The sequence below is a fragment of the Streptomyces sp. NPDC013187 genome, from assembly GCF_042899705.1.
Lineage (GTDB): Bacteria > Actinomycetota > Actinomycetes > Streptomycetales > Streptomycetaceae > Streptomyces > Streptomyces hawaiiensis_A.
The window spans coordinates 113,416-154,403 of sequence record NZ_JBIBAF010000018.1; the positions used below are offsets into that span (position 1 = coordinate 113,416).

General features: G+C 71.7%; 38 protein-coding genes and 2 pseudogenes (1 of these 40 running past the window's edge). 19 read left to right on the forward strand and 21 right to left on the reverse strand.

Annotated features, from left to right (window positions below; all coding sequences use genetic code 11):
- Both ACFY5B_RS32630 and ACFY5B_RS32635 read left to right on the forward strand, forming a co-directional pair.
- Positions 1–332: the 3' end of an amidohydrolase family protein gene (locus tag ACFY5B_RS32630; protein ID WP_389976541.1), read on the forward strand. It extends 1,399 nt beyond the left edge of the window; 332 of the gene's 1,731 nt are visible here — the last part of the coding sequence; its start codon lies off the left edge, out of view; the stop codon is at positions 330–332.
- Positions 329–1,780, forward strand: coding sequence for an aldehyde dehydrogenase family protein (locus ACFY5B_RS32635; RefSeq protein WP_389976544.1), 1,452 nt, complete (start codon positions 329–331; stop codon positions 1,778–1,780). The genes ACFY5B_RS32630 and ACFY5B_RS32635 overlap by 4 nt, the downstream gene beginning before the upstream one ends.
- A gap of 6 nt (positions 1,781–1,786) precedes the next feature.
- Here ACFY5B_RS32635 and ACFY5B_RS32640 read toward each other — a convergent pair whose 3' ends face one another.
- Complete coding sequence (locus ACFY5B_RS32640; protein WP_389976547.1) at positions 1,787–2,179, reverse strand: nitroreductase/quinone reductase family protein; 393 nt, start codon at positions 2,177–2,179, stop codon at positions 1,787–1,789.
- 100 nt (positions 2,180–2,279) lie between these two features.
- Between ACFY5B_RS32640 and ACFY5B_RS32645 the strand changes: the two genes are divergently transcribed.
- Positions 2,280–3,101, forward strand: a complete 822-nt coding sequence (locus tag ACFY5B_RS32645; RefSeq protein ID WP_389976550.1) for an endonuclease/exonuclease/phosphatase family protein — start codon at positions 2,280–2,282, stop codon at positions 3,099–3,101.
- Here the strand turns inward: ACFY5B_RS32645 and ACFY5B_RS32650 are convergent.
- Complete coding sequence (locus ACFY5B_RS32650) at positions 3,098–4,648, reverse strand: CehA/McbA family metallohydrolase (RefSeq protein WP_389976553.1); 1,551 nt, start codon at positions 4,646–4,648, stop codon at positions 3,098–3,100. The two genes, ACFY5B_RS32645 and ACFY5B_RS32650, sit on opposite strands and share 4 nt — an antisense overlap.
- A 219-nt stretch (positions 4,649–4,867) precedes the next feature.
- On the opposite strand from ACFY5B_RS32650, the gene ACFY5B_RS32655 reads away from it, so the two are divergent.
- From ACFY5B_RS32655 to ACFY5B_RS32665, 3 genes are all read left to right on the forward strand, one after another.
- On the forward strand, positions 4,868–5,713 hold the full coding sequence (locus tag ACFY5B_RS32655; protein WP_389976557.1) for an LLM class F420-dependent oxidoreductase: 846 nt from the start codon (positions 4,868–4,870) through the stop codon (positions 5,711–5,713).
- 144 nt (positions 5,714–5,857) lie between these two features.
- On the forward strand, positions 5,858–6,064 hold the full coding sequence (locus ACFY5B_RS32660) for a hypothetical protein (RefSeq protein ID WP_389976560.1): 207 nt from the start codon (positions 5,858–5,860) through the stop codon (positions 6,062–6,064).
- 44 nt (positions 6,065–6,108) lie between these two features.
- The gene (locus ACFY5B_RS32665) at positions 6,109–8,694 is read left to right on the forward strand and encodes a bifunctional FO biosynthesis protein CofGH (protein WP_389976563.1); all 2,586 of its coding nucleotides are present in this window, start codon (positions 6,109–6,111) and stop codon (positions 8,692–8,694) included.
- Between the two features lie 4 nt (positions 8,695–8,698).
- Here ACFY5B_RS32665 and ACFY5B_RS32670 read toward each other — a convergent pair whose 3' ends face one another.
- Positions 8,699–10,111 (reverse strand): hypothetical protein, encoded by a 1,413-nt coding sequence (locus tag ACFY5B_RS32670; protein ID WP_389976566.1) that lies wholly within the window; start codon positions 10,109–10,111, stop codon positions 8,699–8,701.
- 36 nt (positions 10,112–10,147) lie between these two features.
- Positions 10,148–10,618 carry a GtrA family protein gene (locus ACFY5B_RS32675; protein WP_389976568.1) on the reverse strand — a complete coding sequence of 157 codons (471 nt, stop codon included), beginning with the start codon at positions 10,616–10,618 and terminating at the stop codon, positions 10,148–10,150.
- A 154-nt stretch (positions 10,619–10,772) separates the two neighbouring features.
- Here ACFY5B_RS32675 and ACFY5B_RS32680 point away from each other — a divergent pair, with 154 nt between their 5' ends.
- Both ACFY5B_RS32680 and ACFY5B_RS32685 read left to right on the forward strand, forming a co-directional pair.
- Positions 10,773–11,771: a glycosyltransferase family 2 protein gene (locus ACFY5B_RS32680; protein WP_389976571.1), complete on the forward strand. Its 999-nt coding sequence runs from the start codon at positions 10,773–10,775 to the stop codon at positions 11,769–11,771.
- Between the two features lie 89 nt (positions 11,772–11,860).
- Positions 11,861–12,415, forward strand: a complete 555-nt coding sequence (locus tag ACFY5B_RS32685; RefSeq protein ID WP_389976574.1) for a hypothetical protein — start codon at positions 11,861–11,863, stop codon at positions 12,413–12,415.
- Between the two features lie 25 nt (positions 12,416–12,440).
- Here ACFY5B_RS32685 and ACFY5B_RS32690 read toward each other — a convergent pair whose 3' ends face one another.
- Positions 12,441–12,956: a DUF2165 domain-containing protein gene (locus tag ACFY5B_RS32690; protein ID WP_389976577.1), complete on the reverse strand. Its 516-nt coding sequence runs from the start codon at positions 12,954–12,956 to the stop codon at positions 12,441–12,443.
- A 100-nt stretch (positions 12,957–13,056) separates the two neighbouring features.
- On the opposite strand from ACFY5B_RS32690, the gene ACFY5B_RS32695 reads away from it, so the two are divergent.
- Entirely contained in the window at positions 13,057–15,534 is a 2,478-nt protein-coding gene (locus tag ACFY5B_RS32695; protein WP_389976580.1) for a tetratricopeptide repeat protein, read from the forward strand.
- Here the strand turns inward: ACFY5B_RS32695 and ACFY5B_RS32700 are convergent.
- A complete protein-coding gene (locus ACFY5B_RS32700) occupies positions 15,518–15,706 on the reverse strand; it encodes a DUF397 domain-containing protein (RefSeq protein WP_389976583.1) in 189 nt (62 codons plus the stop codon). The two genes, ACFY5B_RS32695 and ACFY5B_RS32700, sit on opposite strands and share 17 nt — an antisense overlap.
- Positions 15,703–15,957: pseudogene (locus ACFY5B_RS32705) on the reverse strand (Scr1 family TA system antitoxin-like transcriptional regulator); the annotation flags it as partial. The gene ACFY5B_RS32700 and the pseudogene ACFY5B_RS32705, both read right to left, overlap by 4 nt.
- On the opposite strand from ACFY5B_RS32705, the pseudogene ACFY5B_RS32710 reads away from it, so the two are divergent.
- Positions 15,932–16,565 (forward strand): annotated as a pseudogene (locus ACFY5B_RS32710) (helix-turn-helix domain-containing protein); the annotation flags it as partial. The pseudogenes ACFY5B_RS32705 and ACFY5B_RS32710 sit on opposite strands and share 26 nt — an antisense overlap.
- A gap of 27 nt (positions 16,566–16,592) precedes the next feature.
- On the opposite strand, the gene ACFY5B_RS32715 reads toward ACFY5B_RS32710, so the two are convergent.
- Positions 16,593–17,132: a GNAT family N-acetyltransferase gene (locus tag ACFY5B_RS32715; protein ID WP_389976586.1), complete on the reverse strand. Its 540-nt coding sequence runs from the start codon at positions 17,130–17,132 to the stop codon at positions 16,593–16,595.
- A 137-nt stretch (positions 17,133–17,269) separates the two neighbouring features.
- On the opposite strand from ACFY5B_RS32715, the gene ACFY5B_RS32720 reads away from it, so the two are divergent.
- The 4 genes from ACFY5B_RS32720 (at position 17,270) to ACFY5B_RS32735 (ending at position 20,895) form a co-directional block, all read left to right on the forward strand.
- Entirely contained in the window at positions 17,270–18,385 is a 1,116-nt protein-coding gene (locus ACFY5B_RS32720) for an ADP-ribosylglycohydrolase family protein (RefSeq protein ID WP_389976588.1), read from the forward strand.
- A 205-nt stretch (positions 18,386–18,590) separates the two neighbouring features.
- Positions 18,591–18,995, forward strand: a complete 405-nt coding sequence (locus ACFY5B_RS32725; RefSeq protein WP_389976591.1) for a GntR family transcriptional regulator — start codon at positions 18,591–18,593, stop codon at positions 18,993–18,995.
- Complete coding sequence (locus ACFY5B_RS32730) at positions 18,992–19,888, forward strand: ABC transporter ATP-binding protein (protein ID WP_389976594.1); 897 nt, start codon at positions 18,992–18,994, stop codon at positions 19,886–19,888. Before ACFY5B_RS32725 ends, ACFY5B_RS32730 begins: the two co-directional genes overlap by 4 nt.
- Positions 19,885–20,895 (forward strand): transporter, encoded by a 1,011-nt coding sequence (locus ACFY5B_RS32735; RefSeq protein ID WP_389976597.1) that lies wholly within the window; start codon positions 19,885–19,887, stop codon positions 20,893–20,895. Before ACFY5B_RS32730 ends, ACFY5B_RS32735 begins: the two co-directional genes overlap by 4 nt.
- 87 nt (positions 20,896–20,982) lie before the next feature.
- Here the strand turns inward: ACFY5B_RS32735 and ACFY5B_RS32740 are convergent, their stop codons facing one another.
- Both ACFY5B_RS32740 and ACFY5B_RS32745 read right to left on the reverse strand, forming a co-directional pair.
- Positions 20,983–22,551, reverse strand: coding sequence for a sodium:solute symporter family protein (locus tag ACFY5B_RS32740; protein ID WP_389976600.1), 1,569 nt, complete (start codon positions 22,549–22,551; stop codon positions 20,983–20,985).
- A 162-nt stretch (positions 22,552–22,713) separates the two neighbouring features.
- A complete protein-coding gene (locus tag ACFY5B_RS32745; RefSeq protein ID WP_389976603.1) occupies positions 22,714–23,499 on the reverse strand; it encodes an SDR family oxidoreductase in 786 nt (261 codons plus the stop codon).
- Positions 23,500–23,584: 85 nt separating this feature from the next.
- Here ACFY5B_RS32745 and ACFY5B_RS32750 point away from each other — a divergent pair, with 85 nt between their 5' ends.
- Entirely contained in the window at positions 23,585–24,424 is an 840-nt protein-coding gene (locus ACFY5B_RS32750; protein WP_389976606.1) for a hypothetical protein, read from the forward strand.
- A gap of 19 nt (positions 24,425–24,443) precedes the next feature.
- On the opposite strand, the gene ACFY5B_RS32755 is transcribed toward ACFY5B_RS32750, so the two are convergent.
- The 6 genes from ACFY5B_RS32755 to ACFY5B_RS32780 all read right to left on the reverse strand — a co-directional run bounded on the left by ACFY5B_RS32755 (position 24,444) and on the right by ACFY5B_RS32780 (position 33,067).
- The gene (locus ACFY5B_RS32755) at positions 24,444–25,730 is read right to left on the reverse strand and encodes an ATP-binding protein (RefSeq protein WP_389976608.1); all 1,287 of its coding nucleotides are present in this window, start codon (positions 25,728–25,730) and stop codon (positions 24,444–24,446) included.
- Positions 25,731–25,771: 41 nt separating this feature from the next.
- Positions 25,772–26,182 (reverse strand): hypothetical protein, encoded by a 411-nt coding sequence (locus tag ACFY5B_RS32760; protein ID WP_389976610.1) that lies wholly within the window; start codon positions 26,180–26,182, stop codon positions 25,772–25,774.
- Between the two features lie 28 nt (positions 26,183–26,210).
- Positions 26,211–26,855, reverse strand: coding sequence for a hypothetical protein (locus tag ACFY5B_RS32765; RefSeq protein ID WP_389976612.1), 645 nt, complete (start codon positions 26,853–26,855; stop codon positions 26,211–26,213).
- A gap of 189 nt (positions 26,856–27,044) precedes the next feature.
- Positions 27,045–27,722 (reverse strand): Crp/Fnr family transcriptional regulator, encoded by a 678-nt coding sequence (locus ACFY5B_RS32770; RefSeq protein WP_389976614.1) that lies wholly within the window; start codon positions 27,720–27,722, stop codon positions 27,045–27,047.
- Between the two features lie 203 nt (positions 27,723–27,925).
- Entirely contained in the window at positions 27,926–29,902 is a 1,977-nt protein-coding gene (locus tag ACFY5B_RS32775; RefSeq protein WP_389976616.1) for an MFS transporter, read from the reverse strand.
- A gap of 162 nt (positions 29,903–30,064) precedes the next feature.
- Positions 30,065–33,067 (reverse strand): D-alanyl-D-alanine carboxypeptidase, encoded by a 3,003-nt coding sequence (locus ACFY5B_RS32780; protein ID WP_389976617.1) that lies wholly within the window; start codon positions 33,065–33,067, stop codon positions 30,065–30,067.
- Between the two features lie 236 nt (positions 33,068–33,303).
- Between ACFY5B_RS32780 and ACFY5B_RS32785 the strand changes: the two genes are divergently transcribed.
- From ACFY5B_RS32785 to ACFY5B_RS32795, 3 genes are all read left to right on the forward strand, one after another.
- Positions 33,304–34,059: a GPP34 family phosphoprotein gene (locus ACFY5B_RS32785; RefSeq protein WP_389976620.1), complete on the forward strand. Its 756-nt coding sequence runs from the start codon at positions 33,304–33,306 to the stop codon at positions 34,057–34,059.
- Between the two features lie 250 nt (positions 34,060–34,309).
- Positions 34,310–35,167 (forward strand): helix-turn-helix transcriptional regulator, encoded by an 858-nt coding sequence (locus ACFY5B_RS32790; RefSeq protein WP_107456956.1) that lies wholly within the window; start codon positions 34,310–34,312, stop codon positions 35,165–35,167.
- Positions 35,168–35,363: 196 nt separating this feature from the next.
- Positions 35,364–35,555, forward strand: a complete 192-nt coding sequence (locus ACFY5B_RS32795; protein WP_389976623.1) for a DUF397 domain-containing protein — start codon at positions 35,364–35,366, stop codon at positions 35,553–35,555.
- Between the two features lie 127 nt (positions 35,556–35,682).
- On the opposite strand, the gene ACFY5B_RS32800 is transcribed toward ACFY5B_RS32795, so the two are convergent.
- The 3 genes from ACFY5B_RS32800 to ACFY5B_RS32810 form a co-directional block, all read right to left on the reverse strand.
- Positions 35,683–36,567, reverse strand: coding sequence for a MerR family transcriptional regulator (locus ACFY5B_RS32800; RefSeq protein ID WP_389976626.1), 885 nt, complete (start codon positions 36,565–36,567; stop codon positions 35,683–35,685).
- Positions 36,568–36,637: 70 nt separating this feature from the next.
- Positions 36,638–37,141 carry a glutathione peroxidase gene (locus ACFY5B_RS32805; protein WP_389976629.1) on the reverse strand — a complete coding sequence of 168 codons (504 nt, stop codon included), beginning with the start codon at positions 37,139–37,141 and terminating at the stop codon, positions 36,638–36,640.
- 9 nt (positions 37,142–37,150) lie between these two features.
- Entirely contained in the window at positions 37,151–38,143 is a 993-nt protein-coding gene (locus ACFY5B_RS32810; protein ID WP_389976632.1) for an ArsR/SmtB family transcription factor, read from the reverse strand.
- 112 nt (positions 38,144–38,255) lie between these two features.
- Here ACFY5B_RS32810 and ACFY5B_RS32815 point away from each other — a divergent pair, with 112 nt between their 5' ends.
- Positions 38,256–39,461 (forward strand): MFS transporter, encoded by a 1,206-nt coding sequence (locus ACFY5B_RS32815; protein ID WP_389976635.1) that lies wholly within the window; start codon positions 38,256–38,258, stop codon positions 39,459–39,461.
- Here the strand turns inward: ACFY5B_RS32815 and ACFY5B_RS32820 are convergent.
- Both ACFY5B_RS32820 and ACFY5B_RS32825 read right to left on the reverse strand, forming a co-directional pair.
- The gene (locus tag ACFY5B_RS32820) at positions 39,458–39,937 is read right to left on the reverse strand and encodes a MarR family winged helix-turn-helix transcriptional regulator (protein WP_389976638.1); all 480 of its coding nucleotides are present in this window, start codon (positions 39,935–39,937) and stop codon (positions 39,458–39,460) included. The genes ACFY5B_RS32815 and ACFY5B_RS32820 overlap by 4 nt on opposite strands.
- A gap of 44 nt (positions 39,938–39,981) precedes the next feature.
- The gene (locus tag ACFY5B_RS32825) at positions 39,982–40,677 is read right to left on the reverse strand and encodes a hypothetical protein (RefSeq protein WP_389976641.1); all 696 of its coding nucleotides are present in this window, start codon (positions 40,675–40,677) and stop codon (positions 39,982–39,984) included.
- Positions 40,678–40,988 lie beyond the last annotated feature (311 nt).

Genomic DNA, 40,988 nt, shown 5'->3' on the forward strand with positions numbered 1-40,988 from the left:
TGCGGGGCCGCAAGCTGGTCCGTCTGGAGCAGGCCGTGAAGATGCTGACCGACGACCCGGCCCGGCTCTTCGGGCTGCGGGAGCGGGGGCAGGTGCGGGAGGGCTGGCACGCGGACCTGGTCCTGCTCGACCCGGAGCGCATCGACGCGGGCCCGGCCACCCTGGTGCACGACCTGCCGGGTGACAGCCCGCGGCTGGACTCCCGGGCGCTGGGGGTGCGGGCCGTATGGGTCAACGGGGTCGAGGCGATCCGGGACGACGTGGTGACCGGGGCCGTACCGGGCCGGGTGCTCCGCTCCGGGCGGGACACGGAGACGGTGAGCACGAGGTGACGGCACGCCAGTCGCTGTTCGTCGGCGGTTCCTGGGTGGAGCCGGACGGCGGGCACTACGAGGTGATCGACCCGGCGGGAGAGCAGACCGTCGGGTGGGCGCCGGAGGCCTCGCGGGATCAGGTGGTCGCGGCCTGTGCCGCGGCCCGCGAGGCCTTCGGGCCGTGGTCGCGCACCGCGCCCGGGGAACGGGCCGCGGTCCTCGCACGGGCGGCGGGGATCATCGCCGGCCGGCTGAAGGAGTACGCGGAGCTGGCCCGGTCCGAGACCGGAGCGACCCTCGGCACCGCACGCGCCCTGCAGGTCGGGGTCGCCGCCGCCCGCTTCCGGCGCTACGCGCGCGTGGAGCCCGCCGAGTGGCCGATCCCGCCGCAGATCAACGAGGCCGGGCCGATGGGGAAGGCCGGGGTGATGGGCGCTCTGGCCGTCCGGCAGCCCGTCGGGGTCGTCACCTGCGTCACCTCGTACAACAACCCCTGGGCCAACCCGGCCGGGAAGGTCGCCCCCGCCCTGGCCATGGGCAACACGGTCGTGGTGAAACCGGCTCCGCAGGATCCGCTGTCGGTCTACCGGATGGCCGGGGCGCTGGAGGAGGCGGGCGTCCCGCCGGGCGTGGTGAACGTCGTCAGCGGCTCGCGTACCGAGGTGGGCGAAGCGGCCGTGGCGTCACCGGACGTCGACATGGTCAGCTTCACCGGCTCCACGGCCGTCGGACGGCGGATCGCCGAGGTGTGCGGGCGGGGCATGAAACGGCAGCTGATGGAGCTGGGCGGGAAGGGCGCCGCGCTCGTCTTCGACGACGCCGACCTCGGCTCGGCCGTGGCCGGGATCGGCACCACCTTCTCCTTCTACAGCGGGCAGATCTGCACGGCACCGACGCGGGTGCTGGCGCAGCGCGGGATCCACGACCGCCTCGTGGAGCGACTTGCCGCCTACGCGGGCCGGTTGAAGGTCGGTGACCCGCGGGATCCGGACACGGTGGTCGGGCCGGTGATCTCGGCGGCGCACCGGGACCGCGTGGAGTCGTACGTCGAGCTGGGCCGCAAGGAGGGCGCGGTGGTGGTGGCGGGCGGCGAACGCCCGGACCTGCCGACCGGCTTCTACGTCGCCCCGACCCTCCTCGCCGACTGCACCGGCGACATGCGCGTGGCCCGCGAGGAGATCTTCGGGCCGGTGGTGGTCGTCATCCCCTTCGACGAGGAGGAGGAGGGCATCGCGCTCGCCGACGACACCGATTACGGGCTCATCGACTACGTCTGGTCGGGCGACGTGGCCCGGGCCTTCCGGGTGGCCCGGCGGCTCAGGGCCGGAGGAGTCGGGATCAACACCGTGGGGCGCAACATGGAGGCGCCCTTCGGAGGCTTCAAGCAGAGCGGAGTGGGCCGCGACGTCGGCTCGTACGCCCTGCACGCCTACAGCGAGGTGCAGTCGATCGTGTGGCCGGGGTGACGCCGCTCAGCTGTCCAGGTCCACCCGGACGGTCAGCAGATTCGTCCCCAACGCCCGCACGCCCAGGCTGTTGACCCGCGGCAGCGCCCGCAGCCGCGCCACCGGATCGTCCTGCGGCATCAGGTGCGCGGTCCCTTCGTGCCACCGCCCCCGCATCCGCACCCGCACCCGCGGATCGGCCTTGATGTTGCGCACGTACTGCGACCGTTCGCCGAACTCCGACACCAGCCAGAAGGAGCCGCCGACGCGGCGCCCGCCCACCGGCGTCCGGCGGGGCAGCCCGGAGACCCGGCCCGTCGTCTCCAGGACCGTCTGGAAGGGGAGGCGGCGCAGGAGCGGGTTGAGGCGGCGCTGGACGGCGGTGGTCGCGCGGAACCTCAGTTCGGTGCGGCGGGACATCGTCTGCGGGTCTCCTTCGCACGAAGCTCTCACGGTTTCTGCAACGCTTCCTGCTTCAATGATCCCCCACGCGGCATCGAGGGAGAGCGGGTGGCTGCGGATGCGGATCGTGACCTGGAACCTGTGGTGGCGCTTCGGGCCGTGGCAGACGCGGCAGAAGGCGATCCTCACGGCCCTGCGCGAGCTGCGGCCCGACGTCGTCGGACTGCAGGAGGTGTGGGCGGCCGACGGCGAGAACCTCGCCGAGTGGCTCGCCGGTGAGCTGGGCCTGCACTGTGCCTATGGCGCCTCGCCCGCCCCGGAACGCTGGCAGCGGCGGATCGGGGACCCCACGGTCGGCATAGGCAACGCCGTACTGAGCCGATGGCCGGTCCTCGACCAGGACGTGCTGCCGCTGCCCGCCCCGGCCGACATGGACGACGGCCGCCTCGCCCTCTACGCCCGCCTGGCCGCCCCCGGCCACGAAGTGCCCTTCTTCACCGCCCACTTCACCTCCGCCCCGGCCGCTTCGGCGGTCCGCTGCGACCAGGCCGCGGCGCTCGCCGCCTTCGTCGCCCGGCACCGCGGCGACACCCTCTTCCCGCCCGTCGTCACAGGCGATCTCAACGCCTGGCCCGACTCCGACGAGGTCCGCCTCCTCGGCGGCTACAAGAGCGCCCCGGCCGTGCCCGGCCAGGTCCTCCTGGACGCGTGGGAGTACGCCGACCCCGCGGCCCCCTCCGTGACCTGGGACGCGGCCAATCCGTACGTGGCACACACCTGGGAGCCCGGCGTGCGCATCGACTACATCCACGTGGCCCCGCCCGGCCCCGACGGACTCGGCCGCGTCCAGGACGTACGGCGGGCCTGCGACGGCCCGGTCGACGGGGTGTGGCCCTCCGACCACGCGGCGGTCGTCGCCGACCTGGCGGACACCGTTTAGTCGCGCCCGTCGCGCCCGTCGCGCCCGTCGCGCCCGAGGAAGATCGGATTGGTGAACGCCGCCAGGGCCCCCGGCAGCGGTCCCGCCGCCGCCTCGTGCCGGAGTTCGGCCCGTACGTACGCCGCGTAGGACGGTGTGGTGCGCCACTCGACCACGCCCGAGCCGGAGACCGGCAGCGGGGCGCTGGTGTGCAGCACACCCTGGTCGGTGACGAGGCGGACGGTGCAGCGCGGGGCTCCCGTGACCTCCAGTCGGACGGTGACCGGGGTGTCGCGGTGCACCCTCAACCGCTCGCCGATCCCGGCGTGTTCACCGCGCCCACCGGACGCCCGCAGCGACAGCGCGACCCGCGCGGACTCGGCGATGTAGGAGCGTCCCGCCCGGATGCCCTCCTGGATCGCCTCCCGGGTCAGGTCGTCGGCCAGGACGACCGTCTGGGGGCTGCCCACCGCGTCCGGGGAGCGGTGGGCGTCGCTGCTGCCCATCGCGGGGAGCCAGCCGCGACCGTCCCGCACGGACGCCACGAGCATGCTGTCCCAGTCGGCGAGTGCCACCTCGTCGTCGGGCGTGTAGGGGCCGTTCCACACTTCGACGGCGTCCGCGTCGGCGAAGCCGAACTTCCAGTTGCAGCCGACACACGTGGCGTGCGGGTGGGCCGGGACGACGAGGCCCCCGGCGCGGCGGATCTGCCGGGCGAACCGGCCGAAGCGGTTGTCGCGGGCCCGGTAGCGCCAGTCGACGAAGGTGCCCGGGTCGGTGCCGAGCGCGACGACGTGCCCGTTGCGGGTGGTGACCTCCTCGCCCAGCATGACGAGCAGGTCGTCCCCGGCCACGTCGGCCCAGTGGGCGTGCGCCGCGTGCGTGTTGTGCTCGGAGGAGTTGATGAAGTCCAGGCCGGCCGCCCGGGCCAGTTCCCCGATCTCGGCGGGGGTGCGGCGGCCGTCGGAGTGCCAGGAGTGCAGATGGCAGTCGCCCCGGTACCAGGCCCGCCCCCGGCCCTTCGCGCGCTCCGGCGGATACACCGGCTCGGCGGCCTCGCCCGGCTCCCCGTGGATCAGCGTGATCGTGATCTCGTACGACAGGCCCTGCGGGGCGACCGTGTAAGGGCCGAGCGCGATGTGCCAGGTGCCCTCGCGCACCGGGCCCGGGAGGTAGCCCGGCGTCGCGTCGTCCGCGCGCAGGAAGAACTCGGTGCGCGCCCCGCCCGACCAGCCACGGAAGCCTCGGCCGCCGAGCTCGGTGCCGCGCTCGTCGAAGACGCCGATGTCGAGGGCGTTGCCCGTGGTGCCGGCCGGCACGGACGGCCGGTCGTAGGTGTAGACGACCTTCAGCTCCCGGACCCCGGCCGGGACCTCGACGGGCACGTACACGAAGTCCGGGGAGCCGGGCGGCAGCGTGCCGCGCACGGTCCTGCTCTCCCGGCCCGCGTCGTCCCGATCCCCATCGGCCGCTGCAGCGAAGCTCACACCTTCCAACGTAAGCGCGGCCGCCACTCCCGTCACGAACAGGGCGCGCCGGCCGATCCCGCCGTGGCTGTCCTCGCACATGCTGCTGCTCCCCAGGTGTCGTCGGTGAGGTGGCACAGGTGGTGCGTGTGCACCCTTGTAGTGAGCGGTGAACAGGCTTGCAAGGGAGGGGAATCGGACGGCGACGATCAGACAGACGCGCTGGGGGCCCGGATACCGGCCGTCCGCCCTCATGCCGGTCATCCGAAAGTCCGACCGGTCGGTATCGACAGTCGAGCCGTCCTCCGGTAGAGATACGTCATGCGCATCGCCGTGACGATCTTCCTCACCGACGAGACGATCACCCCGACCCGGCTCGCCCGGGAACTTGAGGAGCGCGGTTTCGCCGGGCTGTACCTGCCCGAGCACACCCACATCCCCGTCGAGCGGACCACTCCGTACCCGGCGGGCGGCGAGCTGCCGCCCGAGTACGGCCGGACCCTGGACCCGTTCGTGGCACTCGGCCAGGCAGCCGCCGTCACCGGGCGGCTCGGGCTCGGCACGGGCATCACGCTCGTCGCCCAGCACGATCCGATCGACCTGGCCAAGCAGGTCGCGACCCTCGACCATCTCTCCGGCGGCCGGTTCACCCTCGGGCTCGGCTTCGGCTGGAACGTCGAGGAGGCCGCCGACCACGGCGTGCGCTGGAGCACCCGGCGCGAGCTGGTCCGGGACCGGATGGCGCTGATGCGGGCCCTGTGGTCGCAGGGGCCGACCGCGTACGAGGGGGAGTTCGGGAGCGTCCGGGCCAGCCATGCGTATCCCAAGCCCGTGCAGAAGCCGCGCGGTCCGGTCACCGGCCCGCGCACGCTCGTCGGCGGGGCCGCCGGACCCAGGCTGTTCGCCCACATCAGCGAGTACGCCGACGGCTGGCTGCCGATCGGCGGCCGGGGCCTCGGCGAGGCGCTGCCGGTCCTGCGCACCGCCTGGGCCGACGCCGGCCGCGACCCCCGGGCTCTCCAGGTCGTCCCCTACGCCGTCCACCCCACCCCGGGCAAGCTCGCCCACTACGCCGACCTGGGCATCGAGGAGGTCGTGGTGCAGCTGCCCCCGGCGGGGGAGGCGGAGGTGCTCAAGACCCTGGACGGCCTCGCCGGATACCTCTGACAACTCGGCTGCCCCGCAAGGTGGTTGGTGTTCCCTACTAAACTGCGGGTCAACAACCGGGCCGGGAGCACACCGGTGCGCGGCCGACCACCGCGCCGGACGGTGTGAGGGGCCCGGCTCACTGTCTTCACGGGGGAGAGCGTCATGAGGCTTACCTGGTTCGCCTGGCTGCTGCGGCACTTCACGGAGTACGGCTACAGCCAGGGGCTGCTGCGTGCCGCGATCGGCACGACGGCCGTACTGGTCACGTCCGCGCTGGTCTGGTTCGCCCTGCACCGCAACAGACCGGCCGCCGTCGCCGCCGCCGGCCTCACCTCGGCCCTGGGCATCGGGTGGCTGGCCTTCCACTGACGGGGCTTTCCCGAGCCTGATCAGCGCACTCGTATGCTCGAAGGATGACGACTCCTGCGACCTCCGGGACCGGCCCCACCGACAACTCCATGCGTCGTGCCCTGAAACGGGCCAGGGACGGTGTCTCGCTCGATGTCGCCGAGGCGGCGGTGCTGCTCCAGGCCCGGGGTGCGCAGCTGGAGGACCTGTCGGCCTCCGCCGCCCGGGTGCGGGACGCGGGCCTGGCGGCGGCCGGGCGGCCGGGCGTCATCACGTACTCGAAGAGCGTCTTCATCCCGCTGACGCGGCTGTGCCGGGACAAGTGCCACTACTGCACGTTCGTCACCGTCCCGGGCAAGCTGCGCCGCGAGGGCCACGGGATGTTCATGTCGCCGGACGAGGTGCTGGACATCGCCCGCAAGGGCGCGGCCCTGGGCTGCAAGGAAGCCCTCATCACCCTCGGCGACAAGCCCGAGGACCGTTGGCCTCAGGCGCGCGAGTGGCTCGACGCGCACGGCTACGACGACACCCTCGCCTACGTCCGCGCCATCTCCATCCGCATCCTGGAGGAGACCGGCCTGCTGCCCCACCTCAACCCGGGCGTGATGAGCTGGACCGACTTCCAGCGGCTGAAGCCGGTCGCGCCCAGCATGGGCATGATGCTGGAGACCACCGCGACCCGCCTCTGGTCGGAGCCGGGCGGCCCCCACCACGGCTCGCCCGACAAGGAACCGGCCGTCCGCCTGCGGGTGCTCGAGGACGCCGGACGTTCCTCCGTCCCCTTCACCTCGGGCGTCCTGATAGGCATCGGCGAGACCTACGAGGAGCGCGCCGAGTCGCTGTTCGCGCTGCGCAAGGTCTCCCGCGCCTACCACGGCGTCCAGGAACTGATCATCCAGAACTTCCGCGCCAAGCCGGACACCGCGATGCGCGGCATGCCCGACGCGGAACTGGACGAACTGGTCGCCACGGTGGCCGTCGCCCGGCTCCTCATGGGCCCGAGCGGCAACATCCAGGCCCCGCCCAACCTCGTCGACGACGAGTACGAGCGGCTGATCGGCGCCGGCATCGACGACTGGGGCGGCGTCTCCCCGCTCACCATCGACCACGTCAACCCCGAGCGCCCCTGGCCGCAGATCGAGCAGCTCGCGGAGAAGTCCCGGGCGGCCGGGTTCGAGCTGCGCGAACGCCTGTGCGTGTACCCGGAGTTCGTGCGGCGCGGCGAGCCCTGGCTGGACCCGCGGCTGCGCCCGCACGTGGCCGCGCTGGCGGACCCGGAGACCGGCCTGGCCCGCCCCGACGCCCTGCCGCAGGGCCTGCCCTGGCAGGAGCCGGAGGAGGTCTTCACGGCGTCCGGTCGCACCGACCTGCACACCTCCATCGACACCGAGGGCCGTACGTCCGACCGCCGGGACGACTTCGACGAGGTGTACGGCGACTGGGGCGCCCTGCGCGAGGCCGCCGCTCCGGGCATGGCACCCGAGCGCATCGACACCGACGTACGGCAGGCCCTGCGCACGGCCGCCGACGACCCGACGAAGCTCACCGACGACGAGGCGCTGGCCCTGCTGCACGCGGACGGCCCGGCGCTGGACGCCCTCGCCCGGGTCGCCGACGACGTGCGGAAGTCGGCCGTGGGCGACGACGTCACCTACATCGTCACGCGGAACATCAACTTCACCAACGTCTGCTACACCGGCTGCCGCTTCTGCGCCTTCGCCCAGCGCCGCACCGACGCCGACGCCTACACCCTCTCCCTGGACCAGGTCGCCGACCGGGCCCAGCAGGCCTGGGACGTGGGCGCGGTGGAGGTCTGCATGCAGGGCGGCATCCACCCGGACCTGCCCGGCACGGCGTACTTCGACATCGCGCGGGCCGTGAAGGAACGCGTCCCGGGCATGCACGTGCACGCCTTCTCGCCGATGGAGGTCGTCAACGGCGCGACCCGCACGGGCATGTCGATCCGCGAGTGGCTGGCCGCGGCCAAGGAAGCGGGACTGGACACCATCCCGGGCACGGCCGCGGAGATCCTCGACGACGAGGTCCGCTGGATCCTCACCAAGGGCAAGCTGCCCGCGGCCGACTGGATCGACGTCGTCACGACGGCCCACGAGCTGGGCATCCGCTCCTCCTCGACGATGATGTACGGCCATGTCGACCAGCCGCGGCACTGGCTCGGACACCTGCGCACCCTGGCCGGCATCCAGCAGCGCACGGGTGGCTTCACCGAGTTCGTGACGCTGCCGTTCGTGCACACCAACGCCCCGGTCTACCTGGCGGGGATCGCCCGCCCGGGCCCGACCATGCGGGACAACCGCGCGGTCACGGCCATGGCCCGGCTGCTGCTGCACCCGTACATCCCCAACATCCAGACCAGCTGGGTGAAGCTGGGCACGGAAGGGGCGGCCGAGATGCTCCGCTCGGGCGCGAACGACGTCGGCGGGACGCTCATGGAGGAGACCATCTCCCGTATGGCGGGCTCGTCGTACGGGTCGTACAAGTCGGTGAAGGACCTCATCGCGGTGGCGGAGGCGGCCGGGCGTCCCGCCAGGGCCCGCACAACCCTGTACGGGGACGTCCCGCAGGAGCGGCAGGGGGCGGCGGAGGCGTCGGACGGGCATCTGCCGCAGCTGCTGCCGGTGCTGGACTGACGCTTCACCGGCCCCCGGCGTCCGCCGGCTGATGCTCCATGAGGGTGCGGCCGGCCGTGGCGCCGGGGCTCGCCGGTCGCGGGGGAGGGGTGCCCCGGCCCGACCACAGCAGGAGCAGGCCGAGGGAGCCGGCGATCGCCGGCCAGTAGACGTAGCGGTAGTCCGTCGCGGGCATGATCGGCAGATAGCCGAGGACGTAGGCCGCCGAGCTGACGCCCAGCGCCCGGACGGGCATCGCGAACACGCCCTTGCCGGGACGGAGGGTGAGCACCAGCGCGACGGCGAGCCAGAACCAGCCGCGGAACAGCCACGGCAGGTCCTGCGCCGTGCCCTTGACGTACGTCCCGAGCATGTCCTCCAGGCGGGGGTGCGCCACCTCGACGCCCAGGTCGTTGCGGGAGACCCCGGCCTTGTACGGGTAGTCGGTCTCGAACAGCAGGGTCGTGAAGAGCAGCAGGCGGTACTGCAGGTACTGCGGCACGTGCCCGCTCATCTCCCGCAGCCACAGCGACGTGATCTCGCCCGAGTCCCCGCGCAGCCCGTCCGCCGGGCGCCGGTAGCAGGCCCAGTAGGCGTCGGAGAGGGCGCCGACGCGCTCGCAATCGCGTGCGGAATCCACGAGCCGGTCCCGCAGGGCGGGTGACACGTCCGCCGAGCGCAGCTCGTCCACGGTCAGCACATGGACGAGGTCGTCGAGCATGATCTGCGCGCCCTGCTTGGTCTGCAGCGGCGCGGCGAACAGGGAGACGGCGGCGGCGGGCACGACGAGCCCGGCCACGAGGGCCGCCGTGCACGTCACCCACGTACGGCGGCCGGGGGCACCCCACAGCGCGAGGACCAGCATGACGAAGACGGGGATCGCGGCGAGGAAGGCGTTCTTGCGCACCAGCATGGCGTAGGCGAGGAACAGCACGCCCAGCCCGAGCAGACCCCAGCGCACGGCGGGGCGGGGGTCGCGGTCCCGCAGCAGCAGGCCGGTGAGGGCGACCGCGCAGGCGGCGAGCAGCGCGAACGCCACGTGCACGTCCTTCCACACCACCCCGGCGAACGTCAGCACGAACGGGGTCAGTCCGAGGCCCAGCACGGCGAGCGAACCGCCCCGGCTCGCGGTGAGCCGCCACACGCACCGGGCCAGCGTCCACAGCGCCGCCCAGAAGACGAGGCACTGCAGGACCAGCATGGACGCGATCGAGCCGGTCACCGCGATGAGCGCCCGCCACACCAGGCTCAGCACGGGCGGATGCCAGTCGGTCAGGGGCTTCTCGCCCTCGGCCTGGCGGAGCTGGTCGAGGCTGTCGGGACTCAGGTAGCCGGGGGCGAAGACGAGGATCGTGGCCAGGCAGCAGAGGGCGGCGACGGCGGCCGGTGCCCAGGTCCACTGCCGCCGCCCTCGCCGCATCCATCCTGTTTGTCCCATATGCCGGATGCTAACGGGTCGGTGGGCGCAGGCCGGTCAGGGTGCGACGAAGACGTAGCGCCGGTACGCGTAGAAGCGGAACAGGGTCGCGAGGGCCCAGCCGAGGATGCGGGCGGTGTTGTCGCTGAGCGGCGAGTCGAGCCCGAGCAGCTGCCGGGACGCGAAGACCGTGCCCGCGGTGATGGCGAGCCCGACCCCGTTCGCGACGAGGAACAGTGCGAGCTCGTGGGTCACCTTCGCGCGGTGCCGGCCGCGGTAGGTCCAGTAGCGGTTCCCGACCCAGCTGAAGAGGGCGGCGGCGGCCGTGGCGAGGACGGACGCCTGCACGGGAGCGGTGCGCATCACCCCGCCCTCCGTGCCGCCGGGCAGGCCGAAGACGAGCAGGTTGTAACCGCCGTTGTCGACGACGAAGGCCAGCACCCCGACGACGCCGAACTTGGCGGCCTCGCGCCAGATGCCCTTGATGGCGTCACGCGCACGCAGCGTCACAGAGTCGAGGACCGGCACACGGAGAGCGTAACGACCGGGTGTGCTCCATCCGGTCAGGCGCGCTCATATCGCACTATGTCCGACTGTATGAGGTGCTGATGTATGAGGTGCTGATGTACAGGGTGCTGACTGTGTGAGGTGCTGGCTGGGTGAGGCACCGGTCGAGTGAGGAGTGGTCGTGGAACCGACGATCGCGTGTGTCGTGCCGTGCCACAACGAGGAGGCGGCCGTCGGCAAGGTCGTCCGCGACCTGCGCACGGCCCTGCCCGAGGCCGTCGTCTACGTGTACGACAACGCCTCCACCGACCGGACCGCGGAGGTCGCCCGGGCCGCCGGCGCGATCGTCCGGGAGGAGACCCGCAAGGGCAAGGGCAACGTCATCCGCCGCGCCTTCGCCGACGTCGACGCCGACGCGCTGCTCATCATCGACGGCGACGACACCTACGACGCCTCCCGCGCCCGGGACCTGGTCGACCTGCTCTTCGAAGGGCCCTACGACCAGGTCGTCGGCGCCCGCCGGGTGAGTGTCGACGGGGCCTACCGGGCCGGGCACGCGGTCGGCAACAGGCTGCTCACCGGGGCCGTGCGGTCCCTGTTCGGCAACGACGTGACCGACATGCTCAGCGGCTACCGGGTCTTCTCACGGCGCTTTGTGAAATCCTTCCCGGCGCTCGCCCGAGAGTTCGAGACCGAGACCGAGATGACGATCCACGCGCTGCACCTGCGGCTGCCCACCGCGGAGGTCCTCACCGACTACCGGGTCCGGCCCGTCGGCGGCGAGAGCAAGCTGCGCACCTACCGGGACGGCTGGCGCATCCTGCGGGTCATCCTCGACCTGGCCCGGCGCGAGCGCCCCTCGCTGGTCCACACCGTGCTCGCGGGCGTGCTCGCCCTGGTCTCGGTCATCCTCGGCATCCCCGTCATCGCCGACTTCGTCGAGACGGGCACCGTGCCCCGGGTCCCCACGGCGATCCTCGCCGCCGCGATCATGACCATCGCGGCGCTCGTGCTGCTCGTGGGCTACATCCTCGAATCGCTGACGCACATGCGCCAGGAACAGACCCGGCTGGTGCACCTCTCCTACCCGGCCCCGGTGCGCGCCCCCCGCTACACCGCGCGCGGCGCAGGCACGGGCCCGGTCCCGGTCCGCAAGACCGCCGGAGGCGGCTGAGGGAGGGAGCCGAGGCGCCGCGGGCGCGCAGTACGATGATCGGAGCCCCGCTTCGGCGCGGGGTCCCGTGACTGAGGAGATGCGTGCCGGTGCCTGCCCGACTTCCTTCGTGGGCCTGGGTGACCGGGCTGACCGTGGGAGCGATAGCCGCGGTGACGGTCCTGGGCGTGCAGGCGGACCGGGGCACGCACCCCACCGCAGCCTCGGCCAAGCCGAGAGCCACGGCCTCGGCGCAGCCGACCCCGACGGCGTCGGTCCCGGCGCGGGTGCCCGACGGCTCCGGCACCGGCCGGCGCATCGTCTACTCCCTCGGCGAGAAGAGGGTCTGGCTGGTCGACGCGAGCGAGGCGACCCGCCGGACGTTCACCGTCTGGCCGGGCTCGGTCAGCCCCGACCCGGGCAGCTACACGGTGTCCTCGCGCAACCCGGCCACGACGGGCTCGGACGGCGTCCAGATCGAGCACATCCTGTACTTCGCCGCGAAGTCCGGCGTCTCGGTCGCCTTCTCCAATGCGGTCGACGGGGCCTCACCGCCGCCCGCCGCCCCCGGCACCACGACGGGCGGAGTCAGGATGCGGAAGGCGGACGGCACGGCCCTGTGGACGTTCGGCACGGTCGGCACGACCGTGACCGTGGTCAAGTAACGGCCCGGTCGCGCCGGAGCGGTGCTCAGGAGGCGGGCGTGTCCGCCCGCCGGGCCGACAGCTGGTTGACGATCAGCACGACCCCGCTGAACAGGAAGATCCGGGTCGCGGCGTCCAGCCCGTTCCAGCTCTTCGACTGCCACATCGAGAACCACTCACCGCCGATCGCGATGAACCCGGCCCCGAACAGCAGCATCACCATCAGCAGCCCGTACGTGGACCACTGCCGGGCGCGCCGCTCATCGCGTCTGGCCCACAGCCAGCTCCCGTATATGAGGACCAGCGCGGCGAGGGTCTCCCAGACGATGATCCCGACGTAGGCGGCGTCCTGGAGGCCCTGGCTCGTGACGGCCCGCCACATCAGGTCCTCGTCCTTGAACGTGGTGTCCATGGCCAGCACATGCCGGACGAACTGCTGGTTGGTCCCGAAGTCGGTGATGTTCCCGAAGGCGACGAGCGCCATGTAGAGGGCGATGGTCGCGGTGAGCAGGGTGGCGGCGAGCGACAGCGTGCCGCGTGGTGTGGAGGTGGAGGTGGCCATGCCGATCATTCTCCCCGCGCACGGGCATCCGATGTACCCGGCGGCAGTTGAGCGAGAATGACGGCCGGGGCCGACCGCGCGAGACGAGGGGAACGTACGGATGGCGCAGCCGCAACCGTCCATGCAGGAGCTGATTCGGCAGCGCGGCCGGGCCGGGTTCGTCGGCCGCTCCGCCGAACGCGCCGCCTTCCGGGCCAACTTCGGCACCGCGCCGCACGACGAACGCCACCGTTTCCGCTTCCACGCGCACGGCAATGCGGGCGTCGGAAAGACCTTCCTGCTGGGGGAGTTGGAGCAGATCGCCCGCGAACAGGGCGCGCTGACGGCGTACGTCGACGACAGCGCGGGCAGCGTGCCGGAGGTGATGGCGGAGGTCAGCCGCCAGTTCGCTGCCCAGGGAAGGCGGTTGAAGGAGCTGGACCGCCTGCTCGCCGCCCACCGCGAACACCGGCACGAGGCGGAGCTGGCCGCACTGGCCGTCCTGGACACCCGGCCGGAGGAGGCCGGCCCGTCCACCGGCGGCCGGATGGTGGCACGGGCCGGGGTGGTCGCCGCCGGGATGGTGCCGGTGGTCGGCCCGCTGGCCGGGATGCTGGACGCGGAACAACTCGCCCACGGCGCCGACCGGTTGCGCGCGAGCCTCATCGCCCGCTTCCGCAACCACGAGGACCTCCGGCTGGTCCTCGCCCCCGAACAGGTGCTCACCCCGGTGCTGCTGCGCGAACTGGCGGATGCGGACGCGCCGTGGATCGCCCTCTTCCTGGACACGTACGAGCGGACGGGCCCGTACCTGGACCCCTGGCTGCACGAGACGATGACGACGGACCGCCACGGCGGCGTGCCCGCCACCACGGTGGTGACCACGGCGGGCAGGACGCCCCTGGACCCGGCGCGCTGGGGCGGACTGGCGGACTTCGTGGCCGACTTCCCGCTGGCCCCTTTCACGGAGCCGGAGGCGCGCGGCCTGCTGGCCGCCAAGGGCGTGACGGCCGAGCCGGTCGTCGAGGAGGTGCTGCGCCTCACCGGCGGCCTCCCCGTCCTGGTCTCCACGCTCGCCGAGTCGCGCCCCACCACCCCGGACGACGTGGGCGACCCGAGCGCGACGGCCGTGGACCGCTTCCTGAAAGAGGAGGACCCGGTCCGCCGGGCCGCCGCCCTGGACTGCGCACTGCCGAGGTGGCTGGACGGCGATGTGTTCCGGGCGGCGGTCGACTGCCCACCGGAGCAACGCGAAGCCCTCTACGCGTGGTTGCGGGCGATGCCGTTCGTCAGCGAGCGCGGCGGAGGCCGGTTGCGCTACCACGACGTCGTACGGGCGCCGATGCTGCGCGCGGAACGGCGCAGGGCGCCCCGGGAGTGGGCACAGCGCCAGCGGCGCCTGGCGGGCACGTTCCGCCAGTGGCGGGAGGAGGCCGGACGGGGCCTGGTCGATCCCTGGCTGGACGACACCTGGAGGGACCTGCGCCAGGCGGAGTTCTACCACCTGCTCTGCGCCGGCGAACGGGAGGCGCTGCCCCAGGCACTGCGGGACTTCGTCCATGCCTGCGGCGCCGGTGAGGTCATGGCCGTGCGGTGGGCGCGCGTGCTGGTGGACGCCGGGCACGACGCGGAGATCCAGCCGGTGGCCGAGTGGGGAACCGACCTGACGGCGGCACTCGACGCGGAGGGCATCGCCGCGGCGCTGGGGCTGCTCCTGCGCCGGGCGGTACTGGACGCTCCGGCCCAGGCCCGCGCCCGCCTCGTACGGGGCGACGAACTGCGCGGCGAGGGCGCGTACGCGCAGGCCCTCACCGAGTACGACCAGGCCGTCGCGCTCGATCCTGAACTGGCCCTCGCCTACCGGCACCGGTCCGGGATCCGGGGTGACCTCGGCGACCACGACGGGGCGATCGCCGACCTGGACCGGGCCGTCGCGCTGGACCCGCACAACGCCTGGTACGTCGCACTGCGCGGGGAGCACCACCGGATCGCCGGACGCGACGCGGAGGCGATCCGGGACCTGACCGAAGCGGTTCGCCTCGACCCCGCCTCCGCGTTCGCCTGGGCCTCCCGGGGCGCCACGCACGAGCGTGCCGGAGAGCGGGACGCGGCCCTCGCCGACCTCGGACGGGCGCTGGACCTGGACCCGGACTACGTGTGGGCGCTCGCCCGCCGCGCCCGGGTGTGGCGGGCGCTGGGTGACTCCCGCCGTCAACTGGCCGATCTCGACCGCGCGTTGGCCCTGAACCCCGACTGGCCCTGGGCCCGCTGCGAACGCGGCGACGCGCTGCGTGCCGCGGGCCGTGACGAGGAGGCGGTCGCCGACCTGGACGTCGCACTGGCCCTGGACCCCACGTACACGTCGGCCTACGCGAGCCGGGGTGAGTCCCTGGCCCGCCTGGGCCGCCACGCGGAGGCACTGGCCGATCTGAACCGGGCGGTGGAGATGCGGCCGGGTTACGTCTGGGCCCTGTGCCGCAGGGCCGTGCTGCATACGGTCCTTGGGGGCAGGGAGGAGGCCCGGGCGGACGTGGCACGCGTCCGGGAGCTGGATCCCGGGGCGCTGGAGAGGTTCACGGACGTCAGCGTTCTGCCGTGAACTCCAGGAACTCGGACCAGACGCTGCCGGTGAACGACAGCCGGGAGCCGTCCCTGTTCTTGGAGTCGCGGATGTGGATGGCGGGGGAGTGGGTCGGGGATATGGCGACCTCGACGCAATCGGGCCCGTTGCCGCTGTAGCTGCTCTTGAACCAGGCGAGTTCAGTGGTCACGTCTCGTCTCCCAGAACTTTCTCAATGAAGGCCAGGGACTCTCGGGGTGAGAGGGCCTGCGCCCGGATCATTCCATAGCGCATGTCGAGGATCCGGGCGTCCCGGGGGTCGCTGATCACGCGGTGGTGCAACTGGGATTCGCAGTGCCCCAGCGTCTTGCCGTCCTGGAACTTCAGGAGCCGGAACGGACCTGCCATGCCCGCGTGGTCCTCCCGGTTGATCGGCATGACCTGGATCGACACGTGCCGCAACGTGGCGCACCCTAGCGCGCCCGCACGCGCGCAGTCCGGCACTTTTGGTGTCCAGCACGTGACCGAGCGCCACGAGGACAACTTCACGGTGGTCGGCAACCACCTGGCCCAGCACCCGGACCTGTCACTCACCGCGATCGGCTTGGCCGTCCACATCCAGTCGCTCCCGGCCGGAAGTCCGATCGGCATCAGGACGCTGACGGCCAAGTTCCAGGAGGGCGAGATCCGGATCGCCGCCGCCCTGCGGGAACTGGAGACCCACGGTTACCTGACGCGTGCCAGGGAGCGTCTTCAATCCGGCCGAGTCGTGACCCGCACGGTCTCCTACAACAAGCCCCCGACGACGGCTGGAGCGAGGCGTTTCCGTCACGGCGGTGGAACGGACGCTGACGTCGGACCTGCCGCACGTGCCGATCAACCACCCGGCGGCCTTCCTCGCCCACCGCCTGACCGCCCTCCTCCCACCGCCCCTCCCGACGGCCCCGCCCCACCCGGCACCCACCCCCCGCCCGGCTCCGCTCCAGACCTGCGACGGCTGCGAACGCGCCTTCCGGTCGGCGCACCCCGGTCGATGCCGGGACTGCCGCCCTGCCGAGCGGGACGCGGCCCAGGCATGTCGAGCCCCTGGACGAGCCTCAGTCGGCCTGTCCGAGGTCCTTTTCCAGCAGCGTGAACGACTTGGGTGTCCCGCCCGGCTGTGGCTTGCCCTCCTTGTGGCCCACGACGCGGTAACCGGCGTCCCGGTAGTACGTGGTGAGCGGGACGTTGCCGGCCAGGCAGTCCAGGCGTACGCAGGTCCGCCCGGTCGCGGCCACGCGGTGTTCCGCGGAGCGCAGCAGCCGTCGGCCCGTCCCGGGCGGGGCGGTGCTCCGGTCCACCATGAGCCGGTGCACGTACCCGGCCACGGGCGGCTGCGGACCCCAGGCGGCCTCGTCCTCCCACCAGAGTTCCCAGGCTCCGGCGGCACGCCCTCCGACCTCGGCGAGCCACACCTCGCCGTGGGTCATGACCCGGCGGAAGTGGGACTCGTCGAGCTCTCCCGGCCGCCACTGCCCTGTGATGCCCCGGGCCCGCATCCAGCGGGCCGCGTCGTCGCGGAGGCGGACGAGGGTGGACAGATCGGCCTCCGTGGCCGGGCGCACGCGGAGCTCGTTCACCCGGAGATCCTCGCACATCAGTCCGATACCTCGAGTGCTCAGAGCTACGGTCCGTGAGCCACCCGTGAAGGCGGCGTTCCGCCCCCCGAACCCCCCGTCCCCGTTCGATTACAGTGCAGGGCGTCGTACGTGTGGACGGTCCCAGGGAGGTCGAGGTGGGTGCGACTGCCGGCGCCGTCTGGGGCCGTACGGAGCAGCAGGACTTCCGCAGCCGGGTGCGGGGGACCCTGCTCGGCGTGGCCGTGGGGGACGCCCTCGGTACGCCCGTCGACGGGCTGAGCGTGCAGGCGATCCGGGAGGCGCACGGGGCGGAGGGCCTGGTGGACCTGGCCCCCGCCTACGGCAGACGCGGCGCCGTCACGCACCTCACCCAGCTCACCCTGTTCTCCGTCGACGGGCTGATCCGGGCCCAGGTCAGACGGGACACCGGCGCCTGGCACCCGCCCACCGACCTGCACCGGGCGTATCTGCGCTGGGCCGCCACCCAGCGCGACTGGGGGCCCGACGAGCGCCGCAAGGAAGACGGGTGGCTGGCGCGCGAGGAGTGGCTGTACGCGCGGCGGGACCCGAGCCGCACCCTGCTGCTGGGGCTCGGCGACGAGACCATGGGAACGCCCGACGCGCCGAAGAACCCCGGCGAGGCCGGGCCCGAGGCAGCCGCCCGGTCGGCCCCGTTCGGGCTGCTCGTGGGCTGGGAGCCGCAGCTGGTCGCCCAGCTCGCCGTCGAGTGCGCCGCGCAGACCCACGGCCATCCCACGGCCTGCCTCGCAGCGGGCGCGTACGCCGTGATCGTGCATGCGCTGGCACTGGGCGAGAGCCTCGACTCCGCCGTGCAGCGAACCCTCGGGCTGCTGGCCGTCTGGCCGGGGCACCAGCCGGTGTCGGACGCGCTGCAGCATGCGCTGGGCGCCGTACGTCAGGGCATGCCGGGCCCGGAGCGAGTGACCGAGCTGTGCGGGGCCGGTACGGCGGAGAGCCTCGTCGGCGCCGCCGTGTACTGCGCCCTCGTCGCCGCCGACGTCCGGCACGGGCTGTGTCTCGCCGTCAACCACGACGGCCCGTCCGCCGCCACCGCCGCGCTGACCGGCGGCCTGCTGGGGGCCCTGCACGGCGAGACGGCCCTCCCCCCGGCCTGGCTGGCCGAGCTGGAAGGCCGTCCCACGATGCTGGAGCTGGCCGACGACTTCGCGATGGAGATGACCCAGGGCCCGGCCCTGCACGGCCCGGGCGGCTCGTCCCCCGGCTGGCTCGCCCGCTATCCGCGGGCCTGAAACGCTCCCGCCGCGCCTCGCGACACGACGCCGGACGGCACACCACCACACAGCCCGGGCTCGGCGACGACGAACGTCATCCCCGCCATCACCTCGCGACCCCGGTGACCCGTGTCTGCCGGCCGTCGCTTCCCGGCACCCGAGCGCCACGCGCGCCTTGCCGCATGGCCGACGTATAGAGCTATAGTGCTAGCCAACTAGATAAATGGAGGAACTGGTGATTGAGTTCCACCTGAACAGCCGGTCCGGCCTGTCCCCGTACCAGCAACTGGTCCAGCAGGTACGGCACGCATTGCGCCTGGGGCTGCTGGAGGAGGGGGACCGGCTGCCGACGGTCAAGGACGTGGCGAAGCAGATGGCCGTCAACCCGAACACGGTGCTCAAGGCGTACCGGGAGCTGGAGCACGACGGCCTGGTGGCCGCCCGCCCCGGTGTCGGGACGTTCGTGACCCGGACGCTGGCCGACGGCACGCTCGCCGCGCACGGACCGCTGCGCAAGGACCTCCAGCGCTGGCTGACCAAGGCCCGCCTGGCCGGGCTCGACGACGAGAGCATCGAGGCGCTGTTCATGACCACGTTTCGTGACGCCGCCGGAGAGGACGTAGCGTGAGTGCTGTCTTACGAGCCCAGGGCCTGGGCAAGAGGTACAAGCAGCGCTGGGCGCTGCAGAACTGCGACCTGGACGTCCCCGCCGGCCGGGTGGTGGGCCTGGTCGGCCCCAACGGCGCCGGCAAGTCCACCCTGTTGAAGCTGGCGTCCGGGATGCTGACGCCGACGGCCGGCACCATCGAGGTGTGCGGTGGCCGTCCCGCTGCGGGGGTGGAACAGCTGGCCAAGGTCGGCTTCGTCGCCCAGGACACCCCCACTTACTCCGCGCTGAGCGTCGCCGACCACCTCGACTTCGGCAAGCGCCTCAACCCGACCTGGGACGACCCCGTGGCGCGCGACCGCATCCGTCGCCTCGGTCTGGACCCCAAGCAGCGGGCGGGCAAGCTGTCCGGCGGCCAGCGCGCGCAGCTCGCGCTCACCCTGGGCATCGCCAAACGCCCGGAGCTGCTCATCCTCGACGAGCCGGTCGCCGCCCTGGACCCGCTCGCCCGACGGGAGTTCATGCAGGACCTGATGGAGGCCGTCGCCGAACACGAGCTGAGTGTCGTGCTCTCCTCCCACCTGGTCGCCGACGTGGAGCGGACCTGCGACTACATCATCGTCCTGGTCGATTCCCGGGTGCAGGTGGCCGGGGACATCGACGACCTGGTCGCCTGCCACCACCGGCTCACCGGCCCGCGCCGGGACCCGGACACGCTCCCGGCAGGTCAGCACGTCATCACCGCCAGCCACACCGACCGGCAGACCACCCTCCTGGTGCGCACCGACACAGCGGTCCACGATCCGTCCTGGACCGTCAGCCCACTCGGTCTGGAAGACATCGTCCTGGCCTACATGACCCGGCCCGCCGATGCGGTGCGTGACACCCGGCCCGCACTGGAGGTACTCCGATGATCTGGCTGACCTGGCGTCAGTTCCGCACCCAGGCCGCCGTGGTCTTCGCCGCCGTGGCCGCCCTCGCCGCCGTCCTCGCGGTCACCGGCCCGCGGCTGGCCGACCTCCACCGGACGGCCGGCAGCGGCCTGGTGGACCAGGTCTCCAGTGCGGACCAGAGCCTCTACTACACCGGACTGCTGGTCGTGCTCGCCGTGCCGGCGGTCATCGGGATGTTCTGGGGCGCCCCTCTGATCTCCCGTGAACTGGAGACCGGCACCCACTACCTCGCGTGGAACCAGGGCGTCACCCGCATACGCTGGCTGACGACCAAGCTGGGCCTCGGTGCGGCGGCCTCCATGACCGCTGCCGGACTGACCAGCCTCGCGGTGAGCTGGTGGAGCAGCCCCATCGACCGGGCTGTCAACGGCGGCGGGGCGACGGACACGTACTTCCCGCGGCTCGACCCCGTGGCCTTCGCCGCACGGGGTGTCGTCCCCATGGCCCATGCCGCTTTCGCCTTCGCCCTGGGCGTCGCCCTCGGCCTGGTCATCCGCCGTACCCTGCCCGCGATGGCCACCACGTTCGCCCTGTACGTCGCCGTCCAGGTCGTGGTGCCGATGTGGATCCGGCCCCACCTGGCCGCGCCGGACCGGACCACCGTGCCGATCGAGGCCGACGGCGCCCCCATCAGCGTCCAGGACGAGGCAGGGCAGATCATCGCGCATCTCGACGAGGTGCCCGGGGCCTGGGTCACCTCCCAGCAGACGCTGAACGCCGCCGGTCAGCCTGCCCCCGTGCCGTCGTCCTTCCCCGACTGCCTGCACACCGAGTCGGGCCCGCCCACCCTGCAGCAATTCGAACGCTGCATCACCGACCTCGGCGCCCTGGGCTACCAGCAGCAGGTGACGTACCAGCCCGCCGGCAATTTCTGGGCCCTGCAATGGGCCGAGACCGGGCTCCACCTCGGCCTCGCCCTGGCCCTGGCCGGGTTCTGCGCCTGGTGGATCCGCCGCCGGGTGACCTGACGGACACACCTCCCGCTCGTGTGCGGTCGTGCCGGGCGGCGCCCTTTCCCCTTGGGCAGGCGCCGCCCGGCGTGGGCGGCCGGAGATTCACCTCTCGGCGGTGCGCACCACGTCGTCCGCCGGTCCGGCCGGCGTCGGGACCGCCGCGGCCGCCGTCCCGTCCCCGTCCGTGTTGATCCGCTCGATGATCGCCAGCCGCTCCGGGGTGTCCTCCGGCTTGATGTAGCCGACGACGATGTAGAGGACCAGAGAGACCGCCAGCGGGATCGACACCTGGTACTGGAGCGGCACGCCGCCCTCGACGTTCCAGTGGATCGGGTAGTTCACCAGCCAGAACGCCAGCAGGCCCATCGACCAGCTGACCAGGGCCGCGGTGGGGCCGGAGCGGCGGAACGCGCGCAGCAGGCCCAGCATCATCGGGATCGCCATCGGGCCCATCAGGCCGGCCACCCACTTGATGACCACCGTGATGATGTCCTTGAACGCGGGGGAATTGACCTGCGTCGCCGCCGCCATGGACAGGCCGAGGAAGACGACCGTGGCGACCCGGGCGACCCGCAGACCCTGGCTCTGGTTCCAGGCCCGGGCCCGCGCCCAGATCACCGGCGCGCAGTCCCGGGTGAAGACGGCCGCGATGGCGTTGGCGTCCGAGGAGCACATGGCCATCGTGTGGGAGAAGAAGCCGACGATGACCAGGCCCAGCAGACCGTGCGGCAGGAGCTGTTCGGTCATCAGGGCGTAGGAGTCCGAGCCGTCCTGCTTCTGCGACTCGACCAGCAGCGGCGACATCCACATGGGGAAGAACAGCACCAGCGGCCAGACCAGCCAGAGGATCGCCGAGAGGCGGGCCGACCGCTCGGCCTCCTTGGCGTTCGGCGTGGCCATGTAGCGCTGCGCCTGGTTGAGCATGCCGCCGTTGTACTCGAAGAGCTTGATGAAGAGGAACGCGAGCAGGAACACCGTGCCGTACGGCCCGACCAGCGGTTTCCCGTGGCCTTGGAGCTCCGGCGAGTCCCAGACCCCGAAGAAGCCGCCGTGGTCGTCGAGCCGGACGAAGACCGCCACGAACATCGCGATGCCGGCCAGCAACTGGATGACGAACTGGCCGAGTTCGGTCAGCGCGTCCGCCCAGAGGCCGCCGATCGTGCAGTAGATCGCGGTGATCCCGCCGGTGATGAGAATGCCCTGGTTGAGGGAGATTCCGGTGAAGACGGACAGCAGCGTGGCGATAGCCGCCCACTTCGCGCCCACGTCCACGATCTTCAGCAGCATGCCCGACCAGGCCAGTGCCTGCTGCGTCTTCAGGTCGTAGCGGTTCTTCAGGTACTCCAGCGGGGAGGCCACATGGAGCCGGGAGCGCAGCCGGTTGATGCGCGGGGCGAACAGCTTCGACCCGATGGCGATACCGAGGGCGATGGGGAAGGACCAGGTGACGAAGGACGTGACGCCGTAGGTGTAGGCGATGCCCGCGTACCCGGTGAACATCACCGCGCTGTAGCCCGACATGTGGTGCGAGATGCCGGACAGCCACCAGGGCATCTTGCCGCCGGCGGTGAAGAAGTCGCTGACGTTGTCGACGCGTTTGTGCGACCAGACGCCGATCGCGACCATCACGGCGAAGTAGCCGACGAGCACGGCCCAGTCGAGACCGTTCATGAATCCCCTTCCACGGTGCTGCCGCCAGGGTCAGGCATGTGAACTCTGGGTTCGGTGACGTGCGCACGGCAAGCAAGGGGAAGGTCAAGAGAACGTAAAATAGTTCGGTGAGATGACTTCAGTTCATGTACTTGAATACGAGTGTGTGGCTGGAAATGGACCTCAGCGCATCAGCTCGCCCGCGTTCACCAGCAGCGACTGCCCCGTGATCGCCCGGGCCCGGTCCGACGCCAGGAACACCGCCGCGTCCGCCACGTCCCCGTCCGTGGCCAGCTCCGGCAGTGCCATCCGGTCCGTCAGCCTGCCCAGCACCGCCGCCTCCGACACACCCTCCGACCGGGCCGCGAACTGCACGTACGCCCGCACCGGCGGGCCCCACATCCAGCCCGGCAGTACGGTGTTGACCCGGATCCGGTGCGGCCCGAGCTCCCGGGCGAGCGAGTACATCGCACTCGTCAGCGCCCCCTTCGACGCCGCGTACGCCGCCTGCCGCACCTGCGAGGGCGCGGCCACCGCCGACTGCGTCCCGACGAACACCACGGATCCGCCGCCCTGTTTGAGCGACGGCAGACAGGCCCGCGTCATCCGCAGGGTGCCCAGCAGGTTCACGTCGAGAACGGACCGCCAGGACTCGAAGTCGGCGTCCTCCAGCCCGCCGAAGTAGCCGTCCAGCGCGGCCACGTGCACGACCGCGTCGATCCCGCCGAACCGCTCCCGCGCCAGCCGGGCCAGCGCCTCGCACTGTGCCTCGTCGGAGATGTCCGTGACCCGGTACGCGGTGCGCGTCCCGCCGGGGTCGACCTCGGCGGCCGTCTTCGCCAGGCTCGCCTCCGTGCGGGCCCCGAGCACGGCCCGCCCGCCGTCCCGCACGACCGCCGCCGCGACCTGCCGCCCGAGACCGGCCCCGACCCCCGACACGACGACCGTCTTCCCCGCGAGCAGTGACATGGCAGGACCTCCCCGGACCGGAACCCTGGCGCTATATCTGACGGAGCGTCAGAGTATGGGTCAGTCACCGACGAAGGGGAAGGCCATGAGCGAGGACACCCGCAGCGAGCTGTACGCCGAACTGGCCGCCGTCGGCCCCTACGGCACCCACCCCGGGCACGCCCTCATCACCATGGTCGAGCCGCACCCCGGCCACGAGTACGCCTACAACCGCTGGTACGAGGACGACCACTACTACGCCGGCGCGATGGCCATGCCCTGGATGCAGGCGGGCCGCCGCTGGGTCGCGACCCGTGACCTCCAGCTCCTGCGCTACCCCGAGAAGTCGGCGATCGCCCAGCCCGTCACCGCCGGCTGCTACCTCTCCACGTACTGGATCACGGCCGGCCGCTACGACGACCACATGCGCTGGACGGTCGCCGTCAACAAGCGCCTCAACCGGGACGCCCGCGTCTACCACGACCGCACGCACGTCCTCACGGCGTTCCAGGACCACGAGGCGAGTGTGTACCGCGACGGAGCGGCCGGCCCCCGCGACGTCCACGCCCTCGACCACCCCTACGCGGGCCTGGTCCTCCAGGTCGTCGAGGCGGACACCCCCGAGCAACGCGCCCCGCTCCTCCAGTGGCTGCGCACCCGCCACCTTCCCAAGCGACTGGCGGACTCCCCGGCCGCACTGGTGACGGTCTTCCGCCCGACCCCCCTGCCCGGAGACCGCATGACCTACGTCAAACAGGTCGAGGGCGTCGACACGCGCCTGACGCTCCTGTGGTTCCTCCAGACCGACCCGAGGGAGTGCTGGGACCCCTGTTTCACCGGCCTCGACCAGGCGGTGACGGAATCGGGCCTCGGCAGAGTGGAACTGGTGGCGCCGTTCATCCCGACGGTGCCGGGCACGGACCGCTACGTGGCCGAGCTGCGGTGAGTCCCGCGGTCTCCGGACGTCATCCGCCCTCCGGGGAACCCAGGGCAGGGCCGAGGTCCTGGTCAGTGATCTCGCGCAGTCGCCCGGTCGGCTGCCGCCCCTCGCTCATCAAGCTCTTGCCGTTGCGGACGTCATCCACCGCCTCGATGACGTCCGTCTGCGCCAGCACGGCCTGTTCGTCTTCGCGGCTGATGCGCTCCAGCAGACGCAGGGACGCCAGGTACATCACGTTGGCCAGGTCGCCGCCGCTCAACCCTTCGCTGCACGCGGCCAGTGCGGTGAAGTCCAAGAACTCCTTCCCGGGCAGGCGCGCAGGAGTGTGCAGGGCGAGGATGCGGGCGCGGGACCGCTCGTCCGGGAGCGGGAACTCGACGTGATCGAGGATGCGGCGATAGAAGGCCTGGTCATAGTTCGAGGGTAGGTTGGTGGCGAAGAGCACCACGCCGTCGAACTCCTGAAGTCGCATGAGCATGACCGCCCGGGTGCTGTTCACCGCGGTGTCGTACGACTGGCGGACCTCTTGCACCCTTGCGCCGAGGAAGGAATCCGCTTCGTCGAAGAAGAGGACGGCCTGCTGCTCCGTGGCGGTGTCGAAGACGGCCTTGATGTTCTTGGACGTCTCGCCCACATAGGCCGATTCGAGCTGTGCGTAGTCCACCACCAGCAGGGGGCGGCCCAGCTCGTGTGCGACGGCCCTGGCCGCCAGGGACTTCCCGGTCCCGGAGGGGCCGACGAAGTTCAGGGAACTTCCCAAGCGGTTCTCGTAGCCGGGAATGTCGCCAAAACCCCAGTCCAGCAGGATGTCGCGATGGCGGAGCGCGGTGACATTGCGCAGGAGCCGGCGTTTGGTCGCCTCCGGGAGGATCAAATCGTCCAGTCCGGCCCTGGGACGGACCAGCTGGTAGAGCGACGCGGATTTGCTGTTGCGCCGGTCCGGGGCGGAACCGAGACGGTCGTCGTGCGCCCCCGGGTTTCCACCGTCGAGGTGGACGTGCAGCAGCGGCACCTTCACGGGCAGACGAATCGGCACCTCTTGGAGCTGGGCGAGAACCTGCTCACCCTGCTCCTGGTCGCGATACCCGGAGACCGCGAAGGCGCGAACCTGCGAGGTCCTCTCGGCGAACCGGCTCTCGGACTCCAGAAAGGCCAGATGAGACGCGCCGTGCGCCAGACCCTCGATCTCCGGCCACGACGGTGCCAGTACCAGTCGGACTGCCTCCTCCAGCAGTTTCTCCGAAAGCATTTCCTTGATCTGCTCGGCCAGTGACCCCGACAACTCGGGCGGGAACAACGAGACGATCCGCATGACTTCCCCCGGCTCTTCTGCTGCGCGCCGTCACCGGCGGTTCAGCGGTGATCGACGACGTACAGCTTTCCGGCGTTCAGACCTGTCTGGCTGAACGCCTGACGCTCGGTGTCGGTCAGCGTCACGGTCCGCTTCGCCGTGGGTGGCATGCTCTTCAGCTGATCGAGGGTCTTCAGCTCCTGGATCTGGTAGTCGGAGAGATCGAATGCCGTAGCTTCGTCGCCCTTGAGCCAGAGGATCAGCCTCCTGGCCCCGGTGCGGACCCATGAGAAGCCGGACAACCAGTCGAGAACGCCCTTGAAATACCGTCCGACGGCGTTGACCACCCAGGCGGCTGCCGAACCCAGCGCGGCGAATGTCGCCACCAGCATCTCTTCGATCCGTTCCGAGACCCAGTCGATCGCGTCGTCGAACCAGTCGTCCAACATGTCCAGCACGTCGCTGAATGCCATGACGGCCACTTCCTCCTCACAGGTAGTGTCAGCTGATTTCCCAGGCGCGCGTATCGGCCGACCCGGCTGCCGGCCAAGAGGCGACAGACGTTCCCTGCCAGGGCCCGGCAGCGCTTGCCGACACCTGCTCGACGAGCTGGGGACGCTGATGCGGGGCTTGGTGGTACACGGCGAAAACGGGTTGGTCCTTGGCGCGTTCCTGAATCACCAGCACTCGACCGGGCCCGTAGCCGCGGGCTTCCTCCACCGCATTGCGCAGGGGGGCCGGCAGTCCTGAACGGGGCGTTCGTGCGAGCGCGCGGCTCAGAGCCTGCTCCAGGCCACTTTCCTTCAGGCCGCGACGCATCAGGCCCGTGAAGGTACGTCGCTCATCGGTGTACGTCGGCCGGTGCCGATCGGCATGGGCGGGCTCCGGCAGTTCGATCGTGCTGCTGGTGAGCGGCAGTAGCACGACACAGCGCAGCTTCGACCAGTCGACCGTCCAGGGCAGCACACCCGCCGCCACCCCGTTCTCGTCCGTGAGCGACTCCGGAGACTCGGCGACTCCCCGTCCGCGCTTGTCGACCAGACAGAACCGGAAGGGTGTGCGCGGAGCCAGGCCGTGCAGCCTCACCGTCGTGGTGCCATCCTGCGTGATCTGAACCTGTGCCGAGGTACTGACGTGGTGCTCCATGGTTCTCCCCCCTGGCCGTGCGAAGACGTGCGTGGCCGCATCCACCACGGGAGCAGATGCCGACGGTTCCGTTCGGGGCGAATAGGGTCAAGGGTGCTACAAACGGTGGGTTGTCCATCAAAGAACGGTTGGGTCGCCGACTCCCCGTCCTACTGCGGGATTTGACCAAAAACCTTCGGTGTGCGGGATTCAGGGTGTGCTGCCCGCCGCCTTGCGCAGACCGCTCCAGTCGTGGATCACCACGCGCCGGTAACCGATGGACAGGGTTCCCAGCGACCTGAAGTCCGCGAGTGCCTCGTTCACCGAGCGCTCCGTTGCTCCCACCAACCCCGCTATTTCGCCCTGGTTCAGTCCGACCGCGATCTCCGTCCCTCGTGGTCCCGGCCGGCCCCAGCGCGCGCCGAGGTCGAGCAGGACCCTGGCGAGACGCGCGCGGACGGAGCCGACGTCCTCCAGTCGTCGCTGGATCGAGAACCTGAGCTTCTCGGTCACGCTCCGAGTGACCATGGTTGCTGCGGAAGGACGCCGGGCGAGGAAGCCCAGGAACAGGGGGCCGCCGACGCCCAGCGCCACAACCGCTCCGGTCGCCGTCACCGTGGTCGGACGAGGGCTGCCGTCCAGGACGCCGACCTCGCCGACGAGCTCCCCCTGAGACCGTACGGCGAGAAAGACCAGGTGCCCCTCCTCGCTGATCGCGGTCACCTTCGCAAAGCCGTCCAATAGGACGTAGACCGTGTCCGCGGCTTCGCCCTGGCGCGTGAGGACGCCGCCGGCCTCGAACTGACGTCTGGTACCGAGTGTCAGCAACTGCTGCCGGTCTTCCGGGTTCAGCTGCCCTAACAGGCTCTTCTCGGAAAGGTCGAACATGCCACCACTCCCCCCTGAAGCACACCTGTGCAGCCAGGGAGGAAGAGGTGATCAGGAACGGCCGACGGCCCGCGTTGCCCACCACCCACGCCGTGAGGCCCCCCACCGGCCGGTGTGCGCGGGATATTACCCACTTTTATGGCAGGAACCCCCTTTGCGTGGGCGCCCGCTTCATGGGCACATCTGTCTGGCAGCCGTGGGCTTCAGCGCAGCTCGTCGCGCAGCTCCTCCGGACAGGGCGTGCCCCGGGGGAGTTGGTACGGCGCCGCCAGACGGTACGTCCCGGCCTTCGGGGCCAGCAGCTCCGTCCACTTGTCGCCCTGCGCGTCCTCCTCCGTCTCCGCCAGACAGCCGTTGACGTTCACGTACGTCTTCGGTTCGTCCTCGGGACGGTTCCGGGACTCCTCGGTCTCCTGGGGCGGCTTCAGGCTCTTGCCCTCCGCGTCGACGATGCTCAGCCACGGCGAGTAGGGGATGCGCACCAGGATCCGGCCCGCCTTCTTCACCTGGAGGATCATCTCGCCCTGCTCGGCCCGGTCGACCACCGCGTTCGGCTCGGCCAGCGGGGTCGGCGCGGTCACCTTGAACAGCTGCCAGGTGTCGTTGCCCCAGATCTGCGTCAGATACGGCAGCCCGCGCTGCACCAGCGCCCGCTCCCGCTGCCCCCCGTCACCGTCCGGCTCGCCCTTGGGCAGCACGACGTAGTGCACCGCCCAGCGCTTCAGCCACTCGTGGTAGTTCGCCGAGTTGAGGGTGTCGTCGTAGAAGAGGGGGTTGCGCTCCATGTCGGCCTGGCGGTTCCAGCCGCGGGCCAGGTTGACGTACGGGGCGAGCGCGGAGGCCTCCCGGTGGGAGCGGGCCGGGACGACCTCGACCCGGCCCTTCTCGGCGCCGACCTGCTGCAACTCGTTGACGAGCGGCGCGAGCTCACGCGACCAGGACGCCGCCGGGGCCGTGTGCACGATGTCGTCGACCGTTTTGAAGCCGATCCACACCCCGAAACCGCACAGCGCCACGACGGCGGCGTACCACTTGCGGCTGCGCGGCACCGTGAACGGGAGCGCGGCGACCAGCGCGACCCCGGCGAACAGCATCGCCAGCCGGGTGATGTTCGAACCGATCTGGGAGCTGATCAGCCACACCAGCACGACCCCGAGGCCGTACACCGCGGCCGTGAGCCGGACCGTCTTCCACTCCTGCGGCACCAGCAGGTAGGCGAGGACCGAGAACGCGAGCGGCAGCAGTACCGAGCCGATCACCATCGGCTGCGTGCCCGAGAACGGGAACAGCCACGCCGACACCGCCACCACCGCGGTCGGCGCAAGGCCCAGCGCCCACGCGCCCGGCCGCCGCTTCTGCAGGAACAGCGCCACCGCCACCAGGCCCACGAACAGGCCCGCGACCGGCGACGCCATGGTGGCCAGCGCGGCCAGCGGCGCCGCGCTCAGGGCCTTCGCCCAGCGCTTGTAGCGCCACCGGTAGGGCCAGCAGAACACGACGGCGACCGCGCCGAGCGCGAACATCATGCCGAGACCGAACGTCACCCGCCCGGACACCGCGTTGCAGAACAGCCCGAACACACCCGCCAGCGACGCCCAGAGCGGGTTGAGGACGGACCGGCTGCGCAGCAGGAGCAGGGTGAGCAGACCGGCCGAGACCGTCCCCGCGATCATCATCGTCGTCCGCACGCCGAGCACCGACATCAGATACGGCGACACCACGCTGTACGACACCGGGTGCATCCCGCCGTACCAGGCGAGGTTGTACGCCGAGTCCGGGTGCCGGCCGACGAACTCGGCCCACGCGTCCTGCGCGGCCAGATCGCCGCCACTGTTCGCGAACGTGAAGAACCAGAGGATGTGCAGGGCCGCGGCGAGACCCGTGACGGACAGGACCGGGTGCCGCAGCATGCGCTCACGCAGCGCCAGTACGGGGGCGGGCCACTCGAACCCCGCCTTGCCGGCTACGGGCGCGCTGCCCGCGCTGCCCTCAGACGTGGTGACGTCCGGCGCGTCGGCGTCCCGCGCGGTGGCGTCCGGCGCCGTGGCGGCACGCGCCGTGGAGTTCCGCGCCGTGGCGTCCGGTGCGTTGGCTTCCGGTGCTTCGGGCAGGCGTATTCGCGGGCCTGCTACCGAGCCCGGTTCGGTGTCGTCTGCGCGTGTCGGCTCCGCAGTGGCCACTCGAAGGCACTCCCCGTGTCCCGTCTTCTGTTCTCGGCTTCCGCCGCAGCGCCTGAGCGAGCGGCGACCTGTCCCGATTCGGGACGCTAGCACGCACCCCGCCGGGCGGCGCCCGGACGGGCCGTTACCGGCGGGGTGCGGTGGTGCGGGTCGTACGGCGGGTCAGCCGATGCGCGTGAGCTTGGCCCCGAAGCCCGGCTCCGCCAGGTCCTTCTGGAGGGCGACCGGGACCTTCACGGCGCTGGTGGTGCCGTCACCGACGGTGAGCGTGCCCACCTTCGTGCCGGCCTCGGCCGTGTGCGGCAGGTCGTCCCCGGCGAACGTCAGCTTGACGGACAGGCCCGCCCAGCCGACTGCCGTGACGTCCTTGGTGACGACGACCGGCGTCCGGCCGCCGAGACCGTCGTCGACCTCCCCGACGACGTCGCCCTTCTTCAGGATCGTCGCCGACTCCAGCGCGCCCTGGGCGGCCCGGATCAGCTTGTCGCCCTCGTGCAGCGCGGCGCCCAGGATCGTGTTGTCCGGGCCGCCGGCGGGCTGGCGCACGACCGCGCCGATGATCCGGTGGGTCTCGCCGTCGACGTCCTTCTTGGCCGCGAAGACGAGGTTGCCGAGCGCCGAGGTGGTGGTGCCGGTCTTGATGCCGGTGACGTCGTTGGAGCCGACCAGACGGTTCCAGTTGTCGTGCTTCGTGCCCTTGTAGTCGACGTACGACATCATCGCCACGACCTCGCGGAACGCGGGCTGCTGCATCGCGGCCCTGGCGAGCTTCACCTGGTCCACGGCCGTGGAGACGGTCGTGTTGTTCAGGCCCGACGGGTCGGTGTACGTCGTGTTCTTCATGCCGATGTCCTCGGCGGCGTCGTTCATCTTCTGCACGAACGCCTTCTCGGACCCCGCGTCCCAGCGGGCGAGCAGCCGCGCGATGTTGTTCGCGGACGCGATCAGGATGCTCTCCAGGGCCTCCCGCTCGGTGATCCGGTCGCCCTTGGTGACGTCGACCGTGGACTCCTGGCCGGCGTCGGACTGGTCCTGGGCGGTCTGGTCGATGAGGATCTTCGGGCCGTCCTCACCGCTCTTGAGCGGGTGCTCGCGCAGGATGAGGTAGGCGGTCATGACCTTGGCGACACTCGCGATCGGGACGGGCTTCTGCTCGCCGGAGGACCCGAACGTGCCGATGCCCTGGACGTCCAGCGCGGCCTGGCCGTCGGCGGGCCAGGGGATGTCGACCTTGCCGCCCTCGAAGGTGTAGCTGTCCTTGGCGGTGAGTTCCAGGGTGGGCGCGGGAAGCGGGCGCACGCTCTGCACGACCGCGAAGACGACCACCAGCAGCAGCACCAGCGGCGTCCAGATCTTCACCCGCCGGGCCGCCGTGCGGAGGGGGGTCTCCGGGGGCGGCGGGGTGTTCGTCAGCTCCGCCAGCAGATCCAGCGGCGGCTTGGGCGGCAGCGGCTGCTGCGTGGTCCGCTCGGGGCCGACGGTGGGGACGGGCGCGGTGGCGTCGGCCGGCGCGACCGGCTTCCTGGCCGCCGGGTCGTCCAGCGGCTTGAGCGCGACGAACTTGCTGGTCCGCTCGGCGTCCCGCTCCGGAGCGGCCTTCTTCGGCCCGTCCGTCTTCGCAGCATCCGTCTTCGGGCCGTCCGTCTTCGGAGCACCCGTCTTCGGACCGTCCGTCTTCGGAGCACCCGTCTTCGGGAGGTCCGACTTCGGAAGGTCCTTGGCCGCGCCCCCGAGCTTCAGCATGGTGGTGGGCTGATCGACCGGGGGCCGCAGGACCTTGAAGACGGCGGTGGGCTGGTCGACGGGGGGCTCGGTGGGAGCGCCGTCGCCGTCGCCGTCGCCGGCATCGCCCGCAGCGACGGTGCTGCCGGCGGCCCCGCCGGTCTTCGGGGTTTTGTCGGTGCCGGGCTTGTCCTCGGGAGTTGCGGAGGCTTCGCCGGTCTTCGGGGTCTTGCCGATGCCGGGCTTGTCCTCGGCGGTGCCGTCGGCCGGGGCGTCGTCCTTGACGGCGTCGACATCCGTGGCGGTCTCGGCCCCGGCGGTCTTCGCCTCGGCGGCCTTCGGTGCGGCCCCGGCGTCGGTGGAGACACGCGGGTCGGCGGGTGCGCGGCCCTTGTCGCCGTCCCGCTCGGCAGCGTCGGCGTCGCCGTCGGCCACCTTCGACTCGGCCTCGGCCCCGGAGGCCTTCGACTCGGTGTCGGCCCCGGAGGCCTTCGACTCGGTGTCGGCGTCGGTGACGGTGTCGGCGGCCTCGGGCGCGGTGTCGTCGGTGGACCCAGCCGCCCGCTCGTCCGCGTTCGCCTCTGCGGTGTCCGCGACGTCCGCGTCGTCCCCGTCGTCCGTGGTGACGGAACGGTCCGCCGCGGGCTCGTCGGTGTGGGCCTGGGCCGCCTTGGAGCCCTCGGGGGCCGCCCCTGCGGCCTCCTTGCCGTCCTCGTCGTCCGTGTCGGGGCCCGCGGGCACGCCCGCGTCCCCTCCGGAGCCCTCGGCCCCGTCCTGCCCGCCCCGGGCGTCGGCGTCGGCCTTCCCGGCCTTCTGGGCGTCCGCGTCGGTCTCCTCGGGCTTGGCTGCCTTCTCCGCGCGCTCGGCCCCAGGAGCCTCGTCGTCGGCCTCGGCGGCAGTCTCCTTCTCACCGTCCGCCGACGCGACCCACGCGGCCACGGCATCCCGCAGCCGCCCGTCACTGCCCTCGCCGTCGGAGGAGCCACTGCCCCCGGGCCCCTCGGCGGCCCCGGACGCACCCCGCCCGGCATCGGCGGTCGCGTTCTCGGTGTCCGAGTCGCTCCCGGCCTCCTCCGCGTCCGCAGCACCCGCGGCGCGCCCGGCGTCAGCGGCCGCGTCCTCCACGTCCGAGCCACTCGCAGCGCGCTCGGCGTCCGAGTCACTCGCAGCGCGCTCCGTGTCGGAGTCACTCGCAGCGCTCTCCGCGTCCGAGTCGTTCTCGGGCCGCTCGGAGTTCTCCGGCTCCTGAGCCGTCCGCGTGGACAGCACGCGGGTCGCCGTATCGGCGCCGCCTCGTGCCGAGGACTTCTCCGTGTCCCGGGCCACCGCGAGCCGCGGGTCGGCGGCTTCGCTCCTGGCCTCCGGAACCGGACTCGCGCTCCCCGACGTCCTTCGTGCCGACGACTCGCGCTGCTTCGACCTGTCGGGGGACTCGCCCGCCACCGATGCCTCCTCCTCGCGCCGCTGCTGCCCGCGTGCGCGTACCGAACCGTGAACCGCCGCCCGTGACACCGCCCCGGCGCTGTCCGAACCATGTACCAGTGTCCTGTGTGCGGGCCAAACCCATCCGGTAGACGAGAACGACATACCTACTGGTTCCACTACGAACCGGTCACGCACCCTCGACAGACCAATGTGAGAGGGGTCACCCTGTCTTTCATCCACGCGGGGAGGCATGGATGGGCAGGAGCCGCAGAACACTTCCGGAGGAGCTTCTGCTGCTGGCGTTGGACCCGACCACGGGTACCACCGCACAGCCGCAGTCGCTCGACCTCGGTCTGGCCGGAGCACAGCTAGTAGAGCTGGCGCTGGCCGGACGGATAGCCCCAGACGGGGATCGTATCGCCGTGGTGGCACCACGGCCGACTGGAGACCCAACGTTGGACTGCGCGTTGGAGTTGCTGCGAAGGCGTGGCGCTCCCGTGCGGGCAGTGAACTGGATTGGCGGGCCGCGACTGGGGCTGCGCCAGACCTACCTCTCGCATCTGGAGCGGTGCGGCATGGTGCATGCCGTGGCCGGCCAGATGTGCGGAGTGCTGCCGACGACTCGCTACCAGGCGACGGACACCGAGATCAGCCGGGAGATCAGGTCCCGTCTGGACTCCGCGATCCGCACCGGCGTACCGCCGGACCCGCGGACCGCGGCACTCGCCGCCCTCGCTCACGCGGTCGGCCTCGGCAAGCACCTGTACCCGGGCAACGAGGGACGTTCCTCTCGCTCCCGGCTCAGGGACCTGATCCGGCACGACCCCATGGGCGGTCTCGTCGCGCACGCGGTGATGGACGTCCAGAACGGCGTCGCGGCCCAGCCGCGCCGCAGCCCGGCACCGTCCGGCCGTCAGGCCGCCGGCGGAACCAGGCCCGCAACGGAACCCGCCCGAGGCGTTCCGATGCAACCGCGCCACGGAACCATGGCGCGCGCAGTGGCCCACTGAGCCGCGCGCCGCGCCCGCGAGACCGACGACCGGCACGCACCACGGGACCCACGAACCCGGTCACGGGAGCCGCTGTCCGAGCGGGGCGGAGAGAGCGCACACTCTCTCCGCCCCGCTCGGCGTGTCGTGCCCGAACTGGCGTGTACCCGTCGCATATCCACCGTTTCCCAGCGGTAGTAAGCACCTTGGTGGCAGTCTGCTCAGCAGCAGATACGCAAAGTAGAGGCACGCAGCCGGAGGTGCACGTCCCGTGGCGTCCAATGTCAATCCCACCGTCAGGCGGCGCCGGCTGGGCCAGGAGCTCCGCAGGCTCCGTGAGCTCAAGGGCATGACGGCCGAAGAGGTGGCGGAGCGGCTGCTGGTGTCGCAGTCGAAGATCAGCCGGCTGGAGAACGGCCGGCGCAGCATCAGCCAGCGCGACGTCCGCGACCTGTGCGGGGTCTACGAGGTCGAGGACCAGCGCATCGTCGACTCGCTGATGCAGATGGCCAAGGACTCCCGGCAGCAGGGCTGGTGGCACGCCTTCGGGGACATCCCCTACAGCGTCTACATCGGCCTGGAGACGGACGCCGAGTCGCTGCGGGTCTACGAACCCCAGATCATCACCGGCCTGTTGCAGACCCGCGCGTACGCCGAGGCCATCATCCGCGGCGGTTCGCCCGAGGCGTCGGAGGCCGACAACGACAAGCGCGTGGAGGTGCGGCTGCGCCGGCAGGGCCGGATCACCGCGGACACCGAACCGCTGAGGCTGTGGGTGGTCCTGGACGAGGCGTCCCTGCACCGCATCGTCGGCAGCCGGCCGGTGATGCGCGAACAGCTGGAGCACCTCATCGAGATGTCGCAGCTGCCCCATATCACCGTGCAGGTCCTGCCGTTCGAGGTCGGAGCGCACGCCGGCATCAACGGCCAGTACTCGATCCTGGAGTTCGCCGACGCGGCCGACTCGAGCGTGGTCTACATCGAGGGCGTCACCAGCGACCTGTACCTGGAGAAGCCGCTCGACGTGCAGAAGTACACGGTGATGTACGAGCACCTGCGCGCCCAGTCGCTGAACGTGGACCAGTCCCGGCAGCTCATCGAGCGCGTGGCGAAGGAGTACGCGCGCTGAGACAGAGCCGGAGGATGACCTTCCGTCGGGCAAAGCGCGGGATGCTACCCCCTGACACGCCTGACTGGAAGTCTCCCCTGGAATATGCCATCCGGTCGAGTGAATGACTGCGCCGGACGAGGAGGGTGGCGAGTAGCGTCGATCACGCCAACCACCAGCACGGGTTGGCGTAAACGCAACTCGCAACGGAGCGAACATGGCAATTCGTCTGGGCGCCACGGAGACGTGGACGACCTCCTCCTACACCAACAACAACGGCGCGTGCGTGATGGTCAGGTCGACCGTCGCCGAGGCCTTGGAGCTCGGTGACACCAAGGTCCCCGAGGGCCCCAAGCTCGCGTTTCCCGCCGACGCGTGGCACGCCTTCGTGGACTCGGTCAAGGCCTGACCCCGCGACCGACAGCACCACAAGCACGACCGACAGCACCACAAGCACCACCGACAGAGCCCTCTCGACCAGCATCGCCGTCCTAGCCGAGAGGGCTCCGCTTGTGCCCGGAACCCCGAGCAGGAGATCAGCTCACCGGGAACGCCACGTCACACACCGCGTCCCCGGGGCCCGACGCCTCCCAGTCGGCGAAGTACAGCTCCCGGCAGGGGCCGGTCGCCGTCAGCCCCCGCGCCGCCATCCACTCCTCCACCGCCTCGAACGCGGCCAGGATCTGCGGGTGCGCCACCTGCGCCTTGGTGACCCTGGTGTACGCCAGGCGCCGCGCCGGCTCCACCCGTACCGCCGTCTCCCACGCCCGGCCCCGCCGCTCCGCCCATGCCCGGGCCGCCGCCTCGTCGGCCACCGGCACACACGCCTCAGCGGGGCCGTCGCTCTCCATCGAGACCTCGGCGTGGTAGGCGACGTACGGCACTCCGGCCACGCCCCCGCACTCCCGCGCCGCCGCCTCCAGCCGGCCCAGCGCCGCCCCGATCCACGCCGGCAGCTCGTCCGCCAGCGTGTGCCGCTTCTCGGAGATCACCACCTGGGCGGGCGTCTGAACCGTCTCGACCGTGAACTTCCCGTACATCTCGGAGCTCCTCCCCGACAGTCGTCCACGGAGGTACTCGGCGAGCGTCCGCTGCCCCGCCACCCGCGCCTCGACGTCCGCCCACCAGGCGCCGAGCAGCCCGGCCGCCGAGGGCCCGTCGCCCGCCCCGACCACCTCGGCTATCCGGGCGAGCGGCATGTCCAGCTGCCGCAGCATGGCCACCAGCCGGGCCCGTTCGACCTGGTCGGCACGGTAGTAGCGGTAGCCGGTGACCTCGTCGACGTGCGCAGGGGCCAGCAGGCCCAGCCGGTCGTACAACCGCAGGGCCTTCGCCGACAGACGGGCGCGCGCGGCGAACGCCCCGATGGTGAGCAGCTCCAGGTTCGGTTCCGGTCCGTCCACCACGGCATCCTCCGTCATCGGGCGGCTCTTCCGCCCGATGACGAAGACACTCGGGCCTGCCCCAGGGGCAAGGTCAAACAGTCGCCTGTCAGGCCAGCTGGGCCTCGATGGCCGCCACGACCTCCGCCGAGTCCGGCTCGGTCTGCGGCGAGAAGCGGGCCACGACGCTGCCGTCCCGGCCGATGAGGAACTTCTCGAAGTTCCAGCGGATGTCCCCGCTGTGGCCCTCGGCGTCGGCGAAGCCGGTCAGGCGCTCGTACAGCGGATGCCTGCCCTCGCCGTTCACCTCGACCTTCTCGGTCATCGGGAAGGTCACGCCGTACGTGGCCGAGCAGAACTCGGCGATCTCGTCGGCGCTGCCGGGCTCCTGCCCGAGGAACTGGTTGCAGGGCACGCCGAGGACGCTGAAGCCGCGCGCCGCGTACTGCTCGTGGAGCTTCTCGAGGCCCGTGTACTGCGGGGTCAGGCCGCACTTGGAGGCGACGTTCACCACGAGCACCGCCTTGCCCGCGTACTGGGACAGGTCGGCCGGGCCGCCCTGCAGCGCACCGATCTCGACGTCGAGGGGAGAGGAACCGTTGCTAGTCGTCATGAGCGGATGCTAGCTCCGGCGGGTGTCGGGCCGGTCCCCGGCCTCGGTGGCCTCCACCAGCACCTGCCCCGCCGCCGTCCGCGAGTACAGCACCGACCGGCCCGCCCTCCGCCGCTCCACGAGACCGGCGTCCAGCAGCACCCGCAGATGCCGCCCCACCGAGCCGAGGCCCTGCCCCGTCAGGGCGACCAGCTGGCTGGTGCTCAGCGGCGAGCCGAGCCGGACCAGCACACCGGCGCGGGCGGTGCCGAGCAGCGCGCCGAGGCTCGCGGGCACGGGCCTGCCGCCGGGGTCGGCGAGTGCCCCGGCACACGGATAGACCAGCGCGTACCGGTCCGTGCCCTCCCAGGCGACCCAGCCGATGCGCTGCGTCGTGATCGGCACGAACACCAGCTCGGCGCCGGACAGCTCACGCGGCGGGTATTCGCCGGCGTTCACCTGGAGCCGGTTCTCCCCGAGCCACTGCGTCCCCGGCCGCAGCGTGTCCAGCGCACTCGCCCAGCCACCCCGGCTGACCTGCACGGTCCGAGCGACCACATCGGCTTCGAGGACGCGCCGGCGCTGCGGCCAGTACGGCAGCACGGACGTCGTCCAGACGTACGTCAGAAGGTCCGCGGCGCGCTGGGGAAGATCGCCCCGGTGCAGCCGGGCCGGGACCGGGCCGCGCAGGGAGACGGTGAGGTCGGCGCGGGCCGCATCCGGGTCGGCCGCCCGCACCCGCGCGACGCCCTCCTCGAAGGTCTCCCCCTCACGCGGGGCGGGGGAGAGGAAGTCCGCCGTCCACTCCCGTCCGATCCCGGCGCGGATCAGCTGCGCCGTCACCGGGTCACCCGCCAGCCGCCGTCGATACGCCGGCAGATGCGCGTCGAGCCACCGCCGCTCGCCGGGATGCGCCGCCTCGGCCGCGTGCAGCAGCCGCAGACTCGCGAAGGCCTCGGCGAACGGCGAGATCACGAACCGGCTCCCCGCCAGGGTGTCGGCGTTGATCTGCCACCAGCCCATCGGCCGCCCCCTCCGCGAGCCTCTCCGTGAGCCCCTCCGTGAGGCCTTTCGCGAGGTTTCGCGTCTGCGCGAAACAGTAACCGGGCCGGCAGGCGCGTCGAAGACTCCGCGTATGCGCAGCTACCGCGATCTGTTCCGCACACCCGAGTTCAGTCCGTTCTTCCTGGCCGCCTCGGCACAGACGGTCGCCCAGACCATGGGCGGACTCGCCCTGGGCACCCTCGTCTACCGGGCGACCGAGTCGCCGCTGCTGTCCGCGGTGAGCATGTTCGGCGAGTCGCTGGTGCAGGTCCTGGGCGCGGCCTTCCTGCTCTCCGCCGCCGACCGGCTGCCCCCGCGCGCGGCCCTGACGGTCATGCCCCTGCTCTTCGCCGCGGCCACCGCGGCCCTGGCCCTGCCCGGCCTGCCCCTCTGGGGGATCTTCGCGATCGTCCTCGCCCAAGGACTGGTGAAGTCCGTGGGCGGGGGAGTGCGCTGGGGCCTGCTCAACGAGATCCTCTCCAGGGACGGCTATCTGCTCGGCCGCTCGGTGTTCAACATGATGAGCGGCCTGATGCAGATCGCCGGCTACGCGACCGGCGGTGCCCTGGTGGTCCTGCTGTCCCCACGGTTGTCCTTGCTGGCGGCCGCCGCCCTGTACGTCGTAACGGCCGTCATCGTCCGGCTGGGCCTGACCCGCCGCCCGCCCCGCACGACAGGCCGCCCCTCGGTGGCGGCGACCTGGCGCGCCAACGCGCTGCTCTGGTCCTCCCCGCCCCGCCGCCAGGTCTATCTGGCCCTGTGGATCCCCAACGGCCTGGTCGTCGGCTGCGAATCCCTCTACGTCTCCTACGCCCCCGACTCCGCCGGCATCCTCTTCGCCTGCGCCGCGCTGGGCATGCTCGCCGGGGACGTGCTGGTCGGCCGTGTGCTCCCACCGCGCCTTCGCCGCCGCCTGGGCTTCCCGCTCCTGCTGCTCCTGGCCGTCCCGTACGTGCCGTTCCTCCTGCACCCGGCGCTGCCGCTCGCGGCGGCCGCGGTCACGCTGGCCTCCATGGGGTTCGGCGCGAGCCTCGTGCAGCAGGAACGACTGGTGGCCCTCACTCCCGACGGGCTCACGGGCCACTCCCTGGGGCTGCACTCGGCGGGGATGCTCACGACGCAGGGGGTGGCGGCCGCGCTCGCCGGGTCGGTGGCCCAACTGGCCTCCCCGGCCACGGCGATGACAGTGATGGCCGTGGCATCGGCGGGAGTGACGTTGCTGCTGATGAGCGCGGGGAGGCGGGAGGAGCCCAGGGCGGTCGAAGTCCGCCGGTCGGCCGGCGACGCGATCCGCTAGTCGACGCCGGAGAACGGGACCTTCGTGATCTCCGCGAACACCTCGGGGACCTCGTTGTCCACCACGACCCGTGACAGCAGGACGGCCAGCCGGTCCCGCTCGGCGCCGCTCAGCCCGGACGGCAGGGCCTCCACACGACGGCAGGTCTCGGCGTAGAACTTCCCGGCGAGCGCGGCGCCTTCGTCCGTGAGTCCTACCCGCACGGCCCGTCCGTCGCGCGGGTCGGCCTCCCGCCGTACCAGCCCTCGCCGTACCGTCCGGTCCACCAGCCCGGTCAGACTCGACTTCGCCAGCCCGAGCGTCTCGCCCAACTCGCTCATGCCGTACGGCCGGTCCAGCAGCACGCACAGCAACTGTCCCTGCTGCGGCGTCAGTCCGTACGCCCGGCCGGCCTCCGCGTACACACCGTCGACCAGGAACGCCGTGCGCACCAGCGCGGCGACGACCCCCACCTGCCCGGCTGCCCCGTTCCCCATCGGGTCAGGGTACCGACCGGTAGGTCGCCGTGCAGGGCTGCGGGTCACTCCTCGTCCGGGGCCTCACCCTCGATGAGGCGTTCGGCGATGTCGTCGGCCCACTCCTGGGCCCAGCGGCGCAGCTCGGCGACAGAAGTGGCGTCGATGCCGTGGACGGTGAACGCCCTGTCGTCGAGCCAGTCCATGCCGGTCAGCCGGGCCTGGAGGTCGGTGAGGTCGAACGTGTCGGGAGCGTGGCGGCGGCCCAGCTCCTCGAGTTCGGGGTGGCTCCAGCGGGCCGAGGCGGCGTGCACGTCGACCAGGTCGCGTGCGAGTCCACGGTCGGCCAGGTCCCGCACCCGGGTGCCGACGAGGTCGTCGAGGGCGAGCGCCGGCCCGAGCTCCGTCGCCACGGGCGGGCGCCACAGCACCTCCTTGCGCAGGGCGACCTCGCACTCCGCGCCGCTCGGTGCGTCGGTCACGAGGAACTGGGCGGACAGCGGCCCGGCCTCCAGGGTCTGCACGAGCCAGCCGCGTCCGACCAGCCCGCTCCGGACGGCGTCAGCGACGACCTCCGTCGCGGCCGGGTGCTCGGTGGCCACGTCCACGTCCCGCCCGGCCCGCTCCACCAGCCCGTGCGCCAGCACCGCGTAGCTCCCGGCGAGCACGAGGGAGTAGCCCTCACCCACCACCACCAGATCACCGAGCAGCCGCCCGACGGGCTCGGCAACGGACTCGGAGACGGGGAGAGGGGCGGGCATGCACTGATTATCGCGTGGGGAAGGTGGACCGCTGAGGCGACCGGCCCGGACGGGTGACGGACGGGCCCGGTCCGACTCAGGGGCGCGGGGAACTGCGCGACGAGCGTGATGGTGCCTGGCCCGGGGTGGGTGAGGGACGGGACTGGTCCGACTCAGGGGCGCGGGGAACTGCGCGACGAGCGTGATGGTGCCTTGGCCCGGGGTGGTTGAGGGATGGGACTGGTCCGACTCAGGGGCGCGGGGAACTGCGCGACGAGCGTGATGGTGCCTTGGCCCGGGGTGGTTGAGGGACGGGGCCGGTCCGACTCAGG

What these genes read in the sequence shown, in the direction of transcription:
- ACFY5B_RS32640 (WP_389976547.1), bottom strand. Translation starts at nt 2,179, where the DNA reads ATGTCCCGCCGCACCGAACTGAGGTTCCGCGCGACCACCGCCGTCCAG.
- ACFY5B_RS32645 (WP_389976550.1), top strand. Translation starts at nt 2,280, where the DNA reads ATGCGGATCGTGACCTGGAACCTGTGGTGGCGCTTCGGGCCGTGGCAG.
- ACFY5B_RS32650 (WP_389976553.1), bottom strand. Translation starts at nt 4,648, where the DNA reads ATGTGCGAGGACAGCCACGGCGGGATCGGCCGGCGCGCCCTGTTCGTG.
- ACFY5B_RS32655 (WP_389976557.1), top strand. Translation starts at nt 4,868, where the DNA reads ATGCGCATCGCCGTGACGATCTTCCTCACCGACGAGACGATCACCCCG.
- ACFY5B_RS32660 (WP_389976560.1), top strand. Translation starts at nt 5,858, where the DNA reads ATGAGGCTTACCTGGTTCGCCTGGCTGCTGCGGCACTTCACGGAGTAC.
- ACFY5B_RS32665 (WP_389976563.1), top strand. Translation starts at nt 6,109, where the DNA reads ATGACGACTCCTGCGACCTCCGGGACCGGCCCCACCGACAACTCCATG.
- ACFY5B_RS32670 (WP_389976566.1), bottom strand. Translation starts at nt 10,111, where the DNA reads ATGGGACAAACAGGATGGATGCGGCGAGGGCGGCGGCAGTGGACCTGG.
- ACFY5B_RS32690 (WP_389976577.1), bottom strand. Translation starts at nt 12,956, where the DNA reads ATGGCCACCTCCACCTCCACACCACGCGGCACGCTGTCGCTCGCCGCC.
- ACFY5B_RS32695 (WP_389976580.1), top strand. Translation starts at nt 13,057, where the DNA reads ATGGCGCAGCCGCAACCGTCCATGCAGGAGCTGATTCGGCAGCGCGGC.
- ACFY5B_RS32715 (WP_389976586.1), bottom strand. Translation starts at nt 17,132, where the DNA reads ATGTGCGAGGATCTCCGGGTGAACGAGCTCCGCGTGCGCCCGGCCACG.
- ACFY5B_RS32725 (WP_389976591.1), top strand. Translation starts at nt 18,591, where the DNA reads ATGGAGGAACTGGTGATTGAGTTCCACCTGAACAGCCGGTCCGGCCTG.
- ACFY5B_RS32735 (WP_389976597.1), top strand. Translation starts at nt 19,885, where the DNA reads ATGATCTGGCTGACCTGGCGTCAGTTCCGCACCCAGGCCGCCGTGGTC.
- ACFY5B_RS32740 (WP_389976600.1), bottom strand. Translation starts at nt 22,551, where the DNA reads ATGAACGGTCTCGACTGGGCCGTGCTCGTCGGCTACTTCGCCGTGATG.
- ACFY5B_RS32745 (WP_389976603.1), bottom strand. Translation starts at nt 23,499, where the DNA reads ATGTCACTGCTCGCGGGGAAGACGGTCGTCGTGTCGGGGGTCGGGGCC.
- ACFY5B_RS32750 (WP_389976606.1), top strand. Translation starts at nt 23,585, where the DNA reads ATGAGCGAGGACACCCGCAGCGAGCTGTACGCCGAACTGGCCGCCGTC.
- ACFY5B_RS32755 (WP_389976608.1), bottom strand. Translation starts at nt 25,730, where the DNA reads ATGCGGATCGTCTCGTTGTTCCCGCCCGAGTTGTCGGGGTCACTGGCC.
- ACFY5B_RS32760 (WP_389976610.1), bottom strand. Translation starts at nt 26,182, where the DNA reads ATGGCATTCAGCGACGTGCTGGACATGTTGGACGACTGGTTCGACGAC.
- ACFY5B_RS32765 (WP_389976612.1), bottom strand. Translation starts at nt 26,855, where the DNA reads ATGGAGCACCACGTCAGTACCTCGGCACAGGTTCAGATCACGCAGGAT.
- ACFY5B_RS32770 (WP_389976614.1), bottom strand. Translation starts at nt 27,722, where the DNA reads ATGTTCGACCTTTCCGAGAAGAGCCTGTTAGGGCAGCTGAACCCGGAA.
- ACFY5B_RS32785 (WP_389976620.1), top strand. Translation starts at nt 33,304, where the DNA reads ATGGGCAGGAGCCGCAGAACACTTCCGGAGGAGCTTCTGCTGCTGGCG.
- ACFY5B_RS32795 (WP_389976623.1), top strand. Translation starts at nt 35,364, where the DNA reads ATGGCAATTCGTCTGGGCGCCACGGAGACGTGGACGACCTCCTCCTAC.
- ACFY5B_RS32800 (WP_389976626.1), bottom strand. Translation starts at nt 36,567, where the DNA reads ATGACGGAGGATGCCGTGGTGGACGGACCGGAACCGAACCTGGAGCTG.
- ACFY5B_RS32805 (WP_389976629.1), bottom strand. Translation starts at nt 37,141, where the DNA reads ATGACGACTAGCAACGGTTCCTCTCCCCTCGACGTCGAGATCGGTGCG.
- ACFY5B_RS32810 (WP_389976632.1), bottom strand. Translation starts at nt 38,143, where the DNA reads ATGGGCTGGTGGCAGATCAACGCCGACACCCTGGCGGGGAGCCGGTTC.
- ACFY5B_RS32815 (WP_389976635.1), top strand. Translation starts at nt 38,256, where the DNA reads ATGCGCAGCTACCGCGATCTGTTCCGCACACCCGAGTTCAGTCCGTTC.
- ACFY5B_RS32820 (WP_389976638.1), bottom strand. Translation starts at nt 39,937, where the DNA reads ATGGGGAACGGGGCAGCCGGGCAGGTGGGGGTCGTCGCCGCGCTGGTG.
- ACFY5B_RS32825 (WP_389976641.1), bottom strand. Translation starts at nt 40,677, where the DNA reads ATGCCCGCCCCTCTCCCCGTCTCCGAGTCCGTTGCCGAGCCCGTCGGG.